57 protein-coding genes and 2 pseudogenes are annotated in these 48,567 nt (G+C 60.7%); 36 read left to right on the forward strand and 23 right to left on the reverse strand.

Features of this window, described 5'->3' with window-relative positions; translation table 11 throughout:
• The 5 genes and pseudogenes from OS124_RS23680 to OS124_RS0104445 all read right to left on the reverse strand — a co-directional run.
• Positions 1–506, reverse strand: a pseudogene (locus tag OS124_RS23680) (type IV secretion system protein B4); the annotation flags it as partial.
• The gene (locus OS124_RS0104430) at positions 496–774 is read right to left on the reverse strand and encodes a type IV secretion system protein VirB3 (protein WP_010138153.1); all 279 of its coding nucleotides are present in this window, start codon (positions 772–774) and stop codon (positions 496–498) included. The pseudogene OS124_RS23680 and the gene OS124_RS0104430, both read right to left, overlap by 11 nt.
• Before the next feature lie 9 nt (positions 775–783).
• A complete protein-coding gene (locus tag OS124_RS0104435) occupies positions 784–1,074 on the reverse strand; it encodes a TrbC/VirB2 family protein (protein WP_010138154.1) in 291 nt (96 codons plus the stop codon).
• Positions 1,071–1,754, reverse strand: a complete 684-nt coding sequence (locus tag OS124_RS0104440; protein WP_029375161.1) for a lytic transglycosylase domain-containing protein — start codon at positions 1,752–1,754, stop codon at positions 1,071–1,073. The genes OS124_RS0104435 and OS124_RS0104440 overlap by 4 nt, the downstream gene beginning before the upstream one ends.
• A complete protein-coding gene (locus OS124_RS0104445) occupies positions 1,711–2,037 on the reverse strand; it encodes a hypothetical protein (RefSeq protein WP_010138156.1) in 327 nt (108 codons plus the stop codon). Before OS124_RS0104445 ends, OS124_RS0104440 begins: the two co-directional genes overlap by 44 nt.
• A gap of 245 nt (positions 2,038–2,282) precedes the next feature.
• Between OS124_RS0104445 and OS124_RS0104450 the strand changes: the two genes are divergently transcribed.
• Positions 2,283–2,510 (forward strand): hypothetical protein, encoded by a 228-nt coding sequence (locus tag OS124_RS0104450; RefSeq protein ID WP_029375162.1) that lies wholly within the window; start codon positions 2,283–2,285, stop codon positions 2,508–2,510.
• Between the two features lie 13 nt (positions 2,511–2,523).
• Here OS124_RS0104450 and OS124_RS0104455 read toward each other — a convergent pair whose 3' ends face one another.
• Together OS124_RS0104455 and OS124_RS0104460 are read right to left on the reverse strand one after the other, a co-directional pair.
• Positions 2,524–2,844, reverse strand: a complete 321-nt coding sequence (locus OS124_RS0104455) for a type II toxin-antitoxin system RelE/ParE family toxin (protein WP_010138159.1) — start codon at positions 2,842–2,844, stop codon at positions 2,524–2,526.
• A 5-nt stretch (positions 2,845–2,849) separates the two neighbouring features.
• On the reverse strand, positions 2,850–3,092 hold the full coding sequence (locus tag OS124_RS0104460; protein ID WP_010138160.1) for a type II toxin-antitoxin system ParD family antitoxin: 243 nt from the start codon (positions 3,090–3,092) through the stop codon (positions 2,850–2,852).
• A 463-nt stretch (positions 3,093–3,555) separates the two neighbouring features.
• Between OS124_RS0104460 and OS124_RS27285 the strand changes: the two genes are divergently transcribed.
• From OS124_RS27285 to OS124_RS23685, 3 genes are all read left to right on the forward strand, one after another.
• The gene (locus OS124_RS27285; protein WP_168161434.1) at positions 3,556–4,209 is read left to right on the forward strand and encodes a hypothetical protein; all 654 of its coding nucleotides are present in this window, start codon (positions 3,556–3,558) and stop codon (positions 4,207–4,209) included.
• Between the two features lie 236 nt (positions 4,210–4,445).
• A complete protein-coding gene (locus OS124_RS28325; protein ID WP_010138162.1) occupies positions 4,446–4,751 on the forward strand; it encodes a hypothetical protein in 306 nt (101 codons plus the stop codon).
• Positions 4,696–5,289 (forward strand): hypothetical protein, encoded by a 594-nt coding sequence (locus tag OS124_RS23685; protein ID WP_237708072.1) that lies wholly within the window; start codon positions 4,696–4,698, stop codon positions 5,287–5,289. Before OS124_RS28325 ends, OS124_RS23685 begins: the two co-directional genes overlap by 56 nt.
• Positions 5,290–5,555: 266 nt before the next feature.
• Here the strand turns inward: OS124_RS23685 and OS124_RS0104480 are convergent, their stop codons facing one another.
• The 5 genes from OS124_RS0104480 to OS124_RS0104500 all read right to left on the reverse strand — a co-directional run bounded on the left by OS124_RS0104480 (position 5,556) and on the right by OS124_RS0104500 (position 8,806).
• The gene (locus OS124_RS0104480) at positions 5,556–5,918 is read right to left on the reverse strand and encodes an STAS/SEC14 domain-containing protein (protein WP_010138163.1); all 363 of its coding nucleotides are present in this window, start codon (positions 5,916–5,918) and stop codon (positions 5,556–5,558) included.
• Positions 5,890–6,855 carry a cation diffusion facilitator family transporter gene (locus OS124_RS0104485; RefSeq protein WP_010138164.1) on the reverse strand — a complete coding sequence of 322 codons (966 nt, stop codon included), beginning with the start codon at positions 6,853–6,855 and terminating at the stop codon, positions 5,890–5,892. Before OS124_RS0104485 ends, OS124_RS0104480 begins: the two co-directional genes overlap by 29 nt.
• Complete coding sequence (locus tag OS124_RS0104490) at positions 6,845–7,600, reverse strand: transglutaminase-like domain-containing protein (RefSeq protein ID WP_029375164.1); 756 nt, start codon at positions 7,598–7,600, stop codon at positions 6,845–6,847. The genes OS124_RS0104485 and OS124_RS0104490 overlap by 11 nt, the downstream gene beginning before the upstream one ends.
• Before the next feature lie 95 nt (positions 7,601–7,695).
• Positions 7,696–8,274: a cation transporter gene (locus tag OS124_RS0104495; protein ID WP_009573601.1), complete on the reverse strand. Its 579-nt coding sequence runs from the start codon at positions 8,272–8,274 to the stop codon at positions 7,696–7,698.
• 103 nt (positions 8,275–8,377) lie between these two features.
• Positions 8,378–8,806: a MerR family transcriptional regulator gene (locus OS124_RS0104500; RefSeq protein WP_010138166.1), complete on the reverse strand. Its 429-nt coding sequence runs from the start codon at positions 8,804–8,806 to the stop codon at positions 8,378–8,380.
• 173 nt (positions 8,807–8,979) lie between these two features.
• Here OS124_RS0104500 and OS124_RS0104505 point away from each other — a divergent pair, with 173 nt between their 5' ends.
• The 10 genes and pseudogenes from OS124_RS0104505 (at position 8,980) to lnt (ending at position 16,437) form a co-directional block, all read left to right on the forward strand.
• Positions 8,980–9,582: an SCO family protein gene (locus OS124_RS0104505; protein WP_050900805.1), complete on the forward strand. Its 603-nt coding sequence runs from the start codon at positions 8,980–8,982 to the stop codon at positions 9,580–9,582.
• 5 nt (positions 9,583–9,587) lie between these two features.
• Complete coding sequence (locus OS124_RS0104510) at positions 9,588–10,010, forward strand: disulfide bond formation protein B (RefSeq protein ID WP_010138168.1); 423 nt, start codon at positions 9,588–9,590, stop codon at positions 10,008–10,010.
• Positions 10,007–10,666 (forward strand): DsbA family protein, encoded by a 660-nt coding sequence (locus tag OS124_RS0104515; RefSeq protein WP_010138169.1) that lies wholly within the window; start codon positions 10,007–10,009, stop codon positions 10,664–10,666. Before OS124_RS0104510 ends, OS124_RS0104515 begins: the two co-directional genes overlap by 4 nt.
• A 23-nt stretch (positions 10,667–10,689) precedes the next feature.
• Complete coding sequence (locus OS124_RS0104520; protein WP_010138170.1) at positions 10,690–11,157, forward strand: copper chaperone PCu(A)C; 468 nt, start codon at positions 10,690–10,692, stop codon at positions 11,155–11,157.
• Positions 11,157–11,782: pseudogene (locus tag OS124_RS23690) on the forward strand (SCO family protein). Before OS124_RS0104520 ends, OS124_RS23690 begins: the two are co-directional and overlap by 1 nt.
• Positions 11,779–13,152, forward strand: a complete 1,374-nt coding sequence (locus OS124_RS0104530; protein WP_029375165.1) for a M23 family metallopeptidase — start codon at positions 11,779–11,781, stop codon at positions 13,150–13,152. Before OS124_RS23690 ends, OS124_RS0104530 begins: the two are co-directional and overlap by 4 nt.
• Positions 13,153–13,155: 3 nt before the next feature.
• A complete protein-coding gene (locus OS124_RS0104535) occupies positions 13,156–13,611 on the forward strand; it encodes a DUF411 domain-containing protein (RefSeq protein WP_029375166.1) in 456 nt (151 codons plus the stop codon).
• 12 nt (positions 13,612–13,623) lie between these two features.
• Positions 13,624–14,406, forward strand: coding sequence for a ZIP family metal transporter (locus tag OS124_RS0104540; protein WP_029375167.1), 783 nt, complete (start codon positions 13,624–13,626; stop codon positions 14,404–14,406).
• 28 nt (positions 14,407–14,434) lie between these two features.
• Positions 14,435–14,893, forward strand: a complete 459-nt coding sequence (lspA, locus tag OS124_RS0104545) for a signal peptidase II (protein WP_010138174.1) — start codon at positions 14,435–14,437, stop codon at positions 14,891–14,893.
• On the forward strand, positions 14,860–16,437 hold the full coding sequence (gene lnt, locus OS124_RS0104550; RefSeq protein ID WP_010138175.1) for an apolipoprotein N-acyltransferase: 1,578 nt from the start codon (positions 14,860–14,862) through the stop codon (positions 16,435–16,437). The genes lspA and lnt overlap by 34 nt, the downstream gene beginning before the upstream one ends.
• Positions 16,438–16,446: 9 nt before the next feature.
• On the opposite strand, the gene OS124_RS0104555 is transcribed toward lnt, so the two are convergent.
• Together OS124_RS0104555 and OS124_RS0104560 are read right to left on the reverse strand one after the other, a co-directional pair.
• The gene (locus OS124_RS0104555; protein ID WP_010138176.1) at positions 16,447–16,959 is read right to left on the reverse strand and encodes a L,D-transpeptidase family protein; all 513 of its coding nucleotides are present in this window, start codon (positions 16,957–16,959) and stop codon (positions 16,447–16,449) included.
• Between the two features lie 63 nt (positions 16,960–17,022).
• Positions 17,023–19,377, reverse strand: a complete 2,355-nt coding sequence (locus tag OS124_RS0104560) for a heavy metal translocating P-type ATPase (protein ID WP_010138177.1) — start codon at positions 19,375–19,377, stop codon at positions 17,023–17,025.
• A gap of 182 nt (positions 19,378–19,559) precedes the next feature.
• Between OS124_RS0104560 and OS124_RS0104565 the strand changes: the two genes are divergently transcribed.
• On the forward strand, positions 19,560–19,844 hold the full coding sequence (locus OS124_RS0104565; RefSeq protein ID WP_010138178.1) for a hypothetical protein: 285 nt from the start codon (positions 19,560–19,562) through the stop codon (positions 19,842–19,844).
• A gap of 47 nt (positions 19,845–19,891) precedes the next feature.
• On the opposite strand, the gene OS124_RS0104570 is transcribed toward OS124_RS0104565, so the two are convergent.
• The 7 genes from OS124_RS0104570 to mntR form a co-directional block, all read right to left on the reverse strand.
• Positions 19,892–20,554 (reverse strand): L,D-transpeptidase, encoded by a 663-nt coding sequence (locus OS124_RS0104570; RefSeq protein ID WP_010138179.1) that lies wholly within the window; start codon positions 20,552–20,554, stop codon positions 19,892–19,894.
• 291 nt (positions 20,555–20,845) lie between these two features.
• Positions 20,846–21,367, reverse strand: a complete 522-nt coding sequence (locus OS124_RS0104575; RefSeq protein WP_138919430.1) for a c-type cytochrome — start codon at positions 21,365–21,367, stop codon at positions 20,846–20,848.
• The gene (locus OS124_RS0104580; protein ID WP_009573584.1) at positions 21,360–21,854 is read right to left on the reverse strand and encodes a DUF411 domain-containing protein; all 495 of its coding nucleotides are present in this window, start codon (positions 21,852–21,854) and stop codon (positions 21,360–21,362) included. The genes OS124_RS0104575 and OS124_RS0104580 overlap by 8 nt, the downstream gene beginning before the upstream one ends.
• Positions 21,854–22,783, reverse strand: a complete 930-nt coding sequence (locus OS124_RS0104585; protein ID WP_237708073.1) for a WD40/YVTN/BNR-like repeat-containing protein — start codon at positions 22,781–22,783, stop codon at positions 21,854–21,856. Before OS124_RS0104585 ends, OS124_RS0104580 begins: the two co-directional genes overlap by 1 nt.
• Positions 22,784–22,800: 17 nt before the next feature.
• Complete coding sequence (locus OS124_RS0104590) at positions 22,801–24,246, reverse strand: multicopper oxidase family protein (protein WP_029375169.1); 1,446 nt, start codon at positions 24,244–24,246, stop codon at positions 22,801–22,803.
• A gap of 136 nt (positions 24,247–24,382) precedes the next feature.
• Positions 24,383–24,727 carry a hypothetical protein gene (locus OS124_RS0104595; protein WP_010138183.1) on the reverse strand — a complete coding sequence of 115 codons (345 nt, stop codon included), beginning with the start codon at positions 24,725–24,727 and terminating at the stop codon, positions 24,383–24,385.
• Positions 24,728–24,851: 124 nt separating this feature from the next.
• Entirely contained in the window at positions 24,852–25,304 is a 453-nt protein-coding gene (mntR, locus tag OS124_RS0104600) for a manganese-binding transcriptional regulator MntR (RefSeq protein WP_010138184.1), read from the reverse strand.
• A gap of 269 nt (positions 25,305–25,573) precedes the next feature.
• Here mntR and OS124_RS0104605 point away from each other — a divergent pair, with 269 nt between their 5' ends.
• Positions 25,574–26,629, forward strand: a complete 1,056-nt coding sequence (locus tag OS124_RS0104605) for a multicopper oxidase domain-containing protein (RefSeq protein ID WP_237708074.1) — start codon at positions 25,574–25,576, stop codon at positions 26,627–26,629.
• The gene (locus OS124_RS0104610) at positions 26,626–27,807 is read left to right on the forward strand and encodes a metal transporter (protein WP_009573578.1); all 1,182 of its coding nucleotides are present in this window, start codon (positions 26,626–26,628) and stop codon (positions 27,805–27,807) included. The genes OS124_RS0104605 and OS124_RS0104610 overlap by 4 nt, the downstream gene beginning before the upstream one ends.
• A gap of 327 nt (positions 27,808–28,134) precedes the next feature.
• On the opposite strand, the gene OS124_RS0104615 is transcribed toward OS124_RS0104610, so the two are convergent.
• Positions 28,135–29,214 (reverse strand): hypothetical protein, encoded by a 1,080-nt coding sequence (locus OS124_RS0104615; protein ID WP_029375171.1) that lies wholly within the window; start codon positions 29,212–29,214, stop codon positions 28,135–28,137.
• 226 nt (positions 29,215–29,440) lie between these two features.
• Here OS124_RS0104615 and OS124_RS0104620 point away from each other — a divergent pair, with 226 nt between their 5' ends.
• From OS124_RS0104620 to OS124_RS0104725, 19 genes are all read left to right on the forward strand, one after another.
• Complete coding sequence (locus tag OS124_RS0104620) at positions 29,441–30,322, forward strand: recombinase family protein (RefSeq protein ID WP_010138187.1); 882 nt, start codon at positions 29,441–29,443, stop codon at positions 30,320–30,322.
• A gap of 134 nt (positions 30,323–30,456) precedes the next feature.
• On the forward strand, positions 30,457–31,650 hold the full coding sequence (gene repA, locus OS124_RS26415) for a plasmid partitioning protein RepA (protein WP_029375172.1): 1,194 nt from the start codon (positions 30,457–30,459) through the stop codon (positions 31,648–31,650).
• Positions 31,634–32,563 (forward strand): plasmid partitioning protein RepB, encoded by a 930-nt coding sequence (gene repB / locus OS124_RS26420; protein WP_010138191.1) that lies wholly within the window; start codon positions 31,634–31,636, stop codon positions 32,561–32,563. The genes repA and repB overlap by 17 nt, the downstream gene beginning before the upstream one ends.
• 214 nt (positions 32,564–32,777) lie before the next feature.
• Positions 32,778–33,989, forward strand: a complete 1,212-nt coding sequence (gene repC, locus OS124_RS26425; protein ID WP_083834534.1) for a plasmid replication protein RepC — start codon at positions 32,778–32,780, stop codon at positions 33,987–33,989.
• Between the two features lie 180 nt (positions 33,990–34,169).
• Positions 34,170–36,338: a ParB/RepB/Spo0J family partition protein gene (locus tag OS124_RS0104655; RefSeq protein ID WP_010138193.1), complete on the forward strand. Its 2,169-nt coding sequence runs from the start codon at positions 34,170–34,172 to the stop codon at positions 36,336–36,338.
• 99 nt (positions 36,339–36,437) lie between these two features.
• Positions 36,438–36,911 (forward strand): hypothetical protein, encoded by a 474-nt coding sequence (locus OS124_RS0104660; RefSeq protein ID WP_010138194.1) that lies wholly within the window; start codon positions 36,438–36,440, stop codon positions 36,909–36,911.
• A 387-nt stretch (positions 36,912–37,298) separates the two neighbouring features.
• The gene (locus OS124_RS27290) at positions 37,299–37,463 is read left to right on the forward strand and encodes a hypothetical protein (protein ID WP_010138195.1); all 165 of its coding nucleotides are present in this window, start codon (positions 37,299–37,301) and stop codon (positions 37,461–37,463) included.
• Positions 37,464–37,717: 254 nt separating this feature from the next.
• Positions 37,718–38,770 (forward strand): hypothetical protein, encoded by a 1,053-nt coding sequence (locus OS124_RS0104670; RefSeq protein ID WP_029375175.1) that lies wholly within the window; start codon positions 37,718–37,720, stop codon positions 38,768–38,770.
• Positions 38,771–39,522: 752 nt separating this feature from the next.
• Positions 39,523–39,927 (forward strand): single-stranded DNA-binding protein, encoded by a 405-nt coding sequence (locus tag OS124_RS0104675; protein WP_008335991.1) that lies wholly within the window; start codon positions 39,523–39,525, stop codon positions 39,925–39,927.
• 281 nt (positions 39,928–40,208) lie between these two features.
• Positions 40,209–42,311, forward strand: a complete 2,103-nt coding sequence (locus OS124_RS0104680; RefSeq protein WP_010138199.1) for an ATP-dependent nuclease — start codon at positions 40,209–40,211, stop codon at positions 42,309–42,311.
• A gap of 179 nt (positions 42,312–42,490) precedes the next feature.
• On the forward strand, positions 42,491–43,690 hold the full coding sequence (locus OS124_RS0104685; protein ID WP_029375176.1) for a hypothetical protein: 1,200 nt from the start codon (positions 42,491–42,493) through the stop codon (positions 43,688–43,690).
• A gap of 125 nt (positions 43,691–43,815) precedes the next feature.
• Complete coding sequence (locus tag OS124_RS0104690; protein ID WP_010138201.1) at positions 43,816–44,256, forward strand: JAB domain-containing protein; 441 nt, start codon at positions 43,816–43,818, stop codon at positions 44,254–44,256.
• A 109-nt stretch (positions 44,257–44,365) separates the two neighbouring features.
• The gene (locus OS124_RS0104695; protein ID WP_010138202.1) at positions 44,366–44,884 is read left to right on the forward strand and encodes a hypothetical protein; all 519 of its coding nucleotides are present in this window, start codon (positions 44,366–44,368) and stop codon (positions 44,882–44,884) included.
• 95 nt (positions 44,885–44,979) lie between these two features.
• A complete protein-coding gene (locus OS124_RS0104700; RefSeq protein WP_010138203.1) occupies positions 44,980–45,471 on the forward strand; it encodes a DUF6878 family protein in 492 nt (163 codons plus the stop codon).
• Between the two features lie 10 nt (positions 45,472–45,481).
• Positions 45,482–45,859, forward strand: coding sequence for a DUF6915 family protein (locus tag OS124_RS0104705; RefSeq protein ID WP_010138204.1), 378 nt, complete (start codon positions 45,482–45,484; stop codon positions 45,857–45,859).
• Between the two features lie 273 nt (positions 45,860–46,132).
• On the forward strand, positions 46,133–46,552 hold the full coding sequence (locus OS124_RS0104710) for a hypothetical protein (RefSeq protein ID WP_029375177.1): 420 nt from the start codon (positions 46,133–46,135) through the stop codon (positions 46,550–46,552).
• Positions 46,545–47,189 carry a hypothetical protein gene (locus OS124_RS0104715; protein ID WP_010138205.1) on the forward strand — a complete coding sequence of 215 codons (645 nt, stop codon included), beginning with the start codon at positions 46,545–46,547 and terminating at the stop codon, positions 47,187–47,189. The genes OS124_RS0104710 and OS124_RS0104715 overlap by 8 nt, the downstream gene beginning before the upstream one ends.
• Before the next feature lie 90 nt (positions 47,190–47,279).
• Positions 47,280–47,588: a type II toxin-antitoxin system TacA family antitoxin gene (locus OS124_RS0104720; protein ID WP_010138206.1), complete on the forward strand. Its 309-nt coding sequence runs from the start codon at positions 47,280–47,282 to the stop codon at positions 47,586–47,588.
• Positions 47,589–48,137: a hypothetical protein gene (locus OS124_RS0104725; protein WP_010138207.1), complete on the forward strand. Its 549-nt coding sequence runs from the start codon at positions 47,589–47,591 to the stop codon at positions 48,135–48,137.
• 176 nt (positions 48,138–48,313) lie between these two features.
• On the opposite strand, the gene OS124_RS0104730 is transcribed toward OS124_RS0104725, so the two are convergent.
• Positions 48,314–48,567 (reverse strand): hypothetical protein (locus OS124_RS0104730; protein ID WP_010138208.1); only part of this gene is annotated, 254 nt, incomplete at its 5' end.

Genomic DNA, 48,567 nt, shown 5'->3' on the forward strand with positions numbered 1-48,567 from the left:
TTGCGCAAGCGGCGGGTGGTGTCGGCCGCATGTCGCGAGCGAGACGCCCCAAGTCCGAACGGCAAGCGGCTGCCGGTCTCAGGTCGCTTCAGCACCGTCAGGGTCAGCGTCTTGTCGCGCAAACCCGCGCGGCCGAGATGCGCGTGCCATCGTTCGTCGACGGCAGCCGCAAACCCTTCGCCCGGAACGGGCGGCAGGGTCACATCGACCGCTTTCGACACCTTGTGCAGGTAGAAGGAGAACTCGGTCCCCACCTGCGCGACGATGCCCGCAAGCAGCGCACCGATCCGGTCGAGATGGGCGTCCTCGCTCGTGGTGCTGTTCACCCCTTCGAGGCGGATGCACTGCATCAGTTCGTTGCCGCGTGTCCGGATCGTTCGGTCGTTCACGAGGCTCACATAAGGCAGCATCATTGAGAGCCGCTTCTCGCCCTTGACCCATGCCGGCAGCGCGGTCAGCGGATCGATGGCGTTCTCAACCTCATCGGCAAGTCCATCACGGGGCATAGCTGTCGCCTCCGTGCAGCTTGCGGTTCGTGGTCGGCGGGGTTTCCTGCAGGGTGATCACCAGGACATCGAGGAAGTTCGGATCCCAGTCCGCGGCCTTCCAGAGCGCCGGCCAGGCCAGCCCCGCGAACACAGCCACCACCCAGCTCTGCACCCAGAGGAACAGAAGCGTCGAGCCGAAGAGCCAGACCATGGCGTACATGATCGGCAAGCCCATCAGCTTGGGTGGCCTGAGAAGACCGATGAACACGTGGGACTGGTCAGCCATGGATGGAGCTCAGGTTGTCCAGATGGCGGCGACGATGGTGGGTGCTGCGGCGATGCCGGCGATTGCAACCACGACCCAGAGCGCCTGACGAAAGTCGAGGATGCCAAAGAGCCAGGAAAGGAACACCCCGATCAGTGCGAGCGTGCCAATCACGATCCCCAAGGGACCGGTGATCGCATCGACAATTCCTTGAAGCAGGGTCTGTACCGGCGAGAGGTCGATGCTCTGTGCAAGCGCTGGACCCGCCAGCATGATAAGGGCCATCGCGCTGAGCGCGACGATCGAAGGTCTCGATGTCATGAAAGATCTCCTCTGAGCCGCTCAAACACGGCGGTCACACGGGCCACATGCCCTTGGGTTTCGCGGAAAGGGGGAATGCCGCCGTGGCGCGTGACCGCCTCCGGACCAGCGTTGTAGGCCGCAAGGGCCAGAGAGCCTTCGCCGAACTGGTCGAGCATCATCAGCAAGTAGCGGGCTGATCCGTCGAGGTTCTGCGCAATGTCATGTGGGTCCACGCCGAGGTCGCGGGCGGTATCCGGCATAAGCTGGCCAAGGCCTATGGCACCGACAGGGCTACGTGCAGCCGGATTGTATGCGCTCTCGACTTCGATATTGGCCCGGTAAAGGAGCGCCCAATCAGTGACTGAAAGCCCTGCGCGACGCAGCGCACCATGCCCGGCATACCGCAGAGCCGTGGTCTCGATCGCATGGAGGATTTCTGGGGTGGCGCGGGCGGCGGATCGAGCCGGGATCGCTGTCTCGCTCGTTGCGTCAGGAACGCGAGGTTCTGCGAAGAGAAAAAGGCGCCCGTTTGCCTCTTGAGAAGTGGAAATCAATTGGCCGTCTGGGCCAACCGAAAAGATGAAACCGTCGGCCAGGGCCGGGGGCGCGGAACAAACGCCTGTACCCAAAGCAACGACGAGCGCAGTCGCGCGGTCAGCTGCCTTTGACCGGAGGCGCGGCGTGGCGCTCGCGGCCACCTTCTTCAAGTGGGATGCTAGCGGTCGTACAGCCCATGTCGGCCAGGAAACTGACAAGGCCAACGATGGTTTTGAAGTCGCGGAGCTTGAGGACGCTTCGGCTGGTGACGAGCATCTTATCGTCACGCCCATCAGTGGCGACGGCGCGGATGACCCACGAGCCGTACCAGCTGTTATGGCGCTTCTCTGCTCTCTCCTTGCAGACCACCTCAATGAGGTAGCCCTCGGCGAGCAAGCCGCGCAGTCCGTCTTCTGTAACCACATTCGGGGCTTCTTCTATCATGGCCTTCCCTTGGGTCCTTGTTCTGCCTGGGTGCAGTATCAGGCCCACGGGGTCGCAACACCGTGAGCGATACAAAACAACATTAATGATAGCAAGACAATAATAGCGTGTTGACGAAGTTCGCCTTGCTCCGATAACGGTGATAGCCGACAGAATGATAATCTTAAAGGCGGCAAAGGAGTTTTGCCCTGCGCTTGTTTATTGCGCCCAACGCACCGTTGCTGTTCGCGTTCCTGCTTGGAAGCATGCCGGTAGCCGCAGCGGCGGACTGCGTGCCTCCCGAACGACCGTTCTTGCCTCAGTCGCAAGACGACATTCGAGAATATGCCGATCTGCTGCGTTCCGATTTCGAGGGCTACATCGCTGACATCCAGGAATACTTCCGCTGTCTTGATGCCGAGCGCCAACGCGCGTTTCAGGAGGCGCGCGAGGTCAGTGAGGACTATGGAAGACTGGTCGAGCTATTGGATTGAGGAAACGCATGGCTTAGCCGCCGTCGAGATCCTCGTAGTAGACGAGCGCGGGCATGTTGCGGCGCTGGTGCACGATGCGCAGGATGACTGCCGCACCATCCGTCGCATCGAGCCGCTTGTAGAATATCACGTGACGCTGGCAGTTGACGGACCGCATCCCCGGGACAAAGAGACTCCTGTCCCGGCCCGCGTCGGGATCGCCAGTGATCCGCTCGAAGGCGGTGACCAACTGACGGTAATAGGCGAGCCATTGGTCCCTGCCCCAAGTTTCGACGGTGTAGGCACGGATCTCTTCAAGGTCGGCTCTGGCCCGACCGGAAAGTCGAATGGTCATGCGGGTCAGCGATCAAACGCATCCGGTTCGAAGGCTTGAGCATCGAACTCGGCGAAATCCCCATTTTCGGCCAAGGTGGCTGTCTCCTCTAGGTCGGCCTTGAGGGCATAGAATTGCCGGGCGCCATCCTTCTCCATCAGCATCCTTACGCCGGCGCGCACGACTTCGCTCAGATTGGCGTAGGCGCCGGACTCGATCTGCGCCTGCACATATTTCTGCATCGGTTCGGTCAGGTGGACGTTTGGCATCAGACTCTCCTATCTATGCTCGATCATATCAGATACTGACATAAATCTTCAAGCTGATGTTCGATCCCAACATAGGCTCGTTGCTCCATACCGTCCTTCTGCGCCCGGATTCCAGCCGGGGAGCCAGGCGAGACAGTTTTCCGATACTGCCCTTCCCGAGACCATGAGCGCTGCGACACGCCGTTTGACGGGCTCATGCGGTCTGTTCTTCCGTGACCGCTTTCTTGGCCGCATTGAAATGCTATATTTGTATTTTTTTTACAGATATTTGAGTGAAAGTTAACATGAAAGAGGTCCGCAATTTTGGCCACTTTCAAGACGCCGAAGCAGCCAGAACCGACGTCAGTTCTTGGAAGCCATCAAGCTAGACAAGCGAACAATCGCACGCAACCATCAATCAAATCTCCTTGCTATCATTAATGTTGTTTCGTATCGCTGCACCATTATAGATGGAGTCGGCATCATGAAGCACGTGATCCACGGCGTGGCAACAGCCACGGCACTAAGCATATCCGGACTAATGGCCTCGTCCGGTCCGGCTCAGGCCTATCAGGTGGACTGTGCAATCCTCCTCTGCCTTGCGGGAGGCTGGCCTGCCTCCGCGCCCTGCGCACATGCTAGAGCGGTCTTCATTCGGCGGATTACGCCATGGCCGATCGAGCCGCCTTTGCAAATCTGGCGGTGTCCGATGGGTGTGTCGTTCAACGATCCCAACCCGATGTCGCCCATGGAACGCCTTTATGACATCACGTTCCGCGATCCGCCCGAACCGCAGGAATCGACTCCGATCCCCCTTGTTCACATCCAAGCAGATGAGCAAGCCGACATCGACATCTCAGGCGACGCCTTTGATTTCGTGCGCAGCATTCGCGTTTATCACATCCAGTACCGCCAGCATGAAAACCAAGATGGCGACTGTAATCGTAGCGACTCCACGCGGTTGGGGTCCTACGGCGTGCAGGGCGACTACCGATGGACAAGGTCCACCGTAGGCCAGGTGCCGGCCGCATCCGGCCTGAGCATCCCGAATGGATGCGGGAGCTACTTCTACCGTTCCGTCTTCGTCGACTGGCACGATCACGCCGGTAACTATGGCTCTGAAGAGGTTCGCTACTGACAAAATCTGCGCGCGGTTTTGCCGCGCGCGTCATCTCAACCCCGCACGGGAGGCTGTGCAAAACCCCTGAAAAGGAGACGACGCCAGACCGTGAAGCCTGACGCCGTGCTAGAAAACTCCGTGAACAAGAGTTTCCTAGCGCACCGCTAAAACACCTGCAACCAGCAAAGTTGTTTTGCTGGCAAGAATGTTGTTGTCTCACGACATGGCGTCGGATCTCCAAGGAGACCTCGACCATGGAACCTACGACCGGCTTGATCCTGCGACGGATTACGCAGACAAATCTCTCTGTTGCAGCGCACAAGCTTGCCACCCTCATCCTCGACGCCATCGCCTGGAAGGATGGCTACAACGGTTTGTCGCGCGGAACGGCAGCCTTCACCCTCTCGGCCCTGGCGGAGAAGATGGGTGTCTCACGGCAGTATCTTGCGGTTCTTCTGAACGAACTTGAGGCTTCGGAGTTGCAGCTCGAGAGGGCGAAGCCGAATGGCAAGTTCGTCGCCCTGGATCTTTCGGTTTTCCGCTTTCGACGAGGAGAGTGAAACCTATGATCTCGTGTCAGGTGAAGGCGACACATCACTATCTAGAGATAATAATAACAAAACTATCTTCTCAGGGCTGATCGATATCACCACGAGTTCGAACGTTTTTCAGACAAGTTGGGCGGAGCTCATCAAAGCAGCGAAGGCCACGTTGCCCTGCTGGAACATCGACACCCAGGTCATCTGGGATCGCTTCCTCGCCTTCAACCGGTCCCGAGGCAACGGCAGGGTGCCGGCCGGCTTCCTGCTTGGCTTCATGCGCCGATGGCGAAATTCGTGGGGAACTCCAACTCGTCCCGCGGTCAAGCCGTCCGCGAGACCAATAACGGATCCCAAAGAGCGCGAATTGCTGAGACAGATGCAAGCCGCACCAACTGCGAACCGCCAGTTCCACGCGTCCGACTTGTGTCGCTTGATCGGACACTCTGCCTACGAAGCGCGGGTACTCGATGTGATCCGCAAGTTTGGGTGCCAGAGGTTTTCAGCAACCTTGGCGGTGCACGGACGAGCGGTGCTGGAAGGGGAGATATCCCGGTAGCTTCGCTTGCTCGGACTTGGAGTCCATGAAAGCCCCGCTACAGATGTCAAGTTCCGATAGTGAAGTTTATGTTAAATTTCGAAGAATTCAGCGCGTAGGGACTTATTATGCAGCCTAAAGTCGACATCAAACTGCATCGGATTGTTTCATCCGAGCAGACAAATGTTGCTGACTACATTTAGATCGTTCCGATCCTCCATTAATCGTGAAGCATCTGATGTGATGTCAATTTCCAGGCCAGAGTCCTTTTCTTGCAGAATCGCTGGCTACCCGTCACGCGCCCTCGCAATTGCGGACTCGGTATCGCTGGATTCGAACCACTGCATCTCGGAGCGGGTCAGTAGGTTGACCACCCGTGCGCCCCATTCCATCCATCTGCGTTCTCCGACAACAGCAATGCGACCGAAATCGTTCGCGTGGGCGGTGTCGATCTTCAGATCTTCCAGCATCGCCGAAGGCTCTTCGTAGCCATCGAATCTTGTAAGGTCGAGAACCAGACCCGGATTATCGGTTGTTCCAAGACGCTCATGAAGCAGCGCGTGCATTTGCTTGAATTCTGTCTCCGTCAACTTGCCTTCGCAGACGAGCCCGATGACATCATCACGCTCGGTCAGCGTTTCCTTGAACATTGGTCTTCTCCTTTTCACTTGCGTTGCCGTGACCGTAGAGATCGGCGTTCTGATGAGCGCGATCCTCGTGCTCGAATTCGAGGCTGGAATGGCTGATGCCGAATTCTTCCTTCAGCCGCTCCTTGATCGCGCTCTTGATCTCTTCGATCTTCGACCATCCCTCGGCTGCCACGACGACATGACAGTCGAGCGCAGCCTCGTGCTCTTGCATTTGCCAGAGATGGACGTGGTGGACGTCGGCGACGCCTTCGACTTTCCGCATCGCTTCGACGACGGCCTCGTTGTCGATGTCCGGCGGGCTCCCGAGCATCAGGGTTCGGATTGGGCCGCCTATTTCAGTGAAAGACAGATACAGGATGTAGGTCGCGATGCCGATGGTGATGGCAGGATCGACCCAACGCATGTCGTAAAGGATGATCAGCGACCCAGCGACGATAACCGCGACCGAAGCAAGCGCATCCGAAAGGTTGTGGAGAAAAAGCGCACGGATGTTCACGCTCCCCTTCTGCATCGAATAGGTCAGCATTGCGGTCAGCGTGTCGACCACAAGCGCGATTCCACCGAGAATGACGACGGTCCACCCCATGACTTCGGGTGGATCAATCATGCGCATGCCACCTTCGTAGATCAGATAGAAGCCGATCACGATGAGGGTGGTGTAGTTGATCAGGGCCGCGACGATTTCGACCCGGCCATAGCCGAAGGTCATGCGCTCATCGGCCGGGCGGCGCGCGATCTTGCGTGCGGCAAAGGCAATGACAAGCGAGGCCATATCGGAAAAGTTGTGCAGCGCATCGGCGATCAGTGCCAGGCTGCCCGACAATATGCCCCCGACGATTTGCGCAACGGTAAGAAGCCCGTTCGCCCAGATCGCGATGGCAACCCGCCGATCGCCAGAATCCGGATCGATATGCGCGTGCCCGTGGTCATGTGGCATTGGCAGGCTCCTCATGCGCGTGTGTCGCGCGTCGGTCAGTCTTGAGGCGGTCGCTGCGGAAACCACGAACGCGCGCATTCATCCAGTGGCGTATGATATGACGGTAAAGGGCACCACGCAGCCATCCAAAGGATTGCTCATGGGAAAAATAGAAGGCGTCCGGCGTATCAAACACGCCGAAATCCTGCACGATGCCGGTTTTCTGAATGTAGGTATCTTCTCCGTTCCAGGCGACGGGAGGCGCGCCAAGGCAATCCGTGCCCGCGCCATAACCGCAGAGACTGTCCGTGTCCGAGAAAGACGTTTGCAGGACTTTGAGGAAAGCGTCATCCAGGATGAAGCCTTCAAGGTTGATCCAGGCACCTTGAAATTCGATCTCGACCCATGAGTGGAGAATTTCCTGCGGAGCAAGCGGATACACCAGCTCAGGTACAACACCGCGCTGCAAGCGTTTATGGATCGTAAACCCATGCAACCGGCAACGAATGCCGACACCACGCAGCAGCGCCATCAAGAGCGTGCCTTTGGTATTGCACTGCCCGTAGCCGTCGGAAAGCACTTCGGATGCGGGGATGTCGTCAGCTCGATTGTATCCGAACGCGATTTCATTCCGAACGAAATCATAGGCAGCTCCGATCCGATCGTATTCGGATAAGCCGCGCCAGCTGCGGTTCTCAATTAGATGCGCAAGAGGCGCGGCATCAAAATCCAGTAGTTTGGTGGGTACAAGTAGAGGGTCGGTCATCTGCAACGGGTCGCTCCTCGAATCGTCTTGGAACAAGACTAATTGCTATAGTCACTATAGCTTAAACCCTTTCTTTCAGAAAGAATCTCCCGCAACTATTTGTCCGTGTGAACCGCTTTGTGGTGTTCGCCGTGTGCGTCGCGCAGGATGTCGATACCGCCCCAGGCCGCGATCCCGGCGACGATCACACCGACGACAAGGTCCGGCCAGTTGGTTCCTAGCCAAGCGACGAGGCCACCGGCCACGACGATCCCGAGGTTCGCGGCGAAATCGTTGTAACTGAAGGTGTTGGCCGCGCGGATGTTGACGTTTGGATTTTTGAGCTTAGCGAGCAGCCAAACGCAGACTGCGTTGATAGCCGCCGCGATCAGGGCCATTGCAATCATGATCGTCCCGAGCGGATCTGACCCACCGATGTAGCGGCGCCACGCATCGTAGAGGATGCCTGCAGCGAACAGGATCAGCAGCCCGCCGGAAACGTTCGCCGCCCCGCGTTTCCATTTGGCGGATCGGGACAAAGCGAAAAGGCTGATCGCGTAGACGAAGCTGTCGGAGAGGTTATCGAGCCCGTTGGCGATCAGGGCACTTGAGTCGCCGAAGGCGCCTGTTGCGAAAAAGGCCACGGCCAAACCGATATTGAGCGCCAGAACGATCCAAAGCGTCCGTCTCTCCATTGAATCTTGTCTAGCGGCCATTTTGTGGTTCCAGCTTGTGTTGTACGACACATTAACTTCTGCGGCTGATCTGCGTTCCAGCCGGAATGTTGGCTGAATTCCTTCAGGCCCCGATTTCCTCGTGTTCGGTCAAGCATTCCGAATGGTCCCGCAACACCTCAAGCACCTTGCAATCTCCCGTCCGCCCGCCGCTGCACTCGTGGACCATCCGTTTCAGTTCGGTGCGCAGTGCCTTCAAGCGGGCCATGCGTTGCTCCACCTGTTTGAGTTGGCGACGCGCAATCGCATCGGCCTCGTCGCAGGGTCGATTGGGATGGTCGCTGAGGTCGAGCAGTTCGCGGATCGCATCCAGCGAGAAGCCGAGTTGCCGCGAGTGGCGGATGAAGGACAGGCGATCGAGCTGTGAACTGTCGTAGCGCCTCTGTCCGCCCTCGGTCCGGCCAGGTTCGGGCATGAGCCCGATCTGCTCGTAGTACCGGATGGTCTGCACCTTCGTGCCGGTCTTCTTTGACAGAGTGCCGATCGTGAGCATTCTCGCCTCCAGGGAAAGTATACAGTCGTTGTAGGTTTTGCCGCGGGAGCGGGCAAGTGCGGGATTCACAGGCGCGTGATGTCGCATCAAAGCGCCATCTTCACGCTTGAACCTTCAGTGGCTAGAGGATGTAGACGCGCAAACACACAAGAATCAATGGCAGGCGAACGGGATTGTCACTTAGATCGGTGCAGAAACTTCTTTGGGTATCGGCGGGCGTCGCGGCGTTTGCCTTCGTGTGGCTTCTGCTCTGGTCCGACTATCGTTCCGACCGCGCCCGAACCGACGCCGAACCGCCTTTTTTCGCTGAGTTCGAACTGACGGACCACCAGGGTATGGTTCGAACCGAGGAGGACTTTGCGGGGCGCTGGATGCTGGTTTTTTTCGGCTTTACCAACTGCCCCGACGTCTGCCCGACGACCCTATCCGAGGTCGCGGCGGTGATGGACGGTCTGGGCGACGATGCCGCCAAGGTCCAGCCGATTTTCATAACAATCGACCCTGAACGAGACACGCCCGCAGCACTCGCCGAATACGTCCCGCTGTTCGATGCGGGCATCATCGGGCTGACCGGCACGCCGGAACAGATCGCCGCCACATCCGAGACCTTTCCGATCTTCTTCGAACGCGTCGAAGAGGCTGCGGCGCCGGATGGTTACACGATGGGCCACACGTCGCATCTGTTCCTCTTCGATCCCGACGCGGGCTTCGCCGACTCGTGGCCCTACGGCACCTCCGCCGAAGAGATCCTCGCCGATCTGGAAGAGAGGATCTGACCGACATGAACCGTATGTCCGGAGAAACAGCCCTCGGGCTGGCGTGGATCATCGCGCTCGTCGCCTCGCTTGCCGTGCTTTTCATCGGCGAGGTGCTGGGGCAGACGCCCTGTGTGCTGTGCTGGTTCCAGCGCGCCTTCATGTTCCCCTTGGCCATTGTCCTCGGGCTGGGCTTTTGGTGGCGGGACGGCCGCGTGGGGCGCTACGGCATCGCATTGGCGCTTGGCGGCGGCGCAGTCGCCCTGTGGCACATGGGGCTGTACGTCGGTCTTGTTCCCGAACGCATCCAGCCTTGCACGGCCACCGGCCCCTCTTGCACCGATGACAACCAACTGGTCTTCGGCATCCCTATCCCGCTGATGGCGCTCGCCGCCTTCGCGCTGATCGGGTCGCTGTCGGCCTTTTCACTGAAGGACACACGAACATGAACCGACGCGGCCTGATCCTGTCCGTTCTCGCCCTCGGCGTCGCCGGTTTCGGCGGAGCGACCTGGTTTGCAAACCGCCCCGGCCCCGTGGCCGAAGTGGAGCCCGTTGCTCCGGAACTCGCGGACGCGATGATCCGGCCCTACTCACCCATCCTCGGGCCTTCCGATGCGCCCGTCACCATCGTCGAATTCTTCGATCCGGCCTGCGAGGCCTGTCGCGACTTTCATCCCATCGTGAAGGACATCATGGCCGAGCATGGGGATGCTGTCCGCGTCGTGATCCGCTACACGCCTTTCCACGGCGCGGCATCCGAGGAAGCGATCCGCGTGCTCGAGGCGGCGCGCATGCAGGACGTTTACATGCCGGTGCTCGAGGCCGTTCTGCGGGAACAGCCGAGATGGGCGTCGCACGGTGCCCCGGAGCCCGGCCTGATCCTTCAGATCGCCGCCACGGTCGGACTCGATGCCGAGGCCGCGCGCACGCAAGTGCTGGCACCCGATGTCGTGGCGATCCTGAACCAGGATCGTGCTGACGTCGAGACCGTGGGAGTTCGCCAGACGCCCACATTCTTCGTGAACGGCAAGCCGCTCGATCCGTTCGGGGAGGCAGAATTGCGTCGTCTGGTGGCTGCCGAAGTCGCTTCCGCGCAAAGCTGAATGGAAAAGACAGGATCAAAACGATGAAAAAGCATATTTTGACCGGCACATTGACTGCGCTTTTGACCCTAGGAGGGATCTCAGTGCCCGCGCTGGCCGGACCCGAGGATGTTGTCGTCGAGAACGCGTGGTCCCGCGCCTCTATCGGGATGAACCGCCCCGGGGCCGCATACATGACGATAAGCAACACTGGCGACGAGCCGGTGACGCTGATCGGCCTTGCAACACCGCTCGCGATGATGCCCGAAATTCACGAGACGAAGACCAATGCCGAAGGTGTGAGCTCCATGAGCCCGGCGGGGGAGATCGTGATCGCCCCGGGCGAGAGCATCGCGCTCGAACCGGGGGGCCTGCACGCAATGCTGATGCGGCTGCAAGAACCAATGACGGAAGGGGACACTTTTCCGCTGACACTGCTTTTCGACGACGGAGGCGAAGTGACGGTCGAGGTTCCGATCCTCGGCATCGCCGCGCGGGGGCCAGAGGACTGATGCAGCGACGGGCGATCCTGGGGTACGGCGCGGCTGGTGTCGGGGCGGTCGCCCTGATGCTCTTCGTCGGTTGGTGGCGGGTCGACGGACCCGGTGCACCCGCACCTGTCGGGCAGCGGCCTGTGACCCTTACCGAGATGGACTTCCGGCTGACGGATCATGAGGGCAACGCGGTCGGGCCGGAAACCCTGATCGGTCGCCCGACGATGGCGTTCTTCGGCTTCACCTACTGTCCCGATGTCTGCCCGACCACGCTTCTGACATTTCGGGATGGCTCGACGATCTGGGAGACGAGGCCGACGAGATGAACGTGGTTTTCATCACGGTCGATCCCGAGCGCGACACTGTCGAAACGATGGCCGAATATGTCGGCTACTTCCATCCGGCGATCCGCGGCTGGACGGGACCGGAAGAGCAGATAGCGCGCGTCGCGGACGGCTTCCGCGCCACCTACGAGCGAGTACCGGCGGAGAGCGGCGATTACACGATGAACCACACCGCGAGCGTCTTCCTGTTCGCAGCCTCTGGGCGATTCGTCACCATGATCGACTATCACGAGCCCAAAGAATTCGCGGTGCCGAAGATCCGCCGCGCGCTGGAAGAAGAAATGGAGGGGGCGACATGAGGCTCAGAACTTTGGCGGCTTGTGTCGCAATTGCGGGGACGGTTTCGGGAGCGGCTATCGCCATCTCTGATTCCATGTCGAAAGAACCCGTGCCGCCGGAACTTGCCCAGGCAGGTAGCTGGATGCCCCAAGGTCCTGAAGCCCCCCAGAACGTTGACATCCCCGTGACGCTGCCCGCGGCGGCATGGGCAGACGATGCACCCGACCTCAGCCCGCTGCCCCTTCTGCAGGCCGCGTTTGCCGACAGGCCGGTGCAAGCGATCGAGCCACCCCTGTCGACGTGGTCGCGCGACATTGCTCCGGGCGAAACGCTCGATTTCTTGCTGTCAGAGGCCGGTCTTGCGGCACCTGACAGAGCCGAAGTTGCCCTCGCGCTTGGTGCGGAATACGATCTGCGACGGCTGCGGCCGGGGCACTCGGTCACTGTCGCTTCGACCGTGGACGGCAGCCCCCGCACCGTCTCACTCGCCGTCGAGGACGGGGTTCGGATCGAGGTGGTTTTCGGCGAGCAGATGTCCACGCAGGTCGTGGCTCCGGATCCGGAAATCGTAACCCTTGCCGGCGAAGCCATGATCGACAGCTCGATCTTCGCGGCACTCGACGAAGCCGGCATACCCGCCCGTTTTTCCGTGGACCTTGCGCAGATGCTGGGTGGGACCGTGGATTTCCGCCGCGAGATGGCCGGTGGCGAAACACTAAGGCTTCTCTGGCGTGAGGCGCGGGTCGGAGAGGACAGGATCGGACAGCCCGAACTCGCCTTCGCCGCACTGGAGATCGGCGGTTCGCTTTACGAGATCGTATGGCCGGACGACGGCAGCGGTCAGGCGACGATCTACGTCGATGGCGAGGTGCTGCGCGTCTTCGCACAGCCGGTCGAGGGTGCGCGCCTCAGCTCGGTGTTCGGACGCCGCACGCATCCGGTCTTTGGCAACGTCCGGATGCACACCGGCGTCGATTTCGCAGCGGCACGTGGGACACCGGTTCAATCGACGGCACCGGGGCGGGTTAGTTTCATTGGCTGGCGCGGTGGCTATGGCCGTGTGGTCGAAATCTCGCACGGCTCCGACACCATGACGCGCTACGCGCATCTGAGCGCCGTGCCGGAAGACCTGGCACAAGGCCAACGCGTTGCGGCGGGAGATGTGATCGGCCGCGTCGGCGCGACTGGCACGGCGACAGGTCCGAACCTGCACTACGAAGTCCTCGTGGATGGGCGCCCGACTGACCCCCTCACTGACGACCGGCTCGCCGAAGCAGCCGAGAGCGAAGCGGATGATACCGCCGCGCTCTCGCGTCTGGCCGAGGCGCGCGCGCTTCTGAATGAAAACCTCGGCAGCGAGATTGCCGAAACGACAACCGAAAGGCTCTGACCCATGAAACGCATGGCCCAAGCTCTGGCAATCACCCTCGCCCTGTTACCAGCGGCCCAGGTCCTCGCAGAGGCAACGGCGATCGAGGTCCGCAAGACGAACGGTTGCGGCTGTTGCCTGTCTTGGATGAACCATCTCGAAGAAAACGGGTTTGCGCCGACCGGCCAGGACATGTTCGGCGGGCTTCTCGTGCGCTTCAAGCTAGACAACGGCGTGCCGCAGCGCATGGTCTCCTGCCACACCGCGCTCATTGACGGCTACGTGATCGAGGGCCATGTACCGGCCGCTGACATCCGCCGCCTTCTCGAGGAGCGCCCGGACGCCGTCGGCCTCGCTGTTCCGGGGATGCCCTATGGCTCGCCCGGCATGGGGCCAGAAGACGACCGCGAGGCCTATGATGTCTTCCTCATCCGCAAGGACGGGTCGACGGAAGTCTTTTCGAGCTACGCAGAAGGATAATCTGGCCCGCCCATGGAAAATCTGTCTCCGATAATGCTCGGCTTTCTCGGAAGTCTTGCCGCCGGATCGCTCACAGCAGTCGGAGCAGTTCCCGTGCTGTTCGGGCGCATCCCGTCTCGGGCCACACGCGATCTGTCGCTCGGCTTCGCTGCCGGTGTGATGCTCGCCGCTTCTTTCTTTTCGCTGATCATCCCGGCATTGGATGCGGCGGAGCCGATGTTCGAAAACGGCGCGATGCCTGCGGCCATCGTATGCGTTTCGATTCTTCTGGGCATGGGGGCTGTCGCCCTGATGAACGAAAAGCTGCCGCACGAGCACTTCAAGACGGGACGCGAAGGGCCCGAAGCGGCGTCTTTGCGGCGGGTCTGGTTGTTCATCATTGCGATCACGATCCACAACTTCCCCGAAGGCCTTGCCGTGGGGGTCGGCTTCGGATCCGGAGGTATGGAGGGCGGTCTGCCGCTCGCCATCGGCATCGGGCTTCAGAATGCGCCCGAAGGATTGGCCGTCGCTGTATCTCTGCTGGGCGAGGGATATCCGAAGCTGCGCGCCTGGGGCATCGCGGCGCTGACGGGCATGGTCGAGCCGATTGGCGGTTTGCTCGGGGCCGGCATCATCACACTGTCGGAATCGCTGCTTCCATGGGGTCTGGCCTTTGCCGCGGGCGCAATGCTCTACGTCATTAGCCACGAAATCATCCCCGAAACCCATCGCAGCGGCCATCAGAACAGGGCGACGCTCGGTCTCGCAGTCGGGCTCGTTCTGATGCTGTTCCTTGATGTCTGGTTGGGATGAGGCAATGTCACTAAACAAGATATCTCCGATGATCGGCGTCTTCGCAGCACTTGCTGCGTTCGCGATCGATCAGATCACCAAAGCCATTGTCGTTGCGAATGCCGTCACTTTAAGCGCCGGAATTTCCGTGTTTCCGGGATTCAACCTCGTCTTTTATCGTAATGACGGCGTGACTTTCGGGATGTTGGGCGGCGCGCCGTGGTGGAGCCTCATCGCTTTCGCTCTTGCCATCTGTGTTTGGCTGGGGGTTATGCTGTTTCGCGCCGACAATGCGGTGGAAACGCTTGCCTACGGTGCGATCATTGGCGGAGCCCTGGGCAATGTCATCGATCGTGTGCGGTATCGGGCTGTAACAGACTTTCTCGATTTCTACATTGGCACAACACATTGGCCTGCCTTCAACTTGGCCGATGTATTTGTCGTCAGTGGCGTGGGGCTCTTGCTCGCCGCGCCATGGATCAGCGCGCGGCGTTCGATCAAGTCGTGAAGCCGGAAATTCTGAACCGCATCGCTCTGCGCCACCGTTTTCTTTCGCGGATGACGCTTGGTTTCGCCGCCGGGGCGATGACCGTTCTGACTTTCCCGCCTCTTTCGATTCTCCTGCTCGTTCCCGTTGCCTATTCCGCGTTGTTTGTCGGGCTTCGCGATCTCTCCTTCGGGCGCGCTTTCCTCGTCGGCTGGGCGTTTGGTCTCGGCCAGTTCGGTTTCGGGATTTGGTGGATCGCGGAAAGTTTCTACGTCGAGGCCGAGCGGTTTGGGACGATGGCGATTCCGGCGGTCGCGGGATTGTCCGCAGGTCTCGCGATTTTCCCAGCCATTGCCGCTGCGCTTTTTGCCGAAATCGCGCGGCGCGGAGCCATGGGCAGTCTCTTGGCCTGCCTCCTGTTCGCGACCTCCTGGACCGTGGCCGAGTGGTTGCGTGGTCAAGTTCTGACAGGGTTTCCCTGGAATCTGGCCGGTTACGCACTTGTAGACTACGCCGCCCTTCGCCAGACCGCCGCCTGGGTCGGAAGCTATGGGCTAAGCTTTCTCACCGTGTTCGTCGCGGTACTCCCTGGCGCGGCTGCTATGGCGTCCGGGCGGCAACGATTGACCGTTTCGCTCCTGGCGCTGGCCGGAATCGCGACGATGTGGGCTGTCGGCACGCTGCGCCTCCAGTCGGATGCACAACAGCCACCCGGTGTCGACCTGCGCATCGTCCAGGGCAACATTCCACAAGAGGAGAAATGGGCGCCCGAGAACCGCGAGGCGACATTCGCGCGCTATCTTGAGCTTTCAACCCGGCGCGGCGATTTCGACGTGCTTCTCTGGCCGGAAACCGCCTTTCCGAGTTTCCTCGATGAGGATACGGAGGCACGGGATCGCATTGCCGCTGCGCTCACAGAGGGCAGGGTGCTGCTCACCGGTGTGCCGGACCGTGTACCGAGCGAGGATGGCACCCGATATTTCAACACGGTCCAGGCATTTGACGAGACCGGCGAGATCCTGACCGGATACGCGAAACACCATCTCGTGCCCTTCGGCGAATATGTGCCATTCCGCGGCTGGTTGCCCATCGAGCGGCTCACGGCGGGTCTGGGCGATTTTACGCCCGGACCGGGCCCGAGAACGCTTGCGCTTCCGGGTGTGCCGCTGGTCGCCGTGGCGATCTGCTATGAGATCATCTTCCCAGGGCATGTGGTCGACGACCTGTTCCGGCCGGACTGGATTTTCAACGCGACAAACGATGCCTGGTTTGGCACCAGCATCGGACCCGAGCAGCATCTGGCTTCCGCACGTATGCGCGCCGTAGAGGAAGGCCTTCCAGTCATCCGAGCCGCGAATACGGGCATCTCTGCGGTCATCGACGCGAGCGGAGAGATCGTTGCGCGGCTCGATACCGGCGAAACGGGCATCATCGACGCTAGCCTGCCCTCCGCGCGACCGCCGACACTCTACGCGAGCTTCGGGGACGGGATGCTGTTGGCGCTCATCTTGGCTTCGTGGAGCTGGGCAATGGCGCCAATGCGACGGCTCACTACCGCCGCATGAGAAAGACCGTCATGCAAAGATGTGGATAGGTGTTCCGTCTTTCACCATTGCATAGATGTCCTCGATCTGCCGATCTGTGACCGCGATGCAGCCAGCTGTCCAGTCGCGGACGTCCGTTGGGTCGATGCCCGGGCGTGGACCACCATGGATGAAGATGTCGCCGCCGGGGGAAAGGCCCTGCGCTTCGGCAAAGGCGATGTCGGCCTCGTTCGGATAAGAGATACCAACTGAAAGATGATACGTACTTTCAGGGTTGCGCTTATCTACTATGTAGGTGCCCTCCGGGGTCCGGCCGTCTCCCTCGAATTGCTTGTGACCCTCAGGAGCGAAACCCAGCCCGACCGGATAGGTTTGCAATACGCGATCGGCTCCGTCGAGAACAAGCAAGCGCTGCCCCTTATAAAGCCGAACACGGGTCACCTCGGGTCCGCCATAGCTGCGGAACTTGCTGGCACAGCCGGACAAAAACGCTGCCAACCCGCCCAACAGGACGGCGCGGCGGGGAAATCGGATGGTTTTCACTGCTCGATGCCTCTTTCGTGAGGTCTGATATGGACATTACGTTACCTTGCAAATGCTGCCTGATCAATGTCCGTGGGCAAGCGCGGCTTTTGTCATCTGTGGACCAACCTGTTCACCGCCGGACGGCGGCGCCTTGGCCTCTTGGCTGTTAAGCAGGCGCAGGGCGTTGGTCACCACCAGCAATGACACTCCTACGTCGGCTGCAATAGCGCCCCACATCGATGCCACTCCGAACGCAGTAGCGACGACGAAAACGCCCTTGGTCGCCAAGGAAATACCGATGTTCTGATGGATAATCGACATTGTCCGGCGCGAATGACCGATCAGCCAAGGCACCTTCCCGAGGTCGTCGGTCATCAGGGCAATATCAGCCGTCTCGATTGCCGCGTCCGAACCAACAGCACCCATCGCGATGGCGTAATGCGCACGTGCCATGGCGGGGGCGTCGTTCACCCCGTCGCCGATCATGGCCACCATGTCATGCGTTTCGACCAGTTCTTCGATGGCTGTCACCTTGTTTTCGGGCAGAAGCTCGGCACGGACCTCGTCGATGCCGACCTCGGCTGCAACAGCGCGCGCTGTCCGCTCGTTGTCGCCCGTCAGCATGACGATGGTCTTCACGCCCTGCGCGTGGAGCTTTGCCACGATGCCCTTGGCATCGGGGCGGATACGGTCGCGCAATTCCAAGATGCCGGTGACGCCGGTGTCGTCGCCCACGGCAACAAGGGTGCTGCCAGCCCCTTCGATGCGGTCGCGCAAATCCTTCGGAATGGCGTCGCCGAAACCCTTCTCCTCGGCAAACCGGTCCGACCCTAACCAGATCGACCGGCCGTCTGTGTGTCCTTCAAGTCCCCTACCGGGAACGGTTCGGGTATCTTCCGCGGCGGACACCTTGATGCCGTCGGCTTCTGCCCGCGCGAGAATGGCGCGCGCCAAGGGATGCGAGGAACGTGCCTCCAGCCCAGCGGCGAGGGTCATCAGATCTTGCGCCGAAGCCCCGCCCAGCGGATGCACAGCCGCCACTTCGGGCTCGCCCATTGTGATTGTGCCGGTCTTGTCCATGGCCAGCGCGGTGGTCCGACCCGGTGCCTCGACATAGGCACCACCCTTGATGAGTACGCCCGCCCGCGCCGAAGCGGTGAGCGCTGCGACGATGGAGACAGGGGTCGAGATGACCAGAGCACATGGGCAAGCGATCACCAGCAGCACGAGTGCATTGTAGAACCAATAATCCCAGGCCCCACCGAAAATGAGCGGCGGCAGCAGGGCAATTGCGATGGCGAGCGCCATGACGATAGGCGTGTAGATGCGGGCGAACTTCGCCACCCACTGCTCCACCGGCGCGCGGCGGGCATGGGCGTCACCGACCATGCGGATGATCTTGGCCAACACGGTGTCCGATGCGGCCTTCGTGGCGCGCACCGTCAGTGTGCCTTCGCCGTTGATCGTACCGGCATAGACTTCGTCGCCCCGTTCCTTTGGGACCAGCGCACTCTCTCCGGTGATTGGCGCCTGATCGACGGCCCCTACCCCATCGACAACCTCACCATCCAATGGGATGCGGTCTCCGCCGCGCACGACGAAACGTGCGTTGATAGCAACCGCAGAAGCCGGAACGTCTGCTTCCGAGCCGTCATCATAAAGAACTCTTGCCGTCGGCGGCGCGAGGTCGAGCAGAGCTGAAACCGCATTCCTCGCACGCCCGACGCTCCAGCTCTCGAGATAAAGCGAGAGCGAGAAGAAGAACGCGACCGTCGCCGCCTCGAAAAATTCGCCAAGCCCGATGGCACCGGCCACGGCGACCACCATGAGCAGGTTCATGTCGGGCGACAGCCGCCGAGCGGACGACCATGCCTTGGGTGCCACGAGCCAGACACCGAACAGGATCGCAACCGCGAATAGCCCTGCCTCGACCAGTGGCATCGGCGCTTCGCCGTGACCCGCGAAGAGGCCGAGCGCCCCGCCCATGCCGGTCTCGATGATGTGCCACAGAAAACCCGCGGCCCAGAAGCCGCCACTGAGCGCCGTAAACAGCCGCTGTCGTGCAAGATGGGCCGCCTGGTCGACCGACGCGTTTTCGGCATCCCAGGGCTTGGCGGTCATGCCGGTGCTTGCGACCAGTTCTGCAATTTCGCCGTCCGATACACTGCTGGCGCTGTCGAGAATAGTCATCCGTCCATTGATCACGTCGAACGCGAGATGCTCGGCTCCGCCGATCTTCGGACCGACCACCTTGTTCAGGATTGCTACCTCCTCGGCACAATCGAGGCCGGATACCTGAAAACTGCGCCCGCCCGATGGCGCGGGCGTCGTCGGAACGATGTCGCCGCACGTTCCGGCGCCCCCGCAGCAGCTGCCGCCGCTTGTCTGGGCATCTTCGGCGTGATCGTGGTCGTGACGATGGGTGTCGGACGGCATGAATGGACCTCTGGATTCGGGTGCTTTACCATGACATAACCCCTACAGTAGCTAGAGCTTCAAGAGCAAAATACGGTGGTATTTCAGTTTGTTTTATTGCTAGAGGATGCGGCGACCGGCTCCATCACGCCTTGAGGCATGAAAAGCCGATGCAAAGAAAAACAGACACGAAAGGAAGCTTGATGCGGGTTTTGATGCTGAAGCAAAAAATAATTGTTGCAGTGGCGCTGTCTCTTACGGCCGGGTGCGCAATCCAGCCGACTGGACCGGGCGACTCGGCAGACCGGCGGGGCAACGTTCCCGAAGCTGTGATTGCAATGGCTGCCCCGGATCAGGATGTTGCAACCGCGCGCTTGGTGCCCGAGGACGGGTGCTACTGGTACGAACACAGCGGCCCCGTTGAAACGACCTTGCTGCCGCTGCGCACGGCGAACGGCAACCCTATCTGCGTCGCGCGGGAAGTGTGACGACGACCCGCACGTCACATCAATGCGCTGAGAGTTAATTACCTCATTCAACTTCTCGCGGTAACGCTGTCCTCAGCCGAATAAAGATGTGCTGTCGATCCGATCTCGACGTTCGGATAAAGCTCGTTGATGTGTGCCATAACCATCCGCACGCAACCCGAACTCGCACGACCGCCGATGCTTCTCGGGTAGGGTGTGCCGTGTATCCGAAGATAGGTGTCGCGATCACCGACATAGAGATAGAGCGCCCGTGACCCGAGAGCGTTTTCCGGCCCTGGTTCCATCCCATCGGCCCATTGTGCGTTCACGGGATCGCGTTCGATCATGTTTTGTGTTGGCGTCCAGTGCGGCCACCTGACCTTGCGCTTGATGTTATAAACACCCGGCTCGTAGAGGTTGCCCCGCGCGATCGCCACGCCGTAGCGCATCGCGGTTCCACCCTCCTCAATGTGGTAGAGATACCGCGCGACCGCATCGACATGGATGTCTCCCGGCACGAGGCCGTCCTTCGCGTCCACACGCTGAGGCAAGAAACGTGGGTGTAGTCCCCAAGGGTTTGACGTGGCCGGATCGAAGCCGGGCGGGCTGACTTGCGCGTCCCATTCAGCCTTCTGCGCCTCGGTGGGCCAGCTATCGGCAAACACAGGGTTGGCCACAGTCGCCGAAAAGAGCGCTGTTGTCGTTTGAATAAAGTGTCGTCTTGTCAGCATGTCGTACCCTTTCGGTTCCCACCGGCGATCAATGGCAAGAACGATATAAATTCTCGTCGACTAGATAGGACTTCTAGTGGCTAGAGGTTCAAGGGTAAATTTTCGTGAACGCATGCACGCGACCCTGGTAGCACATGCTTGCCTTGCGGGCGGGTTAACGGCCAACCAGGTCAGGTCCGAATTAGCGTGGTAAAGCGGGAGTCAGGGGGCGGAGTAGGACAGATTTGCCGAATTGGTCCCCCGGTGGATCGGTTTTGGTCGAAAGATACTATCCTGACACCCTGTCGATCTTCACCCGCCCGTGTCATTGGCCGAAACTTCGGCTTGGAACTCACGTTGCCGCTCAGGCCAGGTGCTCTTGATGTAGACGAGGATAGCCGCGATCTCTGCGTCTGTCAGATCCTCTCCGAAGGCCGGCATGTCGCTCTCGTATCCCGGCACGACGGCCCCGACCCCGCCTTTAGTGATCTGAAAAAGCATGCGGTCTGAATGGTGCCAAGTGTGGCCTGAGTCATCATGCGGCGGGGCCGGCATTCTTCCTGTGTCAAGACGACGACGCCAATCGGGCTGACCCTCGAGGCTGGCACCATGGCAACTGGCGCAGTTGTCCGCATAAAGCTGTTGCCCTGCCATGACCTGGGATGCAAGCACGGGCTCTCCCAAAAACGTCAGTCCCTCGACACGCGGGTCAACCGGTTCCGATTGGGCCAGCACCACAACGCCGGTGGTCGCGAGCGCGGACACTAGGGCAGCGAGGTGCACTGACCGCCTGACCGTACACTTCGCCGATCGATCTTTCGGCCCTTTATTCATCGGCATAAATTGAAATTCCGTCTGGGCCAAAGGCGTAGGTCCTTAGCGTGCCTGACTTGACCGCAGCCATGCCCGGCGCGTTCGCGGGCATTCCCGGCAAGGTGATACCCGTTATCGCCGGACGGGTTTCCAGCAGCCGATCGATGATGTCGACGGGGACGAGACCGCTGACATAGTAGCCGTCGATCTCGGCCAGGTGGCAGCCGATGCCCTGGGCGGGCACACCGACTTCGACCGAGCGTTTGTCGAAGTCGCGGTCATCCACACGCGTAACGGTAAAGCCGTGTTCTTCGAGATAATCCCCATAGGCATCACAGCAGCCGCAGCCCGGATCGCGCCAGATGGTGATCTGCCTTTCGTTGCCCGCCAAATCGGACGCCATATCGCCTGTCGCTTGCGCCCAGGCCGATGTGGACAGGCCCACCATTCCGACAATGCCGCTGCCAATCAGGCCAAGCGCGTTTCTTCTCTGCATCATTTTCTCCATCATTGTTCTCCTGTTTCGATCCAGGTTGCGCCGCCGTCACGGCTGATTTTCAAGATGCCGCCCAACAGGGCAGCGATGTAGGTCTCGTCTCTTGGATGAACCGCAACAGCGGTCGCAGCTTTGCTGGCCCGCTTTTGCCAGATGACTCCGCCGTCCTGCGATGCCCAGAGGCCCGAGGGCAGCGCGGCGTACATCACTTCCGGCGCCGAGGGGGCACTGGCCAGCGACAGGATCGGTTCACCTCCAGGCAATGGCGCTTCGGACGGTGGGGCTTCACCCGCAACCAATGCGTCCATCGCGTTGCCTGGCTGCACGTCCTGCCAGCGACAAAAGCAATCGGGCACCCGCGTTAGGCCAACTTCGGTGCCCGCATAGATCCAGATCCCGCCCATGCCGGTTTCAAGCTCGACCGAAGCCAGAGCAAGAGGATCGCGCTCTGCGTCGTCGAGCCAGGGGCGGTCCATGGCGAGCGACCAGGTTGCACCGGCGTCTTCGCTCTTCCACAACCCGTCGCCGCGAAGCGAGGCATAGATCATGTCCGGGTTCCGCGAGGCGATAGCAACGGCAGTGATTTCTCCGTCAGGCAGCCTAGCTTCAAAGATACGCCACGAAGCGCCCCCGTCTTCGGAAATGCTGACACCGCCCTCGGCCAGCCCCGCAACCACAAGTCCGGGCCGGTCGCGATGGGTCGCCAGCGACAGCACTTTTCCGGGTGTCTCTGCCGCGGTCCAAGTCCGGCCGCCATTATCACTGACGAACAGCCCTCCTCTCGCCAGCAGGATGGTATCACCATCAAAGGCAAGTGCCGCTGGATCACCATCGCTCGCCGCGAGTGCGAACCCCGGCAACATCGAAGCGACGCCGATAGTGAGTGCCGCGGTGAGTACCTTGCGCCGGTTTGGCCGAAATTCAATCTCAATCGACTTCAATCTGCATGCTCCCCTGCTCATGCCACGCGGATCACGCCCATCATCCCGGCCGCCTGGTGCTCGAGGATGTGGCAATGGAACATCCAGTCTCCGGGATTGTCGGCGACCAGGGCGATTTCGACCTGCTCGCGCGGCGCGATCAGCACGGTGTCCTGCCATTCACGGAATTCGGTCCGAACGCCATCGCGGCTGATGACGCGGAAGGAGTGGCCGTGCAGGTGGATCGGATGGTCGAACGCCGTGGCGTTCGTCATGTGGAGGACATGGCTCGCGTCGCGCTCCAATGTCAGGAAGGGATCGAGCATGTGCCCTTCGGCCGCAACGCCATTGACGAACCACATGCCGCCGCCCACAACGCCACCCATCATTCCGCCCATCATGCTGCCTGACTGGCTCAGGCCCATCTGGCGCTCGACCATTGCTCCCATCATGCCCCCGGTGAACAGGATTTCGTGACGACGGGCCGCGTTCAGATCAGGTTCGACAAGCGGATTGGCTGGAAGGGCAATTTCCCATTCCGGCGGCGCGGCACGCAAGGGCGTGTCGTCAAAGACGACATCCAGCAGGTTGAATTCATTATCGCGATAGGCGCGGTCGACGATTGGAAGCGTGGTTCCCGGGTCGGCAGGGCAATCGAGCATTATGTCGGCACGCATCGCCGGGCCCAGAACCACGACACCGTCAGGCGCGGCGTGCGGGGTGATCGGCTGGCCGTCGAGCGCAATGATGCGCGCGGAAAGGTCGCCGAAGTCGAGCGCGAAGATGCGGGCGTTCGCGGCATTGATCAGCCGCAACCGGATACGTTCGCCTTGCCGCACCACGAAGACATCGGGAACACGCCCATTTATCGTGACAGTATTGCCCAGACGGCCCGCATGGCTCATGTCCATGGCTGCGCCGAAGTCATCCGCAATCGCCGCGTCTTGCGTCAGCCGCCAGTCGTCAAGCAGCCAGGTGACATCGCGATCGACCCGCGGCGGGTTGGATTCGTCAATGATGAGCGGTCCGGCCAGCCCACGTCCGACCTGCTCGAAACTGCGCTGGTGGGGGTGATACCAGAAGGTCCCGGCATCGATCGCGTCGAACTCGTAGATAAAGGTTTCTCTGGGTGCGATCGGCTTCTGCGTCAGGTGTGGAACCCCATCCATCGCGTTCGGCAGACGAAGTCCGTGCCAATGGACGGTGGTTTCCTCGTCCAGACCGTTTGTGACGACGATGCGCAGCCGATCGCCTTGCCGAACCCGTAGCTCCGGGCCGGGAACCTGACCGTTGAAGCCCCAAACGGGGGTTGCGGGATAAGGTTCTGGGACCAGCCTTGCCTGTCCCGGCGCGGGGCGCAGCGAAAAGCTGCGGATTTGCGGCTCGGCGCGCAGGGGCTTTCCGAAAGCCGTGGCGCCGATACCCGCCAAGGACGTTGCAAGAAATGATCGGCGACTGAAAAGGGAATTGATTTGGTAGGACATGGATGAACACTCTCTGATTTCACTGTACGCCGCCAAAGCAATTGCGTGGCGACGTTCATGGATCCGCGCAAACGCCCATTTGAGGGCGTCCGGCACGGGGAAACACACGAAGCGCAATCAGGCGCCGTGTGTCAGATCAGAGGTAGACCCGAGGAGGTTGCTTGGCCGGGGGGCCAGATATTCCGTGCGGAGCGTCCATTGGCTGGATTTCATGGGCCGCGGCGGCAGCGATCGGGCTGGTACCAGCCGGAATCGAAAGAAGAGCGACCATTCCCGCGGCATTGCACACAAAATCACAGACGGAACCCATCTTACCGTCTTCCAAGCTGCCGCAGGCATCACAATCGTCCATCGCCATCATGCCGCCGTCCGTGGAGACCATTGACGAGGCCATGGCATTTGAGCCCGCAGACTGCGCGACCGCGCCGATGGCAATAGCCACCAGAGAAAGAATGCCGATAAGGCGGGCCCAACGTCTCATGATCTTGATCTACTACCCGCGCGATCCGAATGCCAGCGGCACAAAATCACGTTTCTTGGAACATCCAAAAATTGACTCGTTCAAATCCTCGGCCAACCGACTTGTTGCAGCGGCAACCACCTGCCTATGACCGCTGGGCAAACGCCGCGAACAGGGCAAGCGTGCGCTCGCTCACATGATGCTCGATCCCTTCCGCGTCGCGTTCAGCCGTCTCGGGGTCGAGCCCGAGGCTCAGGAGAAACCGCAAGACGATCTCGTGGCGGTGTCTGCATTCCTTGGCAAGCGCCCGGCCTTCCTCGGTCAGAAAGACCGAACGGTATTTCGCGCGAGTGATCAGGCCGTCCCGCGCCAGACGGCCGAGGGTTTTGGCGACCGTCGGCGCGGTAACGCCCATCCGGGCCGCGATATCGACCGGTCGGGCTTCGCCGTTCTCGTGGATCAGCTCAGCGATCAATTCGACATAGTCTTCCGCCACTTCGCTGCGCCGCGCTTCGCGCACACCGATGAAGGCCTCGGCGCGGGTTTCAACCGCGCGCGCCTCTGCCTGCGTTGATTCATGGTTCTCATCGTTCGTCATGCCGCCACCCTCGCACGATCGGGATTGACTCGTAAAGCCTAAGCGATGATTATTAGCCGAAGCTAACTTTTTGCGCCGGGACTTTGGCCTGCGTGTCATTTGAAGGGACCACGTCCATGCCTGCCGATACCAGCAAGCGAGGGCGCGATGTGTCGTCCGCCGTGGAGACATCTCGGCCCACAGCGCCACCTGCGATGGTCACGGAGCCAGTATCGGCGTCGCGACGCGCGTTGTTGGTCGGCGGTCTAGTGGCTGCCGGCGGAGCGGCCGTGGCCGCGAGCCGCGCGCAATCCCAGGCAACGCCCGACCCGATGGCGGGGCATGCGATGCCCGGCGGGGCGGTCGATCCGTATTCGGCCCATGACAGTGGCATGGCGCATGGCAACATGACGATGGTCGGCCAGGTCGACCACGCCCGGAACGGGTTCGACCCGACGGCCATGCTGACCGACTGGGAGACAGGCCAGACCGAAGTTCTGCCGGATGGGCGCACGTTACGAACGTTTGAGGTGGACGTCATCGACGTGGAGATCGAGATCGCTCCCGGCGTTTTCTTTCCCGCCTGGACGTTCAACGGCCGCGTTCCCGGCCCCGCCCTGCGCGCCAAAGAAGGCGAACGGCTACGGATCGTCTTTCGCAACCTCGGTTCACACCCGCATTCCATGCATTTTCACGGCATTCACTCGGCGCGGATGGACGGCGTTCAAGGCGCCGGGCTGATCGATCCGGGTGAGGAGTTCGTCTATGAGTTCGATGCCAAGCCCTTCGGCTGTCATCTCTATCACTGCCATGCCCTGCCGCTGAAACGGCACATGCATAAGGGCATGTACGGACTTTTCGTGGTCGACCCTGATCCGGCGCGCCACCCCGAACTTGCGGCAATCGCCGCGTCGCGCGTGCTGGGCAGCCCGGAAAACGCCGAATGGCAGGAACTGGCGATGGTGATGAACGGCTTTGACACCAATTTCGACGGCGAGAACGAGGTCTATGCCGTCAATACGGTCGGCCAAGCTTACATGAACGCGCCTATCCGGATCGACAAGTCGCGCCCGGTCCGTATCTACCTCATGAATGCGACCGAGTTCGACCCGATCAACTCGTTCCATCTGCACGGCAATTTCTTCGACTACTACGAGACCGGTTCGCAACTCACGCCGACCCTGCGCACGGTCGATGTGATCATGCAGTGTCAGGCGCAGCGCGGCATCCTCGAGTTCAGTTTCGCTGACCACGAGGATGGATTGTACATGTTCCATGCCCATCAGGCCGAGTTCACCGAACTAGGCTGGATGGGATTTTTTGACGTGCGGGAGGCCGGAGCATGACCGATCAGACCGAACAAAGCCGCCCGCCAATGACCCGCCTGCTTCTCGTTCTCGTGCCGCTGGCCGTCATGCTGGGGGCTTTCGTGTGGATTGCCTCGCTCGATCCGCTGCGCGGCTTCAACAATGGCGCGCCCCCGGTCGAGGCGTTGACGGTCGAACGGACGATCCTCGATGGGTCGGGGATTTCGCTCAGTGTGCGCGCCGGCGGATCGGAAGCAATGGTGGTCGCGCAGGTCGCAGTGGACGACGCCTACTGGACCTTCACGCAGGAGCCCGCGGGGCCGATTGCCCGCGGCGAAGCGGTCTGGTTACGAATTCCCTATCCGTGGGTTCTCGGCGAGGCCCATCACGTCAACCTGCTGACCAACACGGGCGCGACCTTCGGGCATGAGATCGGGGTCGCCGTCTCGACGCCAAGTCCCACCTGGGGTCAACTTCGACTTCAGGCGGTGATCGGGGCGATCGTCGGCTTGTTGCCGGTGGCGCTTGGCCTGATGTTCTATCCGGCCATGAAGGGCGTCGGGCGAAGCGGGATGAACTTTCTGCTGGCACTGACGGTTGGGTTGCTGGCCTTCTTGCTGATCGACACCCTATCCGAAGCAATGGAGCTGTCGGCAGAAGCGGCCGCAATATTCCAGGGCTCCGCCATGGTCTGGCTCGCGGCGCTGGCAAGCTTCCTTTTGCTGATGGCGATCGGGCGCTGGCGCGGCAACCCGGAGGGCATTGCGCTGGCGTTCTACATCGCCCTCGGGATAGGGCTGCACAACTTCGGTGAAGGGTTGGCGATCGGCGGTGCATTCGCCGCAGGATCGGCAGGGCTTGGCACTTTCCTCGTCCTAGGCTTTGCCTTGCACAATGTCACCGAGGGCATCGGCATCGCCGCCCCGATGCTTCGTGCCCGGCCAACGCTTTGGACGTTTGCCGCCCTGACCCTGCTCGCCGGTGGCCCGGCCATCCTCGGAATGTGGGCGGGCAGCCTTGCCTATGCGCCGCAATGGTCGGCATTGGCACTCGCCGTCGGAGCGGGTGCTATCCTGCAAGTCATGGTCGAGGTCAGCGCCTACCTTGTACGTCAAAACGCCGACAGGCAGGCGGCGCTGATGTCACCAGCCGTACTGGTCGGGTTTCTGGGCGGCATCGCCTTCATGTACGCGACGGCGGCATTGATCAAGATCTGAGCGGTGATCGGCTGTTTCGGCTTCATGGGGCGGTCGCCCAACTCTATAAACTGACCCCGTCTGTCCACGGGGAGATCGCAATTTTCGTGCCCCAGTTTGTGCGCCCAAGAGACTTATTCTTTCGTGATTTCGAAATGAAGAATTTGAGGCTAGAGCGACTAGAGGATCCCACAGATAGGTGAAAACACTGCAAATCCATCTGACTACTATTGCTGAGCCGCGCGTCGAAATAGACTGTCTCATATTTTCATTCTGTCACGATTCAGCGCCTCCGTTGAACTATCAACAGATGTTACGCACCAAAACGAGTGCTTCTGTAGAGGTGTTTCATGGCATCGCCCGCCACATGCGGAAACGCCCTTGTCCGGTCACCTCGCGGATCAGGTCGCGCGTTTCCATCCAAGCAAGGTTGCGCTGGACGGCGCCGCGGCTGGCACCGGTCAGGGTCTCGGCCATTGGGGCGGAGACGAGGGGCCATTCGGTCAGCACAGCGCGCAATGCAGGTGGTGTCCTGCCAGAGAGCGGGGCCATCATGGCTTCCGCCCGCACTGACCATGCCTGGATATCGTCGAGGTGCCGCATCGCGGTCAGGCATGCTGTTTCCATTCCCTCGAGCCAACGCTCCAAGCGCTCAGCAGGTGGGCCACTGGCGCGCAGCCCCCCTGCCCCGCGCATAGCCAGAGGCGCAAAGATGGCCCCGCGATTCGAATTCGGGCCTTCGCTCGCGGCAATGCGTGCGGCGGTAACCGCTGCTTCCGTCCGGTCGCCCTGTTGCCTGAGGCCCGCAAGGTTCCAGAGGTGAAACCCCATGCAGGCGCGTGTGATCGAGTGCAGGTCGGCGGCTTGCGCCATCAGGTCAAGCCAACCGACCGCGCGATCCGCAAAGGGCTCGGCTTCATTGGCCATGTTTTCAGGGTCACGGCGATCGAGGAAAGCGGATAGGTCCACCTCTGGGCCGGGACCGCCTGTCAGACGCCGCACCGCCCATCCGACACGCGCGAGTGCTGCGGTGTCGTCCTGCACACCCGACAGGCGCATGGATATCCAGAGTGCCAGCCGATCCGGGCCAATTCGGTCGCCCACAAACCAGCTGAGGTCTGCCGCCTCCATCAGCGCGAGCCTATGCCGCCAGCCCTCCGGGCCACGGTGCAGACGGTCATCCAGCGCGCCAATCCGGCCCGCCACACGGGCGAGACGGGCGGCATTGCCTGCCTCTGCCTTCCGCCAGTCGTCGAGGACTGCGGTTTCACGCAGCTCTGCCCTCGGTCCGGGCGGCAGATAATCCGGCTCCACTTCCATCGGACCGGGCAGGAACCACAGATCGTCCTCAGACGTCACTTCAAGCCCCTCCGCATCCACTAGAGGATCATCAACACTATCATACTGCGTAGTTACTTGAGGCTTCATATGTGCAAAATACGGCAGTTTTGCAGTTTACCCAAGTGTTTTGTCAGGGTGCGCCTGTACACCTTATATAGCACGCGCGCGCGGTGGTCTGCGAGATCTCTCTGATCGCGCTCAGCGTATGAAAACCAAGGGGTTTTTGATGAGCAGCACCACAGAGAGCGCCCTTGCATCTGTTTACAAACGGTCGTTTATTGGCGATATATTAAATTGCAAACGGCCCAGTTTCATGCCCCTGATTGGCTATGCGCGCGTCTCCACCGAGGATCAGACCCCCCTGCCCCAGTCTGAGGCACTGCAGTCTGCGGGATGCGCCGAGATCTTTGAAGAGCACGCCTCGGGCGGCAATCGCGCGCGGCCCGTGCTTGCACGTGTGCTGGAGCGGATTGGCAAGGGCGACACGCTGGTCGTCGTGCGGATCGACCGGCTTGCGCGGTCTTTGTCGCACCTACTTGAGGTGATCGAAAGACTGGAGGGCAAGGGGGCGTTCTTCCGCTCGCTCCAGGACCCGATCGACACTGCCTCGCCCCAGGGCAAGTTCACGTTGCAGGTTCTGGGCGCTGCGGCTGAGTTCGAACGCGCCCTGATCCGCGAGCGTACCAAAGCCGGACTTGCCTCGGCACGCTCAAAGGGCCGCGTCGGCGGCAACCCAGGTCTTCGCGCCAAGGACCCTGAAGCGCTGCGCAAGGTGCGGCTGGCGCGACAGGACGGCTACATGGAGCGCTTGAACGAAACTGCGCAGGATTGGGTGCCCCATGTGCGCCGTTTGCGCTCCGATATGGCTTGGGAAGACGTCCTGCGGATCATCAATGGCCCCCTGCCCCATGATCGGCGCTGGACGCAAAGCCGCCTGCTCCGCGCCGTGAAGGCATACGTGGCGGACGGATTCCTGCCCGCTGAAGTGCTTGGACGCGCTGGACGTCGCGATACCGACGATCGCCTGCCTGCGATTGTCGCCGCAATCAAAGGTGCTGACCCCGAGATCACCTTGCAGGCAATCTGCGACCGACTGGAATCCATGCGTGAGCGCACCCCTCGCGGTCGCACCAGCTGGCAGCCTTCCTCAGTCAGAATGCTGCTGGAGCGTGCTGAAAAGCTGGGGCTCCTCTGAGGATCACACTTGTGTTGGCCTAACCGATTGCCACTAAATCTAGAAAGTGCTTGCACGAATCTGGTTGGTCGGGCAATAGTCTCGAGAAATAACGCGCGGTCACATAAAAAACGCGCCCACGGATCGGGGCAGACATGAGCGAAGTAGAGCAGGATCTAGACATCGCCATCGGGCACTACGCGGAACTTCTCGCGTCGAACCTGCATGCTCAGCGCGCTGCCCACTTCCCGCCGGATGCAAAGAAGGTGATGCGCACTTTGACTAGCGGCGAAGCTGCTGAACTCCTTGGCGTCGATCATACCTATCTTCGTAAGCTTCATCGAGAAGGAAAGATCGTTGACGTCGAGACGACGGCTGGAAGTCATCGCCGCTATACCCTCGACGATATATGGGAAATCCGTCAGACCCTTGAAGGAAATGCAAAGAAGTCTGGAACTTACGTGCCTGGACGTCGCGACGGTGACGAGCTTCAAGTCGTTTCAGTGGTGAACTTCAAGGGCGGTTCTGGCAAGACGACGACGTCTGCTCACCTCGCTCAACGCTTGGCGCTTAAGGGGTACAGGGTTCTTGCGATCGATCTCGACCCTCAAGCATCCCTTTCAGCTCTTCATGGAATCCAGCCGGAACTTGACCTTATGGAGGGCGGGACCCTCTATGATGCCGTTCGCTACGACGATCCGGTTCCGATCGACGAAGTGATCCGCAAGACCTACATCCGCGGCCTTGATCTCATCCCGGGCAACCTTGAACTCATGGAGTTCGAGCACGAGACGCCTGCTGCTATCCAGCGAGGAGGAGCGAAGGCGTTCTTTGCGAGAGTTCATGATGCTCTCGACAGTGTTGAAGCAAACTACGACGTTGTTGTGATCGACTGCCCGCCGCAGCTTGGTTTCTTGACGATGTCAGCACTTTCCGCGTCCTCGGGTGTTCTCGTGACGGTTCACCCGCAGATGCTTGACCTCATGTCGATGTCCCAATTCCTGCGAATGACTGCGGATCTCCTGGGAGTGATCAGGGATGCAGGCGCAAATCTGCGCTTCGATTGGCTGCGCTTTTTGCCAACGCGATACAAAGTCGGCGACGCGCCACAAACCGAAGTCATCGCTTTCATTCGCGGGCTGTTTGGGAGGTCGGTCCTTACCAATCACATGGTTGAATCGACCGCAATTTCTGATGCCGGCTTGACCAAGCAAACGCTCTACGAAGCTGACAAAAGGGACTTCACGCGTCAGACGTTTGATCGTGCGATCGAATCCATGAACGCAGTCAACGATGAGATCGCTGAAATCATCCAGAACACATGGGGGCGGAATGGCAAGAAAGCCTAAACTCGGCCTGCCGCTGCAGACCCTTCGCAACGCTCCTGACGCTCTTGAAGGGCGCCGACTGCGTGGCGGTGTATTTGAGATCGATCCGGCGCAGATTGTTACCGAAGGACGGTTGGATGACAGGCTTCAGATTGAAGTTGAGGGCCTGAAGAACTCTATCTCCAAGAACGGTCAGCGGGTGCCTGTTTTGGTCCGCCCACTGGAAGGCGATCGCTACAACCTGATCTATGGCCGCAGGCGCCTAGAAGCATGTCGCGAACTCGGCATCAAAGTTCGAGCCATCGTCACGGAAGTTGAGGGTGATCAAGCGCTTCGAGATCAGCTTCTCGAGAACCAAGAGCGTCGTGATCTGAGCTTTATTGAACGTGCGCTTGTTGCAACGGCGCTTCTGGACGGTGACCATTTGGAAGGGGCTGAGCGCACCAATCGAGGTGTCGCCGAAGTCCTTAACCTCCACGAAGCTGGGGTTTCACAACTCTTGAGTGTCGTTCGGACAGTCGGCGAGGAACTCATCCAGGCAATTGGTGCAGCTCCTGGGATTGGTCGCCCAAGATGGGAAGAACTCAAAAAGGCCTTGGGTGCCTACGACGGTGATCGAGACCAACTGCAAGCCGCAGCTCATACAGCTAAGTCCGAAAGTTCCGGCTCGGTCGATGAGGTTTCTGATCGTGCGTTTCTCGCAGTTCTGGAAGCTGCGAAGAGCGCGGAGAGAAAAGCAAGTCCGCCTCGCAAGGGCGCGCCTGCTTTGGCGATCCCCGGTGTCGGAGCTGCGACAGTCAAGACCGGTCGCCAAGGCAAGCAGCTAAAACTCGATCTGACTACGGATGAACCTGAATTTGTCAGCTGGTTGGAGGGCAATGCCTCAAAGCTGATTACCGAGCTTCATGAGCGCTGGAAGCGTTCAGAAGACTGAGGAAGAGCAACCAACAAGAAGGAGGCACGATACAGGCAAAAAAGAAAAAGGCCCCGAGAAGCTAGCTTCACGAGACCTTTGTAAGGTTTCGCACCGGGATCAGCCCGCTACAAAATCTCAGTTTTCGCACTTCTGAATGTAGCGTTCTGGCCCCTACCCCGCAAGCGCAAAGCGATTCGCGGGCCGTAGAAATTTTGCCTTCGTGAACGTTTTCATGGATTACACACCGATTTCGCCGTTTATGCGGCCGATCTCGCACGCGCATCTGCGCGTGATCGAGCGACCCGAGGCATCTGTCCCGGGTAGACCCGTCAACAAGTGGGAACTCCTGCGCGAGCTCTCGAAGGCGCAAGCGGCCTTCGGCGTGTCAGAACGTGATTTGACTGTTTTGCAGGGGCTCCTCAGCTTCTTTCCAAACGATGCACTTGGCGGGAACGCCGAGATGGTAGTCTTCCCCTCGAACAAGGCGATCTGTGAGCGCCTGAATGGTATGCCCTGCTCCACGATGCGTCGTCACCTCGCGCGTCTTGTCGATGCTGGTTTGCTCCAGCGGCGTGATAGCCCCAATGGAAAGCGCTACGTTCGCAAGCACGGCGAAGAGCGCGTCGCCTTTGGCTTCGATCTTTCCCCGCTCTACTGCCAATCCGAGGAGATAGCACGGGCCGCAGAGGCCGTACGTGAGGCTGAGGAGCGCGTCAGGCGTCTGAGAGAGGTTGTAAGCCTCATGCGGCGTGATCTCGCGGCTCTCGCGGAGTTCGGAGACGAGATGCAGCCAGGCCTAGGCATCTGGGACCAGCTTCGTGACAAGGCTATCCTCACAGCGCGCGCGCTTCGCCGCAAGCTTTCAATTGAGGATCTCGTGGCCTATCGAGCCGATCTTGAAGCTCTCCTCGACCAGGCACGCAACATCATTGATGGCTCTGGAACAGAAGAAATGAACACCAATGATGCCCGATCTGAGCGTCACCATCATAATTCAAATAAAGAATCTATAGATCTTGAACCTGCTTTAGAAAAAAGCGGGGCGGCGGCCGGCGTGCCAGATGTGGACAGGGATGAGCCCGTGGCTGACGTCGATGAACAGGACACAAGACACCTGCCAAAGATCCCGCTGCACCTGGTGATCGCGGCATGTCCCTCGCTCAAGACCTTCTACCAAGGCGAAATCCGGCATTGGCACCAGCTTTTCGATGCGGCATGCCATGTGCGACCAGCCATGGGGATCAGTGCATCTGCATGGGAAGAAGCGCAGCGGTTCATGGGTCCGGAGCAAGCGTCGATCGTTGTTTCTGCCATGCTGGAACGCTTTGAGGACATCAGATCGCCTGGTGGATACTTGCGAGCTCTAACTGCCAAAGCTGCGGCCGGTGAGTTTTCCTGTGGGCCGATGGTCATGGCATTGATTGGGCGACGATCTGCAGCTTAACAGCTGTTAAGGTTGAGAGACTGCGTACTGTTCCGCCACATCGGAACTGACGACTTAACAGCTGTTAAGGTCCTGTCTCGGGAGCGTCAGAATAAGAGAGGGAAAGGTTTGTTGGTTTGAGGGATGACGGGAAATGAGATCGGAAGAGTGGCTTCCGGCGCCCGTCGTGGAGAAGATCTGATGGCGAAACCTGCCCAGAAAGTCACCCTGTCCCCGTCCCGGGACATTCCCTTCGACAAGCTCGTGCTGAGCCAGTCCAACGTCCGGCGCATCAAGGCCGGCATCTCGGTCGAGGAACTGGCCGAAGATATCGCCCGCCGCGGGTTGCTGCAGAGCCTGAGCGTTCGGCCCGTTCTGGCGGATGATGGGTCCGAGACCGGTAAGTTCGAAATCCCCGCTGGCGGTCGGCGCTTCCAGGCCCTGTCTATCCTCGTGAAGCAGAAACGCTTGGCCAAAACGACGCCCATTCCCTGCATCGTGCGGGATGCCAAGTCCACGATCCTCGCCGAAGACGACTCGCTCGCCGAGAACATACAGCGCGCTGCCTTGCATCCGCTCGATCAGTTCCGCGCCTTCGTGGCGCTTCGGGAGAAGGGTCAGGGCGATGAAGAGATCGCGGCCGCTTTCTTCGTCACGCCGCAGGTGGTCAAACAGCGCCTGAAACTCGCCGCCGTGGCCCCTGCCCTGCTTGAGCTCTATGCCGAGGATGAAATGACGCTGGAGCAGTTGATGGCCTTCACGGTCAATCCGGATCACGAGCGCCAGGTTCAGGTCTGGGAGGCGATCCGGTCGTCCTGGAACAAAGAGCCCTATCAGGTCCGGCGCATGCTGACGGAAACCTCGGTGCGCGCCTCAGACCGTCGTGCCGCCTTTGTCGGCGTCGAGGTTTATGAGGCTGCTGGCGGCACCATGTTGCACGACCTCTTCCAAGGCGATGACGGCGGCTGGCTGGAAGACCCTGCTCTGCTCGATCGTCTGGTCAGCGAGAAGCTTCAGTCTGAAGCCGAAGCGATTGCGACCGAAGGTTGGAAATGGATCGAGGTCTCGCTCGACCTGCCCTATGGCTACAGCCACGGTTTGCGGCGGCTGAGCGGAGACCCGGCGCCGATGACAGATGACGAAGGCGCGGCCCATGCGAAGCTGCTTGCCGAATACCGGGCGCTTGAAGAGGAATACGAGGGTCAGGATGAGTTCCCCGAAGAGATCGACGCGCGTCTTGGCGCGTTGGAAGTCGCGATGGAGAAGCTCGAGGCCCGGCCGTTGATCTTCGACGATCAGGAGATCGCGCGGGCAGGGGCCTTTGTGACGCTTGGTCGCTATGGTGAGCTTGCCGTTTATCGCGGCTTCGTGCGGCCCGAGGATGAGCCACGGGAAGACGCCGACGTGCAGAGCGGCGAGCAGGCCATGGGCGGGCAGGGCGCCGAGCTTTCCGCGGCGAGCAACGTGGATGGTATCGGCCATGGCACGGTGATCACCTGTGCTGGTCAGGCGCTCGGCGCCAACGTGCCCGACGATGAGGACGATGGTGCGTTGAAGCCCTTGCCTGAGCGGCTGGTCATGGAGTTGACGGCGCATCGGACATTGGCACTGCGCGAAGCTGTCGGGCGCTCACCTGATGTCGCGTTGACGCTGCTGCTCCTGAAGCTCGTCAATGACACCTTCCGGACGTCCAGTTCGGCCGGCAGCTGCCTCGAGGCTTCGGTGCGTCACGTCTACATGTCGGCGCAGGCGAGCGATCTGAAGGACAGCGTGGTGGCCAAGCTGGTGGACGATCGTCATGCGGAGTGGGAGGCCGACCTGCCGCTCGACGACGATGCCGAACTCTGGGATTACCTAGCGTCCCTCGATCAGGCGAGCCGGCTGGCCCTGCTCGCGCATTGCCTCAGCTTCGGGATCAACGCGCTCCATGAGAAGGTGAACCCTTATGGTGCCGGTATCTCCGCCAGCGGTCTGACCAAGCGGATGACCCAGTCCGACTTGGTCGCACAGGCGCTAGAACTCGACATGGTCGAGGCGGGTTGGGAGCCGACGGTCGATACCTACCTCAGCCGCGTGCCCAAGGCCCGGATCCTCGAGGCCGTGCGCGAGGCGAAAGGGGAGGGGACGGCGCAACTCCTCGATCACCTGAAGAAGGGCGAGATGGCGACCGAAGCCGAGCGTTTGCTGAAAGGCAGCGGCTGGTTGCCGGAGGTTCTTCGCCGTCACGATCTGGCGGCACTCGACGGTGTGGAAGGGCAGGGGGCGTCTGAGCCCGTTTCCGGCACCGAGCAGGCCGAAGATGTCGATCTGCCCGCCTTTCTCACTGCTGACCTGCCGGGCAATGAGGCATCGATGATGGCCGCGGAGTGATCTGCGCCATCCGGGGGCGGGGAAACCCGCCCTCAATCACATAAAACCAAATAATATCAATAAGATGAATGCGAAATGACGCATTCAGGATGAGGAATCATGTCTGCAACGATCATTCTCGACACCGCGCCGCTAGGGGCGCTCATTCGCTACACCGACAACAGTCCGAAACCGCCTGCGCGGTTCACGAAGAAGCTCGCGGCCTGGGAACGCTCGAACGGCGTTGGACGTCTCGTCAAGAAGGAGCCGCCGCGACCCTATCCAACCCGGACGGCGCCGGCGTCGTTCACGCTACACGAGGGGAACTTCTCTTCGGGCGGGGTCATACTCGTGACAATCATGCGGACACATTCGGCTGATAGCGCCTTGACCTTCGAGGTCGCTGAGGAACCACAGCCCGGGCAGGTGCGTGTCCTTTTGGATTTCGGCGGTTGCACGGAGTTGCTCCACCTGGCCGAGTCTGTCACGGCTGCCGAACTCTGGATCGCCAGAGAAGGCTATCGCAACGCGCGGCTGGAGATTGTCGGCGAAGAAGGCGCTGGTAGGGCAGGGGGCGCGGAGCTTGCCGCCTGAGCCTATGTAGAACCCGAGGGGCCCGCCAAAGCGCGGGCCTCTCACCCATCACGACCCTGTCCCGCGAAATCGCGGAGCACCATAGGATCCAATCCATCACGGAAAGAGATCTCACCCAAGAGCCTGCCCTGGAGGCTGGCAGCGAAAGCATCAGCGGAACACCAGGCTCCAGTCAGCGGTCGCACCATCCCCCGCTCGCCATTCCCTTCCTTGCCCCGAATCCCGTCTTCGAGATCAACCCGCGAGGGGTCGGACTACGGGCATGCCCGTGCCGCCGGGTGGATTCGGACGAGCCGAACGCACCCGGTGATGTCAGCCAGTCTTCGGGCCTGCGGGGTCCTGTCGCGCGGGGGATGGTCCTCCGCCTCCAAGACAGGAGCCAAACAGATGTCCCGCAAAGATGCTCACGCCTTCGCCGCCTCGCTCGCCGCCACGCTCATGGTCTCGATCGTCGTCTTCCAGGCAGGTGATGGAACCTATGGCGCCGTCCCCGCCGATGAAATCGACGGAGACGAGGTTCAGGTGGTGGGTGAGATCGACCCGTGGGCGTGAAGCCCACGGGGTCGAAGACGGCTCGGGTTCGGAGCAAGGCTCCGATCCGGGCCTTTCGCCTGTCCACCGTTCCGGCCGACCGGCAAAATGAGCCGACGATGGTCGGCATGCCTTTGCATTAAGAAAACAAGCTCGAGCGTCAGCCAATCTGGCTTTGCCCAGACATCAGCGGTCAATTGTAGTGCAATGAATGCAGCTTGAACATCGTCAGGGTTCGTCGGACACTGCGTTGTATTTGGTTCGGGTCACGTCGCATGCTCTACAAATCATTGATTTCCTTATACGGTTCATCGCTTGCGGGTAAATCGGCTCCTGCTGACGACCTGGTTTGGCACTTTACGCCGTCCGAGGATCTGAGGCTTTTTCGCGAGTATGCGCTCGATGCCCTACAGCAGGCAAAAGTATACCTGCTCGACCATTTGGCTGCAGCCTATGCCGATACGCTTCATGACGCAGTCGCCAAACAGGCTTCGGAAACCGGTCTTCCCGCAATGGCCATTCTGGGTGAGGTAAAGCTCCCCGCCGACGTTGTTTGGGTCGAATTTGACGATCGAGAGCTGGGTGTCGCGCGCTTTGAACGGGCTTCACCTGTAACGAGACATGACGACAAACCCATAGGCACCGGTCTACGCGGCTATCTCATCGATGATCGAAACAAGGGCCACTTGCGCATCACGATGTTCCATCGCCGCGAGAATTCCCGTGTCGTCGATCCAATCTGCGCTTTGCTCGTGAAGCGAGCTCCGACAGGCGAGTTGAACTATGACGACGTCGAAGTCGAGTTGAGCCGTTCCATGGTCGATTTCCGTGTGCGTAGCGGAGATACGATGGAAATGATCAACGGTCGGCGAACGGTGCACCAAGTTGAAACAGGCTACGATCTGTTCATCCCCTACGCGCTCTTTGCGATGCTGGTTTCCCCGGACTTGGGTGGCATCATTCCCACGGAAAACGAGACGTACACAGCCAAGGATGCAAAGACCGCTCGAAAGTTCGGGAAGTTCTGGATTCTAGGCGCGCAGAAATCCCATCTTACAATCCGCATTGGTCCGCAGGCCGCGGCTCACATGCAGGAGCGGCAGGCTCGCCTTGAGTTCGAGCGTCAGGTCCAGGACGGGCGAAGCGGCCCTGTTCGCCATTGGGTGAGCGAACATGAGCGTCGCTATCGCAGCGGTAAGGTTGTGTTGGTGAAGGGGCACCACAGAGGGCAATTGCCTGCGCCTAATCTGCCAACGCGTGTGATGGGACCAAAACCCGAGGCAACGATTTTCGAGTTGGACGCAGTTGATCCGTCCAACCCAGACTGAACCCGGAGTTTTCCATGCAGCCATGTTGTCCGCCGTCAATCTATCGCCGCCACATGGAAGAACAGCCCTAGTTTCCGGCCGTGACCGGACCAGGTCGGCGCCAAAAGCTCAGGGTACCGGAAATCCGACGATACCGGCGCACAAGTGGTTTCCACTCTCCCAATCAGTTCGGCCCGGAAGTGGTCCATACCGTGGCGATGGCTTCCGCCTTGGTGCAACCTTTCGCCATCTGCCAATCCGAGACCGTGGAGATTGACCTGGCGACTTTCTTCCGCATTTTCTGCAGAGCGTTGGGCGACAATGTCCCGAGATCGAAATCAGCCGTTGGTCCGGTTCCTGTCCTGAATATTCCGGCATCGATAGCCCGTCTCGGCAAGGCCCTGCATTCCCCTGCAGGGAAGGGCAAGAGGGCGAGAGCCGGTGATCGACACTTGCGCCGCTGGTGGGGTGCTGGGCTTTGGGTCAAACAGTCCGATTGGCAAGGGGACATGGTCTGGCATGGGCTCCCCGCATCTCTCTGTCTCCTGGGCCATCCCTTCGACTGACAATCCCCTAATCCCGTTCGGTCTCCTGCGCGCAACCCCGCGTCAGTCCGGGCCGTGTTGGCCGCCTTTGGCGTCCTGCCCGCTCCACCCCGGTCCTCTGGGGGTGTCCGGTGTCCATGTTGTCCACCGTGCACGCGTCACCCGACGGGCTTTTTCAGGGTCTTGTCGAAGGGACGGTCCCGAAGACAGGAAACACAGGAGCTTATCATGCAGAACATCGTCATCCTCGCCGGCAACATCGGTCAGACCCCCGAAGTCCGCACCACCCAGAGCGGCACCAAGATCACCAACTTCAGCCTCGCCACCTCGCGTCCCCGCCTCTCGGAAGGCCGTGTGATGCGCGACGAGAACGGCTACCGGGTCATGGACACCGAATGGCACCGCATCACCTGCTTCAACGGTCTCGGCAAGACGGTCGCCGAGCATTGCGAAAAGGGGATGAAGGTCCTCGTCCACGGCCGCATCCACTACACCAAGTGGATCGACAGCATGGGGAACGACCGCTACGGCTGCGAGATCATCGCTGAGAAGGTCGACTTCCTGAGCCGCCCGAAGTCGGCCGAGAACGAAAACCCCGAGCTGGTCGACCGCGACGACGAGATCCCGTTCTGAGGAACGGGGTCTCCCCCTTCGGGCCCGGCGGGTTACCCCGCCGGGTTTGCCGGATTGCCGCGAGGCGGTTTGGAGCCCATCTTTCTGATGCTGCACCAAGCGAAAACTCCCTCTAACCTCAGCATGCCGACACTGGACATCATGGAGAAAGATCATTTGATCTTTCTAACGACTTCGGTCCTTCCGCGCTCTCATTTTTGTTGGTGATGTCGGTACATGGTGTTGCATTGCTTTGCAGCAACACAACCAGTAGTATTGCGCCTGATTAGGAGTGACAGCAGATGAAATTGTCCAGGTTCAGAGTTTCCAATTTCCGGTCCGTGTCTGACAGCGGTTGGCTTGAGGCCGACGACGTGACAGCGCTGATTGGGGTCAATGAGTCTGGTAAGACGAATTTGCTGCTGCCACTTTGGAAGCTCAAGCCTGCCCAAGACGGTGAGATCCAACCGACGTCTGACTATCCGAAAACGATGTTCGGAGAAATCCGCAATGCGCCGGGCGACTATCACTTCATCGAAGCCGAGTTCGATACGGGTACTTCCGGCGCTGCCATCGCGCAAGCCGCAGGTATTTCGGCTGAGATCGCTGAGACTGTCCGCGTCACGCGCTTCTTCGACGGTCACTACGACATCGAATTTCCAAAGCACCAACGGATCACCACCGTTACGCGGGAGTGGCTCGCGGGCAAGCTAACTGGGGCCGCAGGCGCAGTTGAAGCTGCGCAGGCTCTCAAGAAGGAAGCCGAGCTGCAGCCTCAGTTGGTTCAAGGCCTCAGGGCCACCTCTGATGCGCTGCCCGACACGGAGAACCTTGGAGCGGTTCAATTGCGCGCGGCCATCAAGGCAGTCGATGGGCTAATACCCGAAGAGCCAGCAGAGACCAGCGTTATTGTCCCGTTGGTAAGGCAACTGGCATCAGAACTAGGCGACCAGCTCCGCGTGCTGATGACACCGCCACCGGGCCGTGTCGAAGGCGTTGAAGCAGTAGTCGTGAACGCAATCCCGCCATTTGTCTATTACTCCAACTACGGCAACCTCGATTCAGAAATCTACCTGCCGCATGTTGTTGAGAACCTCGTGCGACAGGATTTGGGGGCGAAAGAAGCCGCAAAGGCGAGAACGCTGCGGGTGCTGTTCAGCTTCGTACAGTTGGAGGCAAAGGAAATCCTAGAACTTGGACGTGACTTCAAAGAGGTGAATGGCCAGAATCGAGAGCCAACCGCAGATGAGATTGCCGCCATCGCGGAGCAAAAACGGACGCGCTCAATCCTGCTGCAATCCGCGGGCGCAACTCTGACCACTCGCTTTCGGGATTGGTGGAAGCAAGGCGATTACCGCTTCCGTTTTGAGGCGGACGGAAATCATTTTCGTATTTGGGTTGCTGACGACCGGCGTCCAACTGAGGTAGAACTTGAGAACCGAAGCACGGGTTTGCAGTGGTTCCTGAGTTTCTATCTTGTCTTCCTTGTCGAAAGCCGAGGCGACCACAAAAAAGCGGTGCTCCTCCTCGACGAACCAGGTGTGTCGCTGCACCCGCTTGCCCAACGTGACCTCTCTGCGTTCTTTGAAAGTCTGTCCCAGACCAACCAGATCATCTATACATCGCACTCGCCCTTCCTGGTCGATGCGGATCGACTTGAGAGGGCTCGTAAAGTCTATGTAGCGGCGGACGGCACCACGAAGGCGACACCAAATCTGCGACATAGCGAAGGCCGGGATGAGCAGGCGGGCGCGGCGTATGCCGTCCATTCTGCACTGAACCTGAGCGTCGCTGAGAGCCTACTTGTTGGTTGTCGGCCCGTGCTGGTCGAAGGCCCGTCGGATCAGCATTACCTGACTGCAATCAAGGCTCTCTTGGTCTCCGGCGCGAAAATTACGCCCAAACGTGAATTGGTCTTCCCACCCTCTGGCGGAACGAAGACAGCGCGTGTAGTGGCCAGCATCCTCACTGGTCGCGACGAAGTTCTGCCGATGATGCTGCTCGACGACGATGGTCCTGGCCGACAGATGCGCGCCAACTTGGCTCAGGGTCTGTATGCGGAAAGCCCGGACAAGGTGCTTAACGTCGCAGCCCATGTCGGCTACGAGCGTGCCGAGATCGAAGACCTGATACCATTTGACATCATCGCCGACGAACTGGACCGAATGGAACGCGAACCTGACGTTAGGTTCGCGGACGTTGTGCAGGCAGGCCTGCCAATTGTGGGCCAGATCGAAGCCTGGGCACAGGCGCAGGGCGTGCAACTTGACGAACATTGGAAAGTGCCGCTGTCGATCAAGGTCAAACAACGGATGCTGACACGGGGATTGAACGCGATCCCGCCGGATGTGGTGGTTCGGTGGGTCGGGTTGTTCGAGGCATTCTCGCCGCAAGACGCACCGTAGTGGTGCCTGAAGGCGCGCGTGGTAAGTGCAAAAAAGCTACCTTCGGTTCGAAACAACATGAACACCAGCTTGGTCCCGTATTGCTCGAACTTTTTTAAGAGTGAGAGGCGAGCCGGTTTCCCGGTGACAGGTTGAGGATTGGGAGAGTGGCTCCCGGCGCCTGTCACGGAGGAATGCCGATGGGTGTTGTGGAAGTTCTGGATCCGGTCGCACCGGCGCGGGCTGGTGGTTGGAAAGTAGATGTGAGCCGGGGCGAGCGGAACGGGCGGGTGTCGTCCGAATGGTTTAACCGGCCGGATGACGAGCGGTATCTGTCGCTCGACGATCTCTGGACCAATGTGAAGGGTCGGTCCGAGCGCAGCCGGAGCCGGGTGGTGCAGACGGCAGATATTCGCGTCGAGGCCGCGCGCGACAGCGCCGAGCGATTGCGTCTGGTCTTGCCGCAAGCGCAGGAACCCGTAGCGCCCACACATTGGGCCTTCGGCCAGCTCGCCAGCATTGTCGGCGCTCCGGCCTCCTACCTGCGGCAGCTGCCTGCTCCTCTGGCGGGGATCAACCTGCAATACGGTTTGACCAACCACCGCGCCGAGCAGGTGAAGACCTTCGAGACCGAGGATGGCCGCACGGAACTGCGCGCGGTGACCGGTCCCGACTACGGCCGCATCCATGACTTCGAGCTTGTCGAGGCAGTGCAGCGCATCGCGGGCAATGGCACGGGTGACACGCGCTGGAAGGTGCCGGGTGTGCTCGACTGGTCGACCGGGGTCTACAACCCCGATGTCGAAATCAGCCGCGACACGACCACGCTCTACGCCTCGGACCGCGACGTCTTCCTGTTCCTGGTCGACGACCGCAATCCGATCGAAGCAGGCAAGTTACCCGACGGCTCCCCCGATCTCTATTTCCGGGGCTTCTATTGCTGGAATTCCGAGGTGGGCGCGAAGACCCTCGGCATGGCGAGCTTCTACCTGCGGGCGGTGTGCCAGAACCGCAACCTCTGGGGCGTCGAGGATTTCCAGGAGATCAAGATCCGTCACTCGAAATACGCCGCTTCGCGCTTCGCCCATGAGGCGGCCCCGGCGCTGACTCGGTTTGCCAACTCCTCGCCGCAGGGGTTCGTGAATGGGATCAGGGCAGCACGGCAGCAAGTCGTGGCGCGCAGCGACGAAGACCGTGCGGATTTCCTGCGCAAGCGCGGTTTCTCGAAAGCCGAATCCGGCAAGATCATCGAGAAGGTGCTGATGGAGGAAGGCCGCCCGCCCGAAAGCATCTTCGATTTCGTGCAGGGCATCACGCGGCTTGCGCGCGACAAGACCCAGCAGGATGCACGCCTCGACATGGAAGGGCGCGCCAAGAAGCTCCTCGACCGGGTCGGCTGACGCCGGACCCGACATCGCGACCGCCCTCACTTGCGGCGGTCGCGCTTTCCCCTTCCACATGCATGCCAATCGCCCCGCCCCGAGAGGGCAGGGAGCTTCGGCGCGCGCAATTCAGCGAGACTCCCATGACCCCCCAGGAAGAAACCGTCATTCTCGAGGCCCGTGACATCCTCGGCCGCTACCTCAGCCAGAACCCGGTTATCGACAGCTGGCAGGCGCTGATGGACTATTGTGCGTTGACCGTTCGAGGTCCGATCGAGCGCTTCCGCGTCCTCTACCTCGACCGCAAGAACCGGATCATTTCCGATGAGCTTCTCTCGACCGGCACGGTCGATCACGTCCCGGTCTATCCGCGCGAGGTGATCAAACGGGCGCTGATGCTGAACGCCAGCGCCCTGATCCTGATCCACAACCACCCGTCGGGCGACCCGACACCGTCGGAGGCCGATCTCGGCATGACCAAGGAGATCCAGAAGGGGTGCAGGTATCTCGGCCTGACGCTGCATGACCACATCATCGTAGGTGCCGGGACGGAACTGAGCCTGCGGGCCCTGGGCAAGCTCTGACGCGCCTTGCGAGCCTGCCGCCGTCACCCTTCCGAGGAAGAGGGCGGGGGTTTGGTCTTTGACGGTTTGAAGCGGGGAGAGAGGCTCTCCGCACCGTCGGAGATATGCCATGTTCGACCTGCCTCTCCAAACTCAGCCGGAAACGCAGAAAACAGGTTTGCCGCCGAGCTTCCCGACCGCTTTTGCAGATCAAGATTTGCCGTTCGCACTCACGACGGCTTGCCATACGCCCGGGGCTCTCATGTCCGGGCAGGCACACCCCAAGGTACTGGCGCGGTTTGCCACGCTGACCGAGGCCATGCAGGGGGCAATCGTTCAGGCCGAAGATATCATACCTGAAGACGCTCCGCGCCTCCTGGCAATCCTCGATAGGGAGGGCCGCCTCGTTCTGGCCGGCGCTACCTATGATGGCGGGATCGCATGGTGTCACCCGGTCTCGGATGCCGCCGAAGCCCGCGCCGTCGTGTCCGAGGCCAGCCAGACCCGCGCGCAGGCCATGCGGGCGGCCGAGTGGCATGAACATGGCCTCGCGCGACGGCTGCGGCACCACGCCAACGTTCTCGATGCCCGTCTTGTCGATCCGCTCTGGCGTGTCTTCGCGTCTCGCGCCCTGCAGATCGCGGCGTGACGCCCGAGAGTCAGAGAAGGGCAGGGAAGGATGTGAGCCTAGGAGGACGAGAGAGCCTCGAAGTTCAGATCCTTTCCCTCATTCCGGAGTTTCCTATGTCCAAGATCGAACCCACTCTGGCCGCGCCGATGGCGCCGTCCAGGATTGATTTCACCGCCGTGCTGGCCCGGCAGGCCGAGCGCGACGCGCGGATCGCAGCTTTGCGTCCGGCCAACAAGGAGCGCCTCTTCGATGGCCTGACTGCCGCGGGCATCACCCATGTGACCGTGAGCTTTGACGGCTATGGCGATAGCGGCCAGGTTGAAAGCATCGAAGCGTACGCTGGCGACGCCGAAGTCACTTTCCCCAAGACCCAGATCGCCTATGCCGCATTGACCTGGGACGACCCCGAGGTCGAGATGCGGGCGCTTTCGCTCGAAGACGTCGTGGAGCAACTGGCCTACGACTTGCTGTCTGACACCCAAGGCGGTTGGGAAAACAACGACGGGGCTTACGGCGAATTCTGCTTCGACGCGAGCGCTCGCTGCATCCACCTCGAGTTCAATGAGCGCTTCACCTCGTCCGAACTCACCACCCACAATTTCTGAGGGGGCGGCGATGGCACATCCGTATCACCACGCCCTGTCCTCGGTGAAGAAATGGGGCGGCACGGTCGAGGATTTCCTCGCCGTGCATTCCTGGTTCGACCAGAGCAAGGAGATCACAGCCGATTTTCGGCACCGGGCGCTACGCCACCATGCCGAGGGCATCTTCATGGCCGAGACCATCTTCGGCCAGACCCTTACGCTCTCGAGCGGACGCATCATCCCGACCCGGTGGGTCGGCGAGCAGCATGTGAAGGAAGACCTCGGCTTCATCCCGAGCTTCGCCGACTGGGTGAAGGCCATCCGGCCCGAGCCTTGGATGGGTCGGACCGAACGGATCGAGGCACAGGTCGATCCATATCTGGTCTCGCCCGTGGTCGAGGTCACGTGACATGACCGATCCCACTTATCCAAATCTTGGCTTGCCGCCAACCGCTTCGCCACTGGCAGTGGTTCGCGCGGCGGTCCGGGCGCTGCACCCCGACACACGCGCCGTTTGCGGCCTCCGGACCGCGCGCAAGCGTTTCTACCGGCAGATGCTCTGCGCGCATGCCGCACGACAGGCGGCGGGCGACAGTCTCACCGGCTGATCGCCCCCAACCACCCCTTCATTCCAACACAACGCCCGGCCGCCCGGCCGGGTTTTCCCATTCAGGAGGTCCCCATGGCGGATTACTTCACCCATTTCTCATGCCTGATCGACGTCGGCAGCCCCGACAAGGCGGCCCGCGCGCTCGCGCTGTTTCAGGAACTACGCGCTGCGGATCAGGACGCTGACGACCCAGATGTCGCTGGCTTCGATCTCGTGCACCAGGATGCCCCCGAGGGCAGCAGCCTCTGGATCCATGATGACGAACACGGCGATGTCGAAGCCGTCATCCGCTTCGTCTTGCGCCTCGCCGAAGACCTCGACCTCACCGGCCTTTGGGGGTTCCAGTATGCTCTGACCTGCTCCCGGCCGCGGCTCGACGCCTTTGGCGGCGGTGCGCATGCCATTGATCTCGGGGCGCGCAAATCCATCGGCTGGACTGGCAGCCAAGAGTGGCTGGCCGCTGCGCTGAACGGGGAGGACGTTGATGCCTGAGATCATCTGCACCACCGTCTACCAGTTCCCCGAGCTCTCGGATGCGGCCAAGGAAAAGGCGCGCTGCTGGTATCGTGACCTAGGGCCGCACGACGACTGGTGGGACGCGGTCTATGAGGATTTCGAGCGGGTCTGTGAGATCCTCGGCATCCGTCTGAAAACCACGCCCGTCCGCTTGATGGGCGGCGGGACGCGGGCCAAGCCATGCATCTGGTTCTCCGGCTTCTGGAGCCAGGGCGACGGCGCCTGCTACGAGGGCTATTGGTCCTACGCCAAGGGCGCTGCCACGCGCATTCGGGACTACGCCCCGACCGATGCGACGCTCCATGGCATCGCCCACCGGCTGCATACCATTCAGCGCCGGAATTTCTACCAGCTCGCCGCCGAGGCCAACCACCGTGGCCGCTACTACCATGAATATACCATGTCGGTGGACGTCACGCGGGACAGCCCGACCTGGCAGCCGCCGACCGAGGACACGGAAGAAATCGTGGCCGAGGCGCTGCGTGATCTGGCCCGCTGGCTTTACCGCCAGCTTGAGGTCGAATACGACCACCTCACCTCGGACGAGGCCATCGAGGAGGGGATCATCGCGAACGCGTATACGTTTACGAAAGGAGGGCGGCGGTTCGGGTGAGCGCGCTACTTTCGAAGTACTTTCTCGCCCGAACTCTTGATTTGTACGTCAATGTGGCGTACATGAAGGATTGAAAAACAGGAGGCGACCATGCTTGGTTTCCACGACACCACGCGCGCGATCGATGAGCGCAACGAGGCCCGGATGAATTTCCGGACGAAGCCGCGCATCAAGACAGCGATTCAGCAGGCGGCGGCGCTTTCTGGCGTCGACGATTCCGTCTTCACCATGAATGCCGCCTACCAGGCGGCGCTGGCAACGATTGCAGCGCATGAACGGACGGTGCTGCAGCCGGTCGATCATGACGCGTTTTTCTCGGCACTCGATACACCGGCGGCGCCGACAGACGCCTTGCGCTCGGCCTTCCGTCGGCATGGCAAATCGGTTGTGTCACAGTAGATGGCTGCATCACAACCGGCCTCTTACATCATTGAGCCGTTCGATCCAGTGAGGCATGATCGGGCGGCTTTTTCTTGCGGCGTTGAACAGGTCGACAACTACTTTCAGAAGACGGCCAACAAGCTCGCCAAGGCGGACAACGTCCGGCTCTATGTGATGGTTGATCCTGCCGGCACGGTTATCGGTTTCTATGCTCTCAATGCGCACGCTGTTCATTTTGAGGATTTACCTGCAAAGTTCGCGCGGACACGTCCGTCGCACGGCAACATCCCGGCCGCATACATCTCGATGATCGGGCGTGATCAGAAGTTCAGTGGGGGCGGGAATGGCGGCGATTTGCTTGTCGATGCGCTCCGCCGGATTGCGGTTGCCGCAGATGCCATCGGCGTCGCTGTAGTCATGCTCGATGTTCTTGACTGTGGCGATCCCGACCGCGTGGCCCGCCGCAAGGCGCTATACGAAAGCTACGGCTTTCTGCCGCTCGCATCGAACCCGCTGAGGATGTTCTTGCCAGTCAGCGTTGTTCGAACGCTCATCGCTGAAGAGTAAGCCGTGCAGACGAAGGACGCGGGGCTCACCGAGCTGGCCGGGCTCGGACAGGCGGTTGACCGAGGTTGAAGTCCTGAAGGTCCAATCTGCCAACCTTTAGGTTGGCAACTACGCTCGGTTTGCCAAACCGCGGTATGGCAGAATCTCCGTCAGTCCGGAGCCAGCCAGTGCCGTGCTCACTTGTTCCCGTCGATCCACTTCGACATCAGCCCCTTGTCGCGAAAGCACTCGTCAGGGACAGCGCGCCGTTTGATCCGCGCGAGCTTCTCCGCGAAGGCCACCTGCTTGGACGTGGGCAGTCGGTCCATGTCCGATACCGGCTTCAGCCGGGCCTGTGCCTCGATCCAGGCACTTAAGGACCGTCGATTCTGTTGAACCTCCCATGGCAAAACCGTCTGGTTGCGCTGTGCGATGGCGCGCGCATAGGCGA

It is taken from the genome of Oceanicola sp. S124, from assembly GCF_000220565.1.
Taxonomy (GTDB): domain Bacteria; phylum Pseudomonadota; class Alphaproteobacteria; order Rhodobacterales; family Rhodobacteraceae; genus Pseudooceanicola.

Coding starts and splice junctions, on each gene's coding strand:
- OS124_RS0104430 (WP_010138153.1), bottom strand. CDS start 774: ATGGCTGACCAGTCCCACGTGTTCATCGGTCTTCTCAGGCCACCCAAG.
- OS124_RS0104435 (WP_010138154.1), bottom strand. CDS start 1,074: ATGACATCGAGACCTTCGATCGTCGCGCTCAGCGCGATGGCCCTTATC.
- OS124_RS0104445 (WP_010138156.1), bottom strand. CDS start 2,037: ATGATAGAAGAAGCCCCGAATGTGGTTACAGAAGACGGACTGCGCGGC.
- OS124_RS0104450 (WP_029375162.1), top strand. CDS start 2,283: ATGCCGGTAGCCGCAGCGGCGGACTGCGTGCCTCCCGAACGACCGTTC.
- OS124_RS0104455 (WP_010138159.1), bottom strand. CDS start 2,844: ATGACCATTCGACTTTCCGGTCGGGCCAGAGCCGACCTTGAAGAGATC.
- OS124_RS0104460 (WP_010138160.1), bottom strand. CDS start 3,092: ATGCCAAACGTCCACCTGACCGAACCGATGCAGAAATATGTGCAGGCG.
- OS124_RS27285 (WP_168161434.1), top strand. CDS start 3,556: ATGAAGCACGTGATCCACGGCGTGGCAACAGCCACGGCACTAAGCATA.
- OS124_RS28325 (WP_010138162.1), top strand. CDS start 4,446: ATGGAACCTACGACCGGCTTGATCCTGCGACGGATTACGCAGACAAAT.
- OS124_RS23685 (WP_237708072.1), top strand. CDS start 4,696: ATGGCAAGTTCGTCGCCCTGGATCTTTCGGTTTTCCGCTTTCGACGAG.
- OS124_RS0104480 (WP_010138163.1), bottom strand. CDS start 5,918: ATGTTCAAGGAAACGCTGACCGAGCGTGATGATGTCATCGGGCTCGTC.
- OS124_RS0104485 (WP_010138164.1), bottom strand. CDS start 6,855: ATGCCACATGACCACGGGCACGCGCATATCGATCCGGATTCTGGCGAT.
- OS124_RS0104490 (WP_029375164.1), bottom strand. CDS start 7,600: ATGACCGACCCTCTACTTGTACCCACCAAACTACTGGATTTTGATGCC.
- OS124_RS0104495 (WP_009573601.1), bottom strand. CDS start 8,274: ATGGAGAGACGGACGCTTTGGATCGTTCTGGCGCTCAATATCGGTTTG.
- OS124_RS0104500 (WP_010138166.1), bottom strand. CDS start 8,806: ATGCTCACGATCGGCACTCTGTCAAAGAAGACCGGCACGAAGGTGCAG.
- OS124_RS0104510 (WP_010138168.1), top strand. CDS start 9,588: ATGAACCGTATGTCCGGAGAAACAGCCCTCGGGCTGGCGTGGATCATC.
- OS124_RS0104515 (WP_010138169.1), top strand. CDS start 10,007: ATGAACCGACGCGGCCTGATCCTGTCCGTTCTCGCCCTCGGCGTCGCC.
- OS124_RS0104520 (WP_010138170.1), top strand. CDS start 10,690: ATGAAAAAGCATATTTTGACCGGCACATTGACTGCGCTTTTGACCCTA.
- OS124_RS0104530 (WP_029375165.1), top strand. CDS start 11,779: ATGAGGCTCAGAACTTTGGCGGCTTGTGTCGCAATTGCGGGGACGGTT.
- OS124_RS0104535 (WP_029375166.1), top strand. CDS start 13,156: ATGAAACGCATGGCCCAAGCTCTGGCAATCACCCTCGCCCTGTTACCA.
- OS124_RS0104540 (WP_029375167.1), top strand. CDS start 13,624: ATGGAAAATCTGTCTCCGATAATGCTCGGCTTTCTCGGAAGTCTTGCC.
- lspA (WP_010138174.1), top strand. CDS start 14,435: ATGATCGGCGTCTTCGCAGCACTTGCTGCGTTCGCGATCGATCAGATC.
- lnt (WP_010138175.1), top strand. CDS start 14,860: ATGGATCAGCGCGCGGCGTTCGATCAAGTCGTGAAGCCGGAAATTCTG.
- OS124_RS0104560 (WP_010138177.1), bottom strand. CDS start 19,377: ATGCCGTCCGACACCCATCGTCACGACCACGATCACGCCGAAGATGCC.
- OS124_RS0104565 (WP_010138178.1), top strand. CDS start 19,560: ATGCGGGTTTTGATGCTGAAGCAAAAAATAATTGTTGCAGTGGCGCTG.
- OS124_RS0104570 (WP_010138179.1), bottom strand. CDS start 20,554: ATGCTGACAAGACGACACTTTATTCAAACGACAACAGCGCTCTTTTCG.
- OS124_RS0104575 (WP_138919430.1), bottom strand. CDS start 21,367: ATGAATAAAGGGCCGAAAGATCGATCGGCGAAGTGTACGGTCAGGCGG.
- OS124_RS0104580 (WP_009573584.1), bottom strand. CDS start 21,854: ATGGAGAAAATGATGCAGAGAAGAAACGCGCTTGGCCTGATTGGCAGC.
- OS124_RS0104590 (WP_029375169.1), bottom strand. CDS start 24,246: ATGTCCTACCAAATCAATTCCCTTTTCAGTCGCCGATCATTTCTTGCA.
- OS124_RS0104595 (WP_010138183.1), bottom strand. CDS start 24,727: ATGAGACGTTGGGCCCGCCTTATCGGCATTCTTTCTCTGGTGGCTATT.
- mntR (WP_010138184.1), bottom strand. CDS start 25,304: ATGACGAACGATGAGAACCATGAATCAACGCAGGCAGAGGCGCGCGCG.
- OS124_RS0104610 (WP_009573578.1), top strand. CDS start 26,626: ATGACCGATCAGACCGAACAAAGCCGCCCGCCAATGACCCGCCTGCTT.
- OS124_RS0104615 (WP_029375171.1), bottom strand. CDS start 29,214: ATGAAGCCTCAAGTAACTACGCAGTATGATAGTGTTGATGATCCTCTA.
- OS124_RS0104620 (WP_010138187.1), top strand. CDS start 29,441: ATGCCCCTGATTGGCTATGCGCGCGTCTCCACCGAGGATCAGACCCCC.
- repA (WP_029375172.1), top strand. CDS start 30,457: ATGAGCGAAGTAGAGCAGGATCTAGACATCGCCATCGGGCACTACGCG.
- repB (WP_010138191.1), top strand. CDS start 31,634: ATGGCAAGAAAGCCTAAACTCGGCCTGCCGCTGCAGACCCTTCGCAAC.
- repC (WP_083834534.1), top strand. CDS start 32,778: ATGGATTACACACCGATTTCGCCGTTTATGCGGCCGATCTCGCACGCG.
- OS124_RS0104655 (WP_010138193.1), top strand. CDS start 34,170: ATGGCGAAACCTGCCCAGAAAGTCACCCTGTCCCCGTCCCGGGACATT.
- OS124_RS0104660 (WP_010138194.1), top strand. CDS start 36,438: ATGTCTGCAACGATCATTCTCGACACCGCGCCGCTAGGGGCGCTCATT.
- OS124_RS27290 (WP_010138195.1), top strand. CDS start 37,299: ATGTCCCGCAAAGATGCTCACGCCTTCGCCGCCTCGCTCGCCGCCACG.
- OS124_RS0104670 (WP_029375175.1), top strand. CDS start 37,718: ATGCTCTACAAATCATTGATTTCCTTATACGGTTCATCGCTTGCGGGT.
- OS124_RS0104675 (WP_008335991.1), top strand. CDS start 39,523: ATGCAGAACATCGTCATCCTCGCCGGCAACATCGGTCAGACCCCCGAA.
- OS124_RS0104680 (WP_010138199.1), top strand. CDS start 40,209: ATGAAATTGTCCAGGTTCAGAGTTTCCAATTTCCGGTCCGTGTCTGAC.
- OS124_RS0104685 (WP_029375176.1), top strand. CDS start 42,491: ATGGGTGTTGTGGAAGTTCTGGATCCGGTCGCACCGGCGCGGGCTGGT.
- OS124_RS0104690 (WP_010138201.1), top strand. CDS start 43,816: ATGACCCCCCAGGAAGAAACCGTCATTCTCGAGGCCCGTGACATCCTC.
- OS124_RS0104695 (WP_010138202.1), top strand. CDS start 44,366: ATGTTCGACCTGCCTCTCCAAACTCAGCCGGAAACGCAGAAAACAGGT.
- OS124_RS0104700 (WP_010138203.1), top strand. CDS start 44,980: ATGTCCAAGATCGAACCCACTCTGGCCGCGCCGATGGCGCCGTCCAGG.
- OS124_RS0104705 (WP_010138204.1), top strand. CDS start 45,482: ATGGCACATCCGTATCACCACGCCCTGTCCTCGGTGAAGAAATGGGGC.
- OS124_RS0104710 (WP_029375177.1), top strand. CDS start 46,133: ATGGCGGATTACTTCACCCATTTCTCATGCCTGATCGACGTCGGCAGC.
- OS124_RS0104715 (WP_010138205.1), top strand. CDS start 46,545: ATGCCTGAGATCATCTGCACCACCGTCTACCAGTTCCCCGAGCTCTCG.
- OS124_RS0104720 (WP_010138206.1), top strand. CDS start 47,280: ATGCTTGGTTTCCACGACACCACGCGCGCGATCGATGAGCGCAACGAG.
- OS124_RS0104725 (WP_010138207.1), top strand. CDS start 47,589: ATGGCTGCATCACAACCGGCCTCTTACATCATTGAGCCGTTCGATCCA.